General features: G+C 73.6%; 49 protein-coding genes and 4 pseudogenes. 26 read left to right on the top strand and 27 right to left on the bottom strand.

Going from position 1 to position 55,361, the window contains the following annotated elements:
• A pseudogene (locus tag ABZT03_RS28460) lies at window positions 1–431 on the top strand (hypothetical protein); the annotation flags it as partial.
• A gap of 110 nt (window positions 432–541) precedes the next feature.
• Here ABZT03_RS28460 and ABZT03_RS28455 read toward each other — a convergent pair.
• Entirely contained in the window at window positions 542–808 is a 267-nt protein-coding gene (locus ABZT03_RS28455; protein ID WP_356044342.1) for a hypothetical protein, read from the bottom strand.
• 155 nt (window positions 809–963) lie between these two features.
• Here ABZT03_RS28455 and ligA point away from each other — a divergent pair, with 155 nt between their 5' ends.
• From ligA to ABZT03_RS28425, 6 genes and pseudogenes are all read left to right on the top strand, one after another.
• Window positions 964–3,075 carry an NAD-dependent DNA ligase LigA gene (gene ligA / locus ABZT03_RS28450; protein WP_356044341.1) on the top strand — a complete coding sequence of 704 codons (2,112 nt, stop codon included), beginning with the start codon at window positions 964–966 and terminating at the stop codon, window positions 3,073–3,075.
• Window positions 3,076–3,389: 314 nt separating this feature from the next.
• Window positions 3,390–4,172, top strand: a pseudogene (locus ABZT03_RS28445) (cytochrome ubiquinol oxidase subunit I); the annotation flags it as partial.
• Window positions 4,154–4,507 (top strand): annotated as a pseudogene (locus ABZT03_RS28440) (cytochrome d ubiquinol oxidase subunit II); the annotation flags it as partial. The pseudogenes ABZT03_RS28445 and ABZT03_RS28440, both read left to right, overlap by 19 nt.
• Window positions 4,508–4,602: 95 nt before the next feature.
• Entirely contained in the window at window positions 4,603–4,839 is a 237-nt protein-coding gene (locus ABZT03_RS28435) for a hypothetical protein (protein ID WP_356044339.1), read from the top strand.
• A gap of 190 nt (window positions 4,840–5,029) precedes the next feature.
• A complete protein-coding gene (locus ABZT03_RS28430) occupies window positions 5,030–5,689 on the top strand; it encodes a lipoprotein (protein WP_356044336.1) in 660 nt (219 codons plus the stop codon).
• A 74-nt stretch (window positions 5,690–5,763) separates the two neighbouring features.
• Window positions 5,764–6,360, top strand: coding sequence for a 3'-5' exonuclease (locus tag ABZT03_RS28425; RefSeq protein ID WP_356044334.1), 597 nt, complete (start codon window positions 5,764–5,766; stop codon window positions 6,358–6,360).
• Between the two features lie 21 nt (window positions 6,361–6,381).
• Here ABZT03_RS28425 and ABZT03_RS28420 read toward each other — a convergent pair whose 3' ends face one another.
• Window positions 6,382–6,849, bottom strand: a complete 468-nt coding sequence (locus ABZT03_RS28420) for an SRPBCC family protein (RefSeq protein ID WP_356044333.1) — start codon at window positions 6,847–6,849, stop codon at window positions 6,382–6,384.
• A gap of 92 nt (window positions 6,850–6,941) precedes the next feature.
• Here ABZT03_RS28420 and ABZT03_RS28415 point away from each other — a divergent pair, with 92 nt between their 5' ends.
• Together ABZT03_RS28415 and ABZT03_RS28410 are read left to right on the top strand one after the other, a co-directional pair.
• On the top strand, window positions 6,942–7,979 hold the full coding sequence (locus ABZT03_RS28415) for a YihY/virulence factor BrkB family protein (protein WP_356044330.1): 1,038 nt from the start codon (window positions 6,942–6,944) through the stop codon (window positions 7,977–7,979).
• A gap of 201 nt (window positions 7,980–8,180) precedes the next feature.
• Window positions 8,181–9,362: a phospholipase D-like domain-containing protein gene (locus tag ABZT03_RS28410; protein WP_356044353.1), complete on the top strand. Its 1,182-nt coding sequence runs from the start codon at window positions 8,181–8,183 to the stop codon at window positions 9,360–9,362.
• Window positions 9,363–9,444: 82 nt separating this feature from the next.
• Here the strand turns inward: ABZT03_RS28410 and ABZT03_RS28405 are convergent, their stop codons facing one another.
• The 4 genes from ABZT03_RS28405 to ABZT03_RS28390 form a co-directional block, all read right to left on the bottom strand.
• Window positions 9,445–10,638, bottom strand: coding sequence for an acyl-CoA dehydrogenase family protein (locus ABZT03_RS28405; protein ID WP_356044328.1), 1,194 nt, complete (start codon window positions 10,636–10,638; stop codon window positions 9,445–9,447).
• Window positions 10,639–10,672: 34 nt separating this feature from the next.
• Window positions 10,673–11,548, bottom strand: coding sequence for a DUF1932 domain-containing protein (locus ABZT03_RS28400; protein WP_356044325.1), 876 nt, complete (start codon window positions 11,546–11,548; stop codon window positions 10,673–10,675).
• A gap of 319 nt (window positions 11,549–11,867) precedes the next feature.
• Window positions 11,868–13,373 carry an MFS transporter gene (locus tag ABZT03_RS28395; protein ID WP_356044350.1) on the bottom strand — a complete coding sequence of 502 codons (1,506 nt, stop codon included), beginning with the start codon at window positions 13,371–13,373 and terminating at the stop codon, window positions 11,868–11,870.
• A 489-nt stretch (window positions 13,374–13,862) separates the two neighbouring features.
• A complete protein-coding gene (locus ABZT03_RS28390; RefSeq protein ID WP_356044323.1) occupies window positions 13,863–14,009 on the bottom strand; it encodes a hypothetical protein in 147 nt (48 codons plus the stop codon).
• Window positions 14,010–14,254: 245 nt separating this feature from the next.
• Here ABZT03_RS28390 and ABZT03_RS28385 point away from each other — a divergent pair, with 245 nt between their 5' ends.
• The gene (locus tag ABZT03_RS28385) at window positions 14,255–14,914 is read left to right on the top strand and encodes a hypothetical protein (RefSeq protein WP_356044320.1); all 660 of its coding nucleotides are present in this window, start codon (window positions 14,255–14,257) and stop codon (window positions 14,912–14,914) included.
• A 12-nt stretch (window positions 14,915–14,926) separates the two neighbouring features.
• Here the strand turns inward: ABZT03_RS28385 and ABZT03_RS28380 are convergent, their stop codons facing one another.
• Window positions 14,927–16,732, bottom strand: coding sequence for a protein kinase (locus tag ABZT03_RS28380; protein ID WP_356044317.1), 1,806 nt, complete (start codon window positions 16,730–16,732; stop codon window positions 14,927–14,929).
• Window positions 16,733–17,142: 410 nt separating this feature from the next.
• On the opposite strand from ABZT03_RS28380, the gene ABZT03_RS28375 reads away from it, so the two are divergent.
• Window positions 17,143–17,988 carry a chitosanase gene (locus tag ABZT03_RS28375; protein WP_356044315.1) on the top strand — a complete coding sequence of 282 codons (846 nt, stop codon included), beginning with the start codon at window positions 17,143–17,145 and terminating at the stop codon, window positions 17,986–17,988.
• A gap of 104 nt (window positions 17,989–18,092) precedes the next feature.
• Here the strand turns inward: ABZT03_RS28375 and ABZT03_RS28370 are convergent.
• Both ABZT03_RS28370 and ABZT03_RS28365 read right to left on the bottom strand, forming a co-directional pair.
• Window positions 18,093–19,104: pseudogene (locus tag ABZT03_RS28370) on the bottom strand (MASE1 domain-containing protein).
• Window positions 19,105–19,196: 92 nt separating this feature from the next.
• The gene (locus tag ABZT03_RS28365; RefSeq protein WP_356044312.1) at window positions 19,197–20,027 is read right to left on the bottom strand and encodes a PP2C family protein-serine/threonine phosphatase; all 831 of its coding nucleotides are present in this window, start codon (window positions 20,025–20,027) and stop codon (window positions 19,197–19,199) included.
• A gap of 320 nt (window positions 20,028–20,347) precedes the next feature.
• On the opposite strand from ABZT03_RS28365, the gene ABZT03_RS28360 reads away from it, so the two are divergent.
• Window positions 20,348–21,139, top strand: a complete 792-nt coding sequence (locus ABZT03_RS28360; protein ID WP_356044347.1) for a YihY/virulence factor BrkB family protein — start codon at window positions 20,348–20,350, stop codon at window positions 21,137–21,139.
• Here the strand turns inward: ABZT03_RS28360 and ABZT03_RS28355 are convergent.
• Entirely contained in the window at window positions 21,111–21,731 is a 621-nt protein-coding gene (locus ABZT03_RS28355; RefSeq protein WP_356044310.1) for a phosphatase PAP2 family protein, read from the bottom strand. The genes ABZT03_RS28360 and ABZT03_RS28355 overlap by 29 nt on opposite strands.
• Window positions 21,724–23,109, bottom strand: coding sequence for a diacylglycerol kinase family protein (locus ABZT03_RS28350; protein WP_356044307.1), 1,386 nt, complete (start codon window positions 23,107–23,109; stop codon window positions 21,724–21,726). Before ABZT03_RS28350 ends, ABZT03_RS28355 begins: the two co-directional genes overlap by 8 nt.
• A gap of 342 nt (window positions 23,110–23,451) precedes the next feature.
• Between ABZT03_RS28350 and ABZT03_RS28345 the strand changes: the two genes are divergently transcribed.
• Window positions 23,452–23,910, top strand: a complete 459-nt coding sequence (locus tag ABZT03_RS28345) for a hypothetical protein (protein WP_356044304.1) — start codon at window positions 23,452–23,454, stop codon at window positions 23,908–23,910.
• A 113-nt stretch (window positions 23,911–24,023) separates the two neighbouring features.
• Here the strand turns inward: ABZT03_RS28345 and ABZT03_RS28340 are convergent, their stop codons facing one another.
• The 3 genes from ABZT03_RS28340 to ABZT03_RS28330 form a co-directional block, all read right to left on the bottom strand.
• Entirely contained in the window at window positions 24,024–25,658 is a 1,635-nt protein-coding gene (locus ABZT03_RS28340; protein WP_356044301.1) for an NAD(P)/FAD-dependent oxidoreductase, read from the bottom strand.
• Complete coding sequence (locus ABZT03_RS28335) at window positions 25,651–26,163, bottom strand: SRPBCC family protein (protein WP_356044300.1); 513 nt, start codon at window positions 26,161–26,163, stop codon at window positions 25,651–25,653. Before ABZT03_RS28335 ends, ABZT03_RS28340 begins: the two co-directional genes overlap by 8 nt.
• A 120-nt stretch (window positions 26,164–26,283) precedes the next feature.
• Window positions 26,284–26,943 (bottom strand): beta-glucanase, encoded by a 660-nt coding sequence (locus ABZT03_RS28330; RefSeq protein ID WP_356044298.1) that lies wholly within the window; start codon window positions 26,941–26,943, stop codon window positions 26,284–26,286.
• A gap of 310 nt (window positions 26,944–27,253) precedes the next feature.
• On the opposite strand from ABZT03_RS28330, the gene ABZT03_RS28325 reads away from it, so the two are divergent.
• Together ABZT03_RS28325 and ABZT03_RS28320 are read left to right on the top strand one after the other, a co-directional pair.
• On the top strand, window positions 27,254–27,739 hold the full coding sequence (locus ABZT03_RS28325; RefSeq protein WP_356044295.1) for a hypothetical protein: 486 nt from the start codon (window positions 27,254–27,256) through the stop codon (window positions 27,737–27,739).
• Window positions 27,740–27,853: 114 nt separating this feature from the next.
• Complete coding sequence (locus ABZT03_RS28320; RefSeq protein ID WP_356044292.1) at window positions 27,854–28,555, top strand: class F sortase; 702 nt, start codon at window positions 27,854–27,856, stop codon at window positions 28,553–28,555.
• A gap of 24 nt (window positions 28,556–28,579) precedes the next feature.
• Here the strand turns inward: ABZT03_RS28320 and ABZT03_RS28315 are convergent, their stop codons facing one another.
• Both ABZT03_RS28315 and ABZT03_RS28310 read right to left on the bottom strand, forming a co-directional pair.
• Window positions 28,580–29,800 carry a PP2C family protein-serine/threonine phosphatase gene (locus tag ABZT03_RS28315; RefSeq protein ID WP_356044289.1) on the bottom strand — a complete coding sequence of 407 codons (1,221 nt, stop codon included), beginning with the start codon at window positions 29,798–29,800 and terminating at the stop codon, window positions 28,580–28,582.
• 344 nt (window positions 29,801–30,144) lie between these two features.
• Window positions 30,145–30,645, bottom strand: a complete 501-nt coding sequence (locus tag ABZT03_RS28310; protein ID WP_356044344.1) for a universal stress protein — start codon at window positions 30,643–30,645, stop codon at window positions 30,145–30,147.
• A gap of 188 nt (window positions 30,646–30,833) precedes the next feature.
• Between ABZT03_RS28310 and ABZT03_RS28305 the strand changes: the two genes are divergently transcribed.
• Window positions 30,834–31,799 carry a YihY/virulence factor BrkB family protein gene (locus ABZT03_RS28305; protein ID WP_356044286.1) on the top strand — a complete coding sequence of 322 codons (966 nt, stop codon included), beginning with the start codon at window positions 30,834–30,836 and terminating at the stop codon, window positions 31,797–31,799.
• Between the two features lie 48 nt (window positions 31,800–31,847).
• Here the strand turns inward: ABZT03_RS28305 and ABZT03_RS28300 are convergent, their stop codons facing one another.
• The 4 genes from ABZT03_RS28300 to ABZT03_RS28285 form a co-directional block, all read right to left on the bottom strand.
• Window positions 31,848–32,759 (bottom strand): restriction endonuclease, encoded by a 912-nt coding sequence (locus ABZT03_RS28300; RefSeq protein ID WP_356044283.1) that lies wholly within the window; start codon window positions 32,757–32,759, stop codon window positions 31,848–31,850.
• A 95-nt stretch (window positions 32,760–32,854) separates the two neighbouring features.
• Complete coding sequence (locus ABZT03_RS28295; RefSeq protein WP_356044280.1) at window positions 32,855–33,190, bottom strand: STAS domain-containing protein; 336 nt, start codon at window positions 33,188–33,190, stop codon at window positions 32,855–32,857.
• Complete coding sequence (locus tag ABZT03_RS28290) at window positions 33,187–34,572, bottom strand: SpoIIE family protein phosphatase (RefSeq protein WP_356044278.1); 1,386 nt, start codon at window positions 34,570–34,572, stop codon at window positions 33,187–33,189. Before ABZT03_RS28290 ends, ABZT03_RS28295 begins: the two co-directional genes overlap by 4 nt.
• Complete coding sequence (locus tag ABZT03_RS28285) at window positions 34,572–35,375, bottom strand: alpha/beta hydrolase (protein WP_356044275.1); 804 nt, start codon at window positions 35,373–35,375, stop codon at window positions 34,572–34,574. The genes ABZT03_RS28290 and ABZT03_RS28285 overlap by 1 nt, the downstream gene beginning before the upstream one ends.
• 181 nt (window positions 35,376–35,556) lie before the next feature.
• Between ABZT03_RS28285 and ABZT03_RS28280 the strand changes: the two genes are divergently transcribed.
• Window positions 35,557–37,095 carry a CYTH and CHAD domain-containing protein gene (locus ABZT03_RS28280; protein WP_356044272.1) on the top strand — a complete coding sequence of 513 codons (1,539 nt, stop codon included), beginning with the start codon at window positions 35,557–35,559 and terminating at the stop codon, window positions 37,093–37,095.
• A gap of 87 nt (window positions 37,096–37,182) precedes the next feature.
• On the opposite strand, the gene ABZT03_RS28275 is transcribed toward ABZT03_RS28280, so the two are convergent.
• Together ABZT03_RS28275 and ABZT03_RS28270 are read right to left on the bottom strand one after the other, a co-directional pair.
• On the bottom strand, window positions 37,183–38,577 hold the full coding sequence (locus ABZT03_RS28275; protein WP_356044270.1) for an endo-1,4-beta-xylanase: 1,395 nt from the start codon (window positions 38,575–38,577) through the stop codon (window positions 37,183–37,185).
• A gap of 384 nt (window positions 38,578–38,961) precedes the next feature.
• Window positions 38,962–39,291 carry a helix-turn-helix domain-containing protein gene (locus ABZT03_RS28270; protein WP_356044267.1) on the bottom strand — a complete coding sequence of 110 codons (330 nt, stop codon included), beginning with the start codon at window positions 39,289–39,291 and terminating at the stop codon, window positions 38,962–38,964.
• A gap of 129 nt (window positions 39,292–39,420) precedes the next feature.
• On the opposite strand from ABZT03_RS28270, the gene ABZT03_RS28265 reads away from it, so the two are divergent.
• Window positions 39,421–40,317 (top strand): ANTAR domain-containing protein, encoded by an 897-nt coding sequence (locus ABZT03_RS28265; protein WP_356044265.1) that lies wholly within the window; start codon window positions 39,421–39,423, stop codon window positions 40,315–40,317.
• Between the two features lie 170 nt (window positions 40,318–40,487).
• On the opposite strand, the gene ABZT03_RS28260 is transcribed toward ABZT03_RS28265, so the two are convergent.
• Both ABZT03_RS28260 and ABZT03_RS28255 read right to left on the bottom strand, forming a co-directional pair.
• The gene (locus ABZT03_RS28260) at window positions 40,488–40,661 is read right to left on the bottom strand and encodes a CsbD family protein (protein ID WP_356044262.1); all 174 of its coding nucleotides are present in this window, start codon (window positions 40,659–40,661) and stop codon (window positions 40,488–40,490) included.
• Window positions 40,662–40,755: 94 nt separating this feature from the next.
• On the bottom strand, window positions 40,756–41,184 hold the full coding sequence (locus tag ABZT03_RS28255) for an ATP-binding protein (protein ID WP_356044259.1): 429 nt from the start codon (window positions 41,182–41,184) through the stop codon (window positions 40,756–40,758).
• A gap of 400 nt (window positions 41,185–41,584) precedes the next feature.
• On the opposite strand from ABZT03_RS28255, the gene ABZT03_RS28250 reads away from it, so the two are divergent.
• The 5 genes from ABZT03_RS28250 to ABZT03_RS28230 all read left to right on the top strand — a co-directional run bounded on the left by ABZT03_RS28250 (window position 41,585) and on the right by ABZT03_RS28230 (window position 49,282).
• Window positions 41,585–44,035 (top strand): SpoIIE family protein phosphatase, encoded by a 2,451-nt coding sequence (locus tag ABZT03_RS28250; protein WP_356044257.1) that lies wholly within the window; start codon window positions 41,585–41,587, stop codon window positions 44,033–44,035.
• Window positions 44,036–44,174: 139 nt separating this feature from the next.
• Window positions 44,175–45,020, top strand: a complete 846-nt coding sequence (locus ABZT03_RS28245; RefSeq protein ID WP_356044254.1) for an RNA polymerase sigma factor SigF — start codon at window positions 44,175–44,177, stop codon at window positions 45,018–45,020.
• Window positions 45,021–45,327: 307 nt separating this feature from the next.
• On the top strand, window positions 45,328–46,188 hold the full coding sequence (locus ABZT03_RS28240; protein WP_356044253.1) for an alpha/beta hydrolase: 861 nt from the start codon (window positions 45,328–45,330) through the stop codon (window positions 46,186–46,188).
• A gap of 227 nt (window positions 46,189–46,415) precedes the next feature.
• Window positions 46,416–48,689: a catalase gene (locus ABZT03_RS28235; RefSeq protein ID WP_356044251.1), complete on the top strand. Its 2,274-nt coding sequence runs from the start codon at window positions 46,416–46,418 to the stop codon at window positions 48,687–48,689.
• A 113-nt stretch (window positions 48,690–48,802) separates the two neighbouring features.
• Entirely contained in the window at window positions 48,803–49,282 is a 480-nt protein-coding gene (locus ABZT03_RS28230; protein WP_356044248.1) for an MSMEG_6728 family protein, read from the top strand.
• Window positions 49,283–49,287: 5 nt separating this feature from the next.
• Here ABZT03_RS28230 and ABZT03_RS28225 read toward each other — a convergent pair whose 3' ends face one another.
• Complete coding sequence (locus tag ABZT03_RS28225; protein WP_356044245.1) at window positions 49,288–50,178, bottom strand: YegS/Rv2252/BmrU family lipid kinase; 891 nt, start codon at window positions 50,176–50,178, stop codon at window positions 49,288–49,290.
• A gap of 100 nt (window positions 50,179–50,278) precedes the next feature.
• On the bottom strand, window positions 50,279–51,880 hold the full coding sequence (locus ABZT03_RS28220) for an FAD-binding oxidoreductase (protein ID WP_356044242.1): 1,602 nt from the start codon (window positions 51,878–51,880) through the stop codon (window positions 50,279–50,281).
• Window positions 51,881–51,949: 69 nt separating this feature from the next.
• Between ABZT03_RS28220 and ABZT03_RS28215 the strand changes: the two genes are divergently transcribed.
• Both ABZT03_RS28215 and ABZT03_RS28210 read left to right on the top strand, forming a co-directional pair.
• Window positions 51,950–52,549, top strand: coding sequence for a TetR/AcrR family transcriptional regulator (locus ABZT03_RS28215; RefSeq protein ID WP_356044239.1), 600 nt, complete (start codon window positions 51,950–51,952; stop codon window positions 52,547–52,549).
• A complete protein-coding gene (locus tag ABZT03_RS28210) occupies window positions 52,546–54,147 on the top strand; it encodes a glycerol-3-phosphate dehydrogenase/oxidase (RefSeq protein ID WP_356044237.1) in 1,602 nt (533 codons plus the stop codon). The genes ABZT03_RS28215 and ABZT03_RS28210 overlap by 4 nt, the downstream gene beginning before the upstream one ends.
• A gap of 235 nt (window positions 54,148–54,382) precedes the next feature.
• On the opposite strand, the gene ABZT03_RS28205 is transcribed toward ABZT03_RS28210, so the two are convergent.
• Entirely contained in the window at window positions 54,383–54,682 is a 300-nt protein-coding gene (locus ABZT03_RS28205; protein WP_356044236.1) for a hypothetical protein, read from the bottom strand.
• A 165-nt stretch (window positions 54,683–54,847) separates the two neighbouring features.
• Between ABZT03_RS28205 and ABZT03_RS28200 the strand changes: the two genes are divergently transcribed.
• Window positions 54,848–55,210 (top strand): hypothetical protein, encoded by a 363-nt coding sequence (locus tag ABZT03_RS28200; RefSeq protein WP_356044235.1) that lies wholly within the window; start codon window positions 54,848–54,850, stop codon window positions 55,208–55,210.
• Window positions 55,211–55,361: the final 151 nt, after the last annotated feature.

The raw sequence follows: 55,361 nt of genomic DNA, 5'->3' as shown, positions 1-55,361 counted from the left end.
CCAAGCCCGTTGCCACCAAGCGCGCGACCAGGTCGACGGCCAAGCCCGCCGCGAAGTCGTCCGCGAAGGCCGCCACCAAGTCGGCTCCCAAGTCCGCGCCCAAGTCGGCTCCCAAGTCCACCGCCAAGGTGACGGCCAAGGCATCGGCCGTGAAGTCCTCGCAGCCGACGCTCGTCGACCTGGTGCGCCGCCACCTCACCGAGCAGAGCGAACCGCGCTCGGCCGCGGAGATCGCCACCACCCTGGGCCAGACCCACCCCGAGCGCAACGTCAAGATCACCGTCGTGCGCACCACCCTCGAAGGACTCGTGGCCAAGAGCCTCGCCCAGCGCTCCAAGCAGGGTTCCTCCGTCTTCTACACCGCTCCCGAGGCACCCGAGCAGCCGCAGGCCCAGCAGGCCGACGAGCAGCCCGTGCCCGCCGACGCCTGACACGCACCGGGACGCGCTGCGGCCCGGATTGCCAGGTGCCGTCGTGGGTCGGCATCAGGCGGTCGCGGGCCGCGCCCGGCCGGCTTACCGGTGTGCCGTGACGCGTGCGGTCAGGGCGTGTCGCCTCGCCAGTCGAAGCGCGTGCTGCCCGCGACCCGGGGCGCGTACAGCGCGCGGCCGCCCGGTCCGTGACTGCCTATCTCCGTCGGCAGTGCCACGCCCGCACGCAGTTCGTGGTCGGGCCGGCCCGTCACGTCCAGCAGCAGGCCGTCCAGTGGCCCGCCGACCAACTCCACATAGGTGTGTCCGGGCTGTGGACCGGCGTCGTCGTGGTCGGCTCCGTAGACCCGGCCGCGCATGAACTCGAGCTCATCCATGCCATGCAGCCTCGCATCCGGCACTGACAACCGCCCGTCACGAGCACTCCTCCCAGGGCCTGCCCCGCGCTCGGCAGACAAGTTCGTGTGCCCGGCCATGTGCCGGGCCGGACGCACGCGGCGGAGCGACCGCGTTGTCAGTGGTGGCAGGCAGGATGACCAGCATGACGACAGCAGCAGTGATCGTGGACGACGCCGCCTACGCAGGGGCCGTCGAGGACGCCGTGAAGGCATCGGCCGCCTACTACGAGGGCGGCACCTCGGCGTTGGACGACGAGACCTACGACCGGCTGGTGCGCGGCATCGCGGCGTGGGAGGCCGAACATCCCGACCAGGTGCTGCCGAACTCACCGACCGGCAAGGTCGCCGGCGGCGCCGTGGAGGGCGACGTCCCGCACACCGCGCCGATGCTGAGCCTGGACAACGTCTTCTCGGCCGAGGAGTTCACGGCCTGGGCCGCCTCCCTGGCCCGGCGGCTCGGCCACGAGACGGCGAGATTCAGTGTCGAACCGAAGCTCGACGGTTTGGCGATCGCCGCCCGCTACCACCGCGGCCGCCTGACCCGGCTGGTCACCCGCGGCGACGGCACGGCCGGAGAGGACGTCTCGCACGCCATCGGCACCGTTGAGGGCCTGCCGCGGGAACTGGGCGAGCCCGTCACCGTCGAGGTGCGCGGCGAAGTCCTGATGACCACCGCCCAGTTCGAGCACGCCAACGAGGTGCGCACCGGCCACGGCGGGCAGCCGTTCGCGAACCCGCGCAACGCCGCGGCGGGCACCCTGCGCGCCAAGGACCGCGCCTACACCGTGCCGATGACGTTCTTCGGCTACGGTCTGCTGCCGCTGCCCGACACCGAGCCGGACCTCGGCGCGCGGCTGGCGGGACTGGCGCACAGTGACCTGATGCGGGAGGCGGCCGCCCTCGGTGTGCACACCACGGCGGGCACCCCCGTGCCGGGCAGCACCGCGGACACCACCGAACAGGTCCTGGCCCGGGTGGCGGAGATCGCCGCGCTGAGGGCGGAACTGCCGTTCGGGATCGACGGGATCGTGGTCAAGGCCGACCTGGCCGCCGACCAGCACGCGGCCGGCTCCGGCACACGCGCCCCGCGCTGGGCGATCGCCTACAAGCTGCCCGCCGTGGAGAAGATCACCCGGCTCCTCGAGGTGGAGTGGAACGTGGGCCGCACCGGCATCATCGCCCCGCGCGCCGTCCTGGCACCGGTCGAGATCGACGGCTCGACGATCACCTACGCCACCCTGCACAACCCGGCCGACATCACCCGCCGCGACCTGCGCCTGGGCGACCACGTCATGGTGTATCGCGCCGGTGACGTCATTCCCCGCGTCGAGGCCCCCGTGGCGCACCTGCGCACCGGCGAGGAGCGGCCGATCGCCTTTCCCGAGACCTGTCCGCACTGCGGCTCGGGCATCGACACCGGCGAGCAGCGCTGGCGGTGCGAGAACGGCCGCGACTGCCATCTGGTCGCCGCCCTCTCCTACGCGGCCGGCCGCGACCAGCTCGACATCGAGGGCCTCGGTCACACCCGGGTCGTGCAACTCGTGGAGGCGGGTCTGGTCGCCGATCTCGCCGACCTGTTCTCCCTCACCCGCGACCAGCTCCTGGGACTGGAGCGGATGGGCGACACCAGCACCGACAACCTCCTCGCGGCGATCGCTTCCGCCAAGGGCCGGCCCCTGTCGCGGGTGCTGTGCGCGCTCGGGGTCCGGGGCACCGGCCGCTCCATGTCCCGCCGTATCGCCCGCCACTTCGCGACCATGGACACCCTCCGCGCCGCCGACGCCGAAGCGATGCGCCGGGTCGACGGCATCGGCACCGAGAAGGCCCCGTCGATCGTCGCGGAACTCGCCGAACTCGCCCCGCTCATCGACAGGCTCGTGGCGGCCGGGGTGAACATGACCGAGCCCGGTGCCACGCCTCCCGCTGCGGTGGGTGAGGGTGCCGAGGAAGCGCCGGCCGACACGGACGCGGCGGACGGCCCGGCGCCGGCGGGCGGGCCACTGGCGGGGATGACGGTCGTGGTGACCGGCGCGATGACCGGGGCACTGGAGGCGCTCAGCCGCAACCAGATGAACGAACTCGTCGAACGCGCCGGTGGCCGTTCCTCCTCCAGCGTCTCCAGGAAGACCACGCTGGTCGTCGCCGGGGAGGGCGCCGGCTCCAAGCGGGCCAAGGCCGAGACCCTGGGCATCCGCCTGGCCGAGCCGGCGGAGTTCGCCGCGCTGGTCGCCGACTTCCTCGACTGACGCCGGTCCGCGGCCGGGTGGGCCGGCTCACGGCGGCCCCTCGGCAGGCTGGGGAACAACCGGCGTCGATCGGCCGTTCCTGTCTGTGTGGCTGCGGAGGGGACAGTGTCCCCGGGCCTACCCACAGCCCACAGGGACGATCGTTCGGCTGAAGCCCTGTGGAGCCTTTCGCCGCGAGGCGACCGCCCCTCCGCCGGCCACCGAACGCGGCCCCGGCTGGTCTCCCCCGTCCAGCCGGGGTTTCGCACGTCCGGTCCGGCTTTCACGCATCCCGTGATTGACCGCGTGCCACGGGGGTACTGGGCGGAGTCGTGATGCGTGGTGTGCTCGCCGCCTCGGCGCCCGGCATCGCCCTCGCGGCGAACCGGGTGTCGCCGGGAGACCTGTCGGCAGCCAGGGCCCAGATGGGGTTCTCGCTGGCATGGCACATCGTGGTCGCCTGCCTGGGCGTGGGCCTGCCGGCGCTCACCCTGCTCGCCGAGTGGTGGGGCCTCCGCACCGGCAACCCGTCGTACCGGCTGCCGGCGCGGCGGTGGGCGCGCGCCATGGGCGTCCTGTTCGCCGTCGGAGCCGTCTCCGGCACCATCCTGAGCTTCGAGATGGGGCTGCTGTGGCCCGGACTGATGGGCCGCTTCGGGCAGGTCATCGGGCTGCCCTTCGCCCTCGAAGGCATCGCCTTCTTCATCGAGGCGATCTTCCTCGGCATCTACCTCTACGCCTGGGACCGGCTGCCGCCCCGCCGGCACCTGTTGACCGGCATCCCCATCGTCGTCGCCGGCACCGCGTCCGCGTTCTTCGTGGTCTGCGCCAACGCCTGGATGAACCAGCCCCGCGGCTTCACCCTGCGCGACGGCAAGGTCGTCGACGTCGACCCGTGGGCCGCGATGCTCGACCCCGCGAGCTGGCCCCAGACCGTGCACATGATCCTCGCCGCGTTCATGGTGGCGTCCTTCCTGACGGCGTCCGTGTACGCGGTGGTGCTGCTGCGCGGGCGCCGCGACACCTACCACCGGGCGGGGTTCTTCATCCCCTTCGCCCTGGGTGCCGTGGTGACGCCCTTCCAGATCCTGGTGGGTGACTGGGCGGCCCGCTTCCTCAACGGCTGTTCGGCGCCTGCTTCGCGCTGTCGTCGCTGATCACACCGTTCTTCCTGGGTGCGGTGGCCGGCGGGGTCGCCTCCGGACGGGTCCCGCCGGGGCTCACCGAGGGCGACGTCGTCATCAGCCGGCTGAACCCGACGTCGGTGCTGGGCTGGGTGCTGGCGGTGCTGACCTGCGCCCATCTGGCGGCCGTGTACCTGTGTGCGGACGCCGACCGGGAGGGCCGGCCCGAGCTGGCCCGCTCGTTCGCCCGCGACGCCGTCGTCAGCGGTCTGGCGGCGGGTGCCGTCGCCTGCGCGGGCATCGCGGTCCTGCACGCCGACGCGCCGGAGCTGTTCCACGGCCTCACCCACCGGGCCCTGCCGCTCGTGATCCTCAGCGCGGTGCCGGCCTGGCGGTCCTCGGTCTGCTCGCCACGCGCCGTTTCGTGGCCGCCCGCGCGGCCGCCGCGCTCGCGGTGGCGGCGATCCTGTGGGCCTGGGGCGCGGCCCAGTACCCGGCCATGCTGGTCGGCACCACCACCGTCACCGAGGCCGCGGCGACCCCGGCCGTCCTCAGGGCGATCCTCGTCGCGCTGGGCGTCGGCGCCCTCGTCCTGATCCCGTCCCTGTGGCTGCTGTACGCCACCTTCCAGCGGGCGACACCCGAGCAGCAGCGGCACTGAGCCGGGACGCCGTACCGCCGCCCGGCCTGGGTCCGGCTCGGGTCCGCGCCGGTGGGGTGGCCGCCGTACGCGGCCGGTGTCAGGGGCCGTACCGCCTGGATGCCAGGTCAGTGCCCTCGACTATCGTGTGCCGTCCGGATCTTGAGGGGAGACAGCCGTGTCGGTCGGGGTGGGGAAGCCATGGCGTCGGATGGCCCATGTGGCTCTGCTGGCAGGGGTGTTGGCCGGCTGCGCGGAGGGCGCGGACGAGGAGGACAAGGCGTCGGCGAAGACGTCCACCGGTGCTTCGGCCACGGCGGCCGCCGGTGGCACCCGGGCGGTCGCCCCGAGCGGCGGGCGGATCGGCGCGGAGGGCTCCGCCTGTGAGCTGCCCGTCTCCTTCGACATCGCCCAGGGGTGGAAGGCCGAGGCCGTCGATGCCGAAGCGGCCTCGGGTGACCTCGACGACGAGGTGGCCGCGGAGGTCGCCGACGCGCTGCTGCACCAGGGCCCGGTCACCGCGGCCTGCGAGGTGGACGCCAAGCCCGCCGGGTACTTCGGTTACCTGCGGGTGTGGACCGGCGAGCCCGGTGAGGACAGCGCGCGCACCGTCCTGGAGGGGTTCGTGGCCGCCGAGAAGCAGGCGAGCAAGGCGACGTACAGCACGTTCCGGACCGGTGACCTCGTCGGTGCCGAGGTGGAGTACCTGTACACCAGCGAGCTGCTCGACGAGACGAAGAAGGAGCACGCCCTCGCCGTCACGACACCCGAGGGTCCGGTCGTCCTGCATCTGGGCGGAATGGACACCGAGGAGCACGAGGCGATGCTGCCGGCCCTCGAACTGGCCGAGCGGACCTTGCGGGTGGGGTGAGCACGACTGCGGCCGGACCGAACACCGTTCAAAGCAGATGCAGTTGAAGGGTTCCGGCCCCTACGCTGCCGGTCATGGACAGCACCGGGGCCGAACACCTGCTGAACGTCGTGGACGTCGAGGCCACCTGCTGGGCCGGGTCGCCGCCGCGGGGGCAGACCGGCGAGATCATCGAGATCGGCCTGACCGTCGTCGACCTGGCCGCAGGTGAGCGGCTCGCCCGGCACCGCGTCCTGGTGCGGCCCGCACGCTCCCGGGTCAGCGCGTTCTGCACCGAGCTGACCGGCCTGACCCAGGACGAGGTCGAGGGGGGCCTCTCCTTCGCCGAGGCGTGCCGGCTGCTCGCGGCCGGGCACGACGCCGGCATCCGGCCGTGGGCGAGCTGGGGCGACTACGACCGCGACCAGTTCACCCGCCAGTGCCGGGCGGCCGGGGTCCCCTACCCCTTCGGCCGGTTCCACACCAACGCCAAGGCCGTCTTCACGGGGGCGTACGGGCTGCGCAAGCGGCCCGGGATGGCGCAGGCACTGCGCCTGGCCGAGCTGCCCCTCGAAGGGCGCCATCACCGGGGTGAGGACGACGCCTGGAACATCGCGGCGCTCGTCCTGCGGCTGGCCGCGGACGGCGCCTGGCCGCACCCCTCGGAGCAGCGCGAGAACCAGCGTCCCTGACCGCTTCGGGGGCCCGGCGGCTCAGTCGGAGCGGCGGCCCTCGACGAGAGCGGCGAGCCGGTCCAGGGCCATCCGCGTGCCCGTCTCGTTGTCCTTCGCCGGTACCGCGTCGGGGATGCCTTCGTGGACGAGGAGGACGTCGGTGCCGCCGCCGGCGTCGGTGAGAGTGGTCGTCATCGTCATCACGCCCCGCAGCGCCGGGTCCCCGGTCTCGAACTCGAAGACCTCCACCACCTTCTCGTCGGGCACGAGTTCGGTGAAACGCCCGTGGTAGGTGTCCGTGCGGGAGTCCGACTTCCCGGCTCCGGCCTCCGTGTCGTAGGTCAGCGACACACGGAACGCGCCGCCTTCACGGGCGTCGAACTCGTGGACGTGGCTGCTCATGCCGGCCGGGACACGCCACCGGGCGATCGCTTCGGCGTCCAGCAGCGCCCGGTACACGACCGCGCGTGGGGCGTTCACATGCCACGGGACCCGCGTCGAGTACATGACGTTCACGATAGCGTCCGAGGTGCCGTCGCTCCGTCCCGATTGTGGCCCGCCGGGGCATGGGCCGGGCCGGAGCGGTTACTCCGATCCTCATGGCAAGTATTTCGAGATCCGATGAGGGCAGTGGTGCGGCGCAGGCGTCCGAGGACGGGACGCCGGGGCCGACGGACGAGGTCGAGCGTCAGGCGCCGGACGGCCCCGCCCAGTTGTCGGGACGGTCGTGGATGGCCGTCCTCAAGGGCACCGTCAAGGAGTTCCAGAACGACGAACTCGCCGACCGGGCCGCGGCCCTGACGTACTACGGGGTGCTCTCCCTCTTCCCCGCCCTGCTGGTCCTGGTCTCGCTGCTGGGCATCTCCGGGCAGTCGGCGACCCAGCAGGTCCTCGACAACGTCAACAAGCTCGCGCCCGGCTCCGCCCGCGACATCATCGGCAACGCGGTGCAGCAGCTCCAGGGCCGGGGCGGCGTCGGGTCGCTCATGGCCGTGGTCGGCATCGTCCTGGCCGTGTGGTCGGCCTCCGGCTATGTCGCGGGTTTCATCCGCACCGCGAACGCCGTCTACGACATGCCCGAGGGACGTCCGGTGTGGAAGGTGCTGCCCATCCGGGTCGGCGTCACGGTGGTGCTGCTGGTGCTGGCCGTGATCAGCGCCCTGATCGTGGTGTTCACCGGAGGCATCGCGGAGCAGGCCGGCTCGGCGCTGGGAATCGGCGACACGGCACTGACCGCGTGGTCGATCGCGAAGTGGCCGGTGCTGGTGGTCCTGGTCACCATCATGATCGGGCTCCTGTACTGGGCGTCGCCCAACGTCAAGGGCCGCGGCTTCAAGTGGATCACCCCGGGCAGTGTGCTGGCCCTGCTGATCTGGCTGCTCGCGTCCGCCGGGTTCGCGTTCTACGTGGCGAACTTCGCCTCGTACAACAAGACGTACGGCACCCTCGCCGGCGTGATCGTGTTCCTGGTGTGGCTGTGGATCAGCAACATCGCGATCCTGCTGGGCCTGGAGTTCGACGCGGAGATGGCCCGGCAGCGCGCGGTCGCCGGCGGGCACCCAGCGGACGAGGAGCCGTACGTCCCGCCGCGTGACACCCGCGCCTGGAGTGAGGAGGACCGGCGCCGCATGACCTGACACGGCCTCGGCGCCCCCCGCGCCGCCGTCCCGGTCCTTGACCTCGGACTTTCGTGCGCCCTGCCGTGGGACAGACGGCGAGAGCTGGGTATACGTACGCCGCCGAGCCGGGCGGTGCCGGGCCGGCACGGGTGGGGTGGAACAGGCCGAAACATGGAGGCGAGCGTGCTGCAGCGACCGACGGACATCATCGAGGGGGCCGTGGGTGACGGCGACACGAACACCACCGAGCGGCGCAAGCAGCGGCTGCGAAGACGTCTGGAGCGCCTCCTCGGGATCGCCGCGACGGAAGGCAACGAGCTCGTCCCGCTGCGCAACGGCGACGCGATCTTCCCCGCCATGCTCACGGCCATCCGCTCCGCGCGGCACACCGTGGACCTGATGACCTTCGTCTACTGGCGTGGGGAGGTGGCCCGCGAGTTCGCGGACGCGCTGGCCGAACGCGCCCGGGCCGGGGTGCGGGTGCGACTGCTGCTCGACGGCTTCGGCGCGATGGAGATCGAACAGGACCTGCTCGACGCCATGGACTCCGCCGGCGTCCAGGTCGCCTGGTTCCGCAAGCCGGCCCGGCTGTCGCCGCTGAAGCAGAACCACCGTTGCCACCGCAAGGCCCTCGTCGTCGACGAGGAGACGGCGTTCACGGGCGGGGTCGGCATCGCCGAGGAGTGGTGCGGCGACGCCCGCAACCCCGACGAGTGGCGCGACACCCACGTCCAGGTGCGCGGGCCCGCCGTCGACGGCATCGCCGCCGCCTTCGCGCAGAACTGGGCGGAGTGCCACGACACGCTCTACGACGAGCGCGACCGGTTCATCGAACACCGGCAGCCGGGCCGGGCCACGGTCCAGGTCGTGCGGGGGTCGGCAAGTTTCGGCTGGCAGGACATGCAGACCCTCGTCCGGGTCGTGCTGTCGTCCGTGGAGGAACACTTCCGGCTGTCCACCGCCTACTTCGCGCCCGACCCGTACTTCGTCGGGCTGCTCGCGGACACCGCGCGGCGGGGCGTGCGGGTGGAGATCCTGCTGCCCGGTCCGCACACCGACCAGCGCGCCTGCCGACTGGCCGGGCAGCACCACTACCAGACGCTGCTCGACGCGGGGGTCGAGATACGCGAGTACCAGCCGACGATGCTGCACACGAAGATCATGACGGTGGACGGGGTCGCCTCACTGATCGGTTCGACCAACTTCAACCGGCGGTCGATGGAGCACGACGAGGAGGTCATGCTCGCCGTGCTCGACGAGCACTTCACCGCGGACCTCGACAGCGACTTCGAAGAGGACTGGAAGGCGGGCGAGTCCATCGACCCCGTCCGCTGGCGGCAGCGCCCGCTCACCCAGCGCCTGCGCGAGACGGCGGTCCTGCCGATCCGGCGTTTCCTCTAGCGCCGTGACCGGCACCGCGGCCGTGACCCGCGCCGCCGGAGGGCTTCGACCGCCCCTCCGCGGTCTCGCGTCGGGGGCCTGCTCAGACGAACGCGCTCTGCCCTGTGATGGCCTTGCCGACGATGAGGGTGTTCATCTCCCGCGTCCCCTCGAAGGAGTAGATCGCCTCCGCGTCGGCGAAGAAGCGGGCCACGTCGTAGTCCAGCACGATGCCGTTCCCGCCGAAGATCTCGCGGGCCCAGCCGACGACCTCACGCATACGGGACGTCACGAACGCCTTGGCCAGCGACGACTGTTCGTCGCGGAACACGCCCGAGTCCTGCAGCCGGGCCAGCTGCGACAGCATGCCCCAGGAGGCGGTGATGTTGCCGAGGCTCTTCACCAGGAGGTCCTGGACGAGCTGGAATCCCGCGAGCGGCTTGCCGAACTGCTGCCGCTCGGTGGCGTAGGCGAGCGCCAGTTCGTAGGCGCCGGTCATCACTCCGAGCGCCTGCCAGGCGACGCCACTGCGGGTGGCCCGCAGGACCTCCGCGACGTCGCGGAACGAGCCGGCCTCCTGCAGCCGGTCGGCTTCGGGCACCCGCACCCCGGTCAGGGTGATGTCGGCGTTCTCGACGATCCGCAGCGAGGTCTTGTTGGCTATCTTCTCCGTCACGAAACCGGGCGTGCCCCGTTCGACGACGAAGCCCTTGACCTGGTCGTCGGCGACGTCCCGGGCCCAGACCACGACATGGTCGGCGAAGGTGGCGTTGCCGATCCAGCGCTTGGCGCCGTCGAGCACCCAGGTGTCGCCCTCGCGCGCGGCCGTGGTGCGCATGCCGGCCGTCACGTCGGACCCGTCGAGGGGTTCGGTGAGGGCGAAGGCCCCGATGGTGTCCATCGTCGCCATCGCGGGCAGCCAGCGGTCCCGCTGCTCCTGGCTGCCGCCGGCGTGGATCGCGTACATGGCGAGGCCGTTGTGCACGCCGAAGAAGGTGGCGACGGAGGCGTCCACCCGGCTCATCTCCATCGCCATCATGCCCGTCAGCAGGTGACTCACCCCGGGACGGTGGTCGCCGTAGCCCTCGTAGGGCAGTCCGACGAGGCCGCTCTTGCGGAACTTCGCGATCAGCTCCCTGGGGAAGGTGCCCTCGGCCCAGTTCTCGTTCACCAGCGGCCTGACCTCCTCGCGCATGAACGTCCGTGTCCGCAGGAGCAGTTGCCGTTCCTCGTCCGAGAGGGCGGCCTCGAAGTCGTAGAAGTCGGCGACGGTCCGGTCATCCGTGGGAGAAGTCATGTCGGCCTTCTTCCACGCTTTCGTCGCTCGATGCTCATGAGTGGCGCGGCGGGCCGGACGGGCCCCCGGTGCCTCCGAGTTCGGCGATCAGCCGGCCGGCGGTCACGGACCCGTCGTCCTTGTGGGCCTGCCACCGCGCGAAGACCTGCGCGGCGGCGTCGGCGAAGGCTCCGGGCAGCGCGCTGTCCCGGCAGGCTTCGGCGATCTCCGTCATCTCGGGTTCCCAACGCCACGCGCGAGGGCCCGCTCCCGCCAGCTGGGCCGGTGACGCGAGAGGAGTGCCCGGCAGTAGATGTCCGGCGAGGTCGCGGAGGTCGTCCAGGACGCCATGGCTCTCGGCGAGGGCGGACGCTTCGGCGGCGAGGGCGTAGGAGATCTTGTTGTAGGCGGCGAAGGCGAGCTTGAGCGCGGACGCCCGGCCGACCGGTCCGGCCAGGGCGACGGGGGTCAACAGCGTTCCGGCGAACAGCTGGTGGACCTCCTCGACCGCCGGCGCGTCACCCGACAGGTAGAGGCGCGTGGTTCCCGGCGTGCGGGGCGGCGGACCGGCTATGCCGCCGTCGACCAGTGTCGCCCCGGTGCCGGCGAGCGCCTCGGCGATCCGCGCGACGCGTGCCGGGCTGACGGCGTTGGCATCGACGTAGACACCGTCGAAGCCGGCGGCCGCCACCTGTCGGGCGAGGTCGAGGGCCGCCGCAGGTGGGCACACGCTCAGGACGACCGGGCACCGGTCGGTCAGTTCCGTCAGGCCGGCGGCGGGCCGCAGTCCGAACTCCTCGGCCCGTTCCCGCGTGGCCGCCGAGCGCCCCTGCGGCACCCACCAGACCCGGGCGCCCGCCGCGACGGCCTGCGCCGCCACCCGCGCGCCCATGGCACCGGGGTGCACGATCCCCACGTCCGCGTGAACCATGCCGGAACCCTATCCGCCGGCCAGCGCGGGGAAGACGTCCGGGCAGGCGTCCGGGCATGTGGAAAACCCCGCCCCGGGTGGCCCCGGGACGGGGTTTGTCGAGCGCCGGGCAGGCCTTGCACCTGCATCTCCCCGCAGGAAGCGGGGCGTCTTTCCTTGGACGACCAACGCCGGGCGGGCCAGGAGTCGTTCGTGGCCCGCTCAAGATCGACCGTACCCCACGGGTGGCGTTCATGCCAACCCGGAGCCGGTCCGCCCCGGTGTCCGGCCTCGCCAGGCGCCGCGGGCCGCTCGGCAGTCACCGGTCGGCACTGACCGGTCAGTGCCGACCGGCGTGCGTGTGGCTGTGCGAGGTCTCGGGATCGCCGGGTTCGCGCCGCGTCCTGCGGTCCCGCTGCCAGTCGTGGACCGCCAGCCCGAGCGAGCACAGCACGGGCAGGATGCCGGCGCCCACCGCGATGGCGACCGCGGCCCGGTAGTCGTGGCCGCCGTGGCCGAGGACCATGTAGAACAGCCCGGGCAGAGCGGCCGTGCCCATGGCGCCGCCGAGCCGCTGCCCCGTCTGCAGGGCGCCACCGGCCGCACCCGCCATCCGCACCGGGACGTCCCGCAGGGTCATGGTGACGTTGGGGGAGATGACGCAGCCGCTGCCCAGGCCGCCGACGAAGAGGGCGGGCGCCGCGAGCCACACCGCCCGGTCGCCGGAGACCTGGCTGAGGATCAGTACGGCGCCGCCCAGGCCGAGCGCCACGGCGGCCAGTCCGCACACGGTCAGCAGCCGGCCCAGCCGCTCGACCAGGCGCCCCGCCACCACTGCGGCGACGGCCGACCCGACGGCGAAGGGGGTCACCGCGAGCCCCGACCGCAGCGGTGAGTACCCCTGACCGTTCTGGAAGAAGAGGGCGAACACCAGCCACACACCGCTGAATCCGACGAAGTACAGGGTCGCGATGACCGCGCCCGCACTGTATCCGCGGGTGCTGGTGACCAGCCGCGGGTCGAGCAGCGGGTGCCCCTCCCTCGCGGCGACCCGCCGTTCCCAGCGCGCGAACGCCGCCAACAGCGCCACGCCCACCAGGAAGAGCCACCACAGGCGCCGGACGCCACCGGACTCCGCCAGGACCAGCGGCAGCATCAGTGCCAGGACCCCGGAGCCGAGCAGGGCGACGCCCGGCAGGTCGAGGTGTTCCCTGCGGCCGGGCGCGACCTGGGGCAGCAGCCGCCACCCGAGGACGAGCGCGATCACCCCGACCGGCACGTTGACGTAGAAGATCCAGCGCCACCCCTGCGGTCCGCCGGCCAGCGCGAGCAGGAGGCCGCCGACGACCGGGCCGACCGCGCTGGAGATGCCGACGGTCGCCCCGAACAGCCCGAACGCCCGCCCGCGCTCGGCGCCGCGGAACATCTGCTGGATCAGGGCGGAGTTCTGCGGGGCCAGGCAGCCGGCCGCGGCGCCCTGCGCGAGGCGGGCCACGACCAGCCAGGTGATCGAGGGGGCCGCACCGGCCGCGGCGCTGCACAGCACGAACGCCGTGAGCGCCAGCAGGAAGATGCGCCGCCGGCCGAGCGCGTCGCCCAGCCGGCCCGCGGTCACGAGGACGAGGGCGAACGCCAGCGCGTACCCGGAGACCACCCACTGGATGGCGGGCGCGGAGGCGTGCAGGCCCCGTTGCATGGACGGCAGCGCCACCGCGACGATCGTGACGTCGAGCAGGCTCATGAAGCCGGCCACCAACGTCACCCACAGCGCTCTCCACCGCCGGGGATCGGCTCCTTCGGCCGCACCTGCCGGGCTTCCGCCGCGCTCGCCCGCCTGTGTCCGCACGCCCACCCGGGCTCCTCTCCGCCGCCGTCGCCCGGCGCCGGGGACCGGCCCGGACGAACCGACCGCCCGATCAGCGCGGGTACCGCACCGGACACCCGCGTCACCACTGTCCCTCTACGGGTATCCCCCTGCGCCGACCTACGCATGGCCGACCCGGCGGACGGGGTGGGACCCTCCTGGACATGCCGAAGTCCCCGAGAGAGGTTCGGGGTCTTCGGCGTGTCCGGGTCTCGGCGTGTCCGAGCCTCCGGCATGTACGGGTCTCGGAGTGACCGGCTCTCGCGTGACCGGGTCTCGGCATGACCGCGTCTCGGCGTGAGCGGGAGCGACGCCGGTCCAGCACGCACCGGCGCGCACCGGCGTGCGAGCGGGCGCGCGAACCGGCCGCCGGTGCTTCCCGTACCGGCGCGCGAACCGGGCGTGCGAACCGGGCGCGCGGGCCGCCGTACGAGCCGGGCCGCCGTACGAGACGGCCGGGGCGCGCGGCGGTCAGCGGCGCGTGCGCAGCTTGCCGAGCAGGCGCTGTGCCTGGGCGCGGCGGCGCGGATCGGCTGCCGCTCGCCGCGCCTGCTCCATCGTCCGTCGCCCCTGGGGGCTGCGGGCGAACTCCTTGATGCGCTGCATGACAGTCGGCATGGATCTCCCTCCACCGGTCGGCAGGTGTCACCGACTTCCTACAGGCCCGGCTACCCGGTGACGGACCGTTCAGGCGCGCGGACGCTCAGCTCCCCCGCCGTGGCCGGATTCCGTCCTCGCGGCGGGCCGCCGGCGCGGCCGGGCCATCAGCGGGTGCGTCATCGGGTATCACCTCCCTTGCACACCGACGTGTGCGGGGGCGGGGGAAGCCGGCCTCGATGGCTCGGAGGGGGCGACGGGCGGTCATGGAGGGATCACGTCGTGCCCGGCGCCGTCGCCTGGTGCGCGAGTTACGGGCCGCCGGACGCTACGGACCCCGGCTGCGGGACGTGCTGCCCGCCCTCGCCGGCTGCGTGCTCCTCGTGTGTGCCGCGGTGGCGGCGCTCGCGGCGGCCTACCGGTTCCTCGGCGTCGGCGCCCCCGTGCTCGGCGTGACGCTCCTGGTCTTCGCCGGGGCCGCCGTGCGCCGCCACCGGCGTCCGCTGGGCCGGCGGCGCCGCGGCTTCTACACCCCGGAGGAACTGGCCGAGTTGGACACGCCGGGCCTGATGGTCGCCGTGGCCCGGATGCTGCGCCGCGACGGGTGGTACGTGCTGCCGCTCCCCGAACCTGACCGTCCCCTGCTCACCGCGCGCGACGCCCGGGGCCGGGTGCTCGACGTGGCGTTCCGCGCGGTGGCCGAGCCGCTGCCCGACGAGGAGGCGCACGCCTCGCCCGTGGCGACGGGGGCCGGCCGGCGGTTGCGCCTGGTCGTGCACCGGGGCAGTTTCACCCGGCGGGACGTCCAGTGGGCGCGGCGTCAGGGCCATGTCCATCTCATCGACGCGCCGCGCCTTCGGCGTTGGGGCGACGGCACGCCCCTGCAGCAGCTCAGCGGCCCACCGACCCCACCGGTTTCGCCGTGAGGGAGGCCGGGTTCAGCCGGACGACACGGTTCTGGTCACCCGGCCCCGCGGGTCGGCCTCCATGTACCCGCCCTCGCCGTACTCGTTGCTGAGATAGATCGCCATGCCCGACGGGGTGCCGAAGATGTCGTTCGGCTGCCGTACCAGCAGGTAGCGGGTGGCCCGGCCGTCGACTTTCAGCTCCTTCCCGGCCCGCTTCAGCAGCGCGGGGAGTGCGTCCCAGTGGAAGTCGTCGAGTTCCACGGGCTTCTGACCACCCGTCAGCGAGCTTTTGACGATGCCCTTCTCGACGCCGCCGGCGACCCGGTAGGTGTACGTCTCGTACCGCGTCCGGCTGCCCCGGACCATCACCGAGGCCGAGACGTAGTCGGGGTAGACCAGGAAGGCGCCGAAACTGGAGCTTCCGGTCTCCTTCTCGATGGCGTGGAGGGCTTGGCGGACCCCGGTGGGTGTCAGGAGATCGGTGACGGCCGAGGGCGTCCCACCCGTGGACGGCGTGTCCTGCGCGGGGGTGGCGCCCTGCGTCTCCCGCGGGTTTCCGGGGGATCCGGCCGCGCCGTTGTGGTCGCCGTCGGAGAACGCCTGCCAGACTCCCCCGCCCGCCAGCAGCGCCCCGAGGACGACGGCGAGAACCGTCACGCGCCGCGACCTCCGGGATGTGGCGCGCACCCCGGCCGCGGTCATCGGTGCCGGACGCGGGTGGGGCCCCGCGGGTACGGCGTCGCGCGGTTCGTACGGCGCGGCCGCGTAGGGGTTCGGACCGAAAGGGGCGGCCTCCCCCGGTGGGGTCGGCGGTGTCGCGTACGGGTTCGGCCCCGACGGCACGGCGTCGTGCGGCGCTGACGGCACCGCGTCGCGCGGCCCGGACGTGGCCCCTGGTGGCCGGTCGGGCGCCGGGGACGGCCCGGCGGCGGGCGCGACTCCCGGAGGGCTGAGGGGATATGAGGTGTGCCGGGAGTCGGCGGGTTCCCGCGCCGCCGTCTCCAGCATGCGCGCCACGGTCCCGGCGTCCGGCCGCGCGGCGGGGTCACGGACCAGCAGGCGGGTGAGGACCGGGGTCAGGGAGCCGGCCCGGGACGGCGGGGGCACCTCGTCGTGGAGTACGGCGGCCAGCGTGGCCAGGGTGGTGGTCCGGCGCAGCGGATGGCGGCCCTCGACGGCCACGTACAGCATCATCCCCAGCGACCACAGGTCCGCCGCCGACCCGTCGCCGGTGCCGCCGTCGCCGTCGGAGATGCGCTCGGGGGCCATGTAGTCCGGGGTTCCGATGATCGATCCCGTCGCGGTGAGGGCGGTGGACTCGCGGACCGCGGCGATGCCGAAGTCGGTGAGGACGGGCCTGCCGTCGGAGCGCAGCAGGACGTTGGCGGGCTTCACGTCGCGGTGCTGGACCCCGGCGTGGTGCGCTGCGCGCAGCGCCTCCAGCACCCCGGCGCCGAGACGGGCGGCCTCCGCCGGTGTCATCGGACCGCGGGCGAGCCGGTCGGCGAGCGAACCGCCGTCGACCAGCTCCATGACGATCCACGGGTAGGTGCCCTCGCCGCCGTCGACGATGTGATGGATCGTCACGACGCCGGGGTGTTCGATCCTGGCGAGCGCCCGGGCCTCGCGCAGCACCCGCTCGCGCAGCAGGCGTGCCGCGTCCGGGTCGCGGTCGAAGTGGTCCGCGTCCGGGGGCCGCACCTCCTTGACGGCGACGTCGCGTCGCAGCACGAGGTCGCGGGCCCGCCACACCGTTCCCATCCCGCCACCGCCGAGCCGGGCGAGTAGTTCGAAACGGCCGTCGACGACCCGTCTGTCGCTGTCCCCGTCGTTCATGGCAGGAGCTTAGGGGACGCCCCGGGCGGCCCGGGGCCCCGGCCCGGGGGCGCCCGCACCGGGGCCGGACGTGGTCCGTACCAGGCACGACGACCGCCCGTCACCACCCCGGCGGCCGCGCGGGCCCCTCCCGGCGGGGCGGCCGCGGCCACCCCGCCTACCGTCCGGGCCCGCCTCGCCGGACCTCTTCGGCGGCCTCTCGGGCACCGCCCCGCACGGTCGAAATCCGGGCAGATCGCGGTGGGTTGGGGCGTCGCACGGCGCGCGCGTCCCTCACCCGCCGCTCTTGTTCGTATCTACGAACCTGTCTCGCACAGGTGTCCAACCCGGCCCCACCTCTGATAGGAAACCTTCCTATCAGTGCACGGTCACTGGCAACTGCCACCCCCCACAAGCCAATTGGAGCCCTCGTGGAACACTCCCCCGGCGAGACCCGCCCGACCGCGAACCCCTCCCGCCGCTCGCTTCTGCTGGCCGGCGCCGCCTTGGCAGCGGTCCCGCTGCTGCGCCCCGCGCACGCCTCCGCCGCTCCCGCGCCCCTGCGCGCCGCCGGACTCGACGACCCGGCGAAGAAGGAGATCGCCATGAAGCTGGTGTCGAGCGCGGAGAACTCCTCGCTCGACTGGAAGGCCCAGTACAAGTACATCGAGGACATCGGCGACGGCCGCGGCTACACCGCCGGCATCATCGGGTTCTGCTCCGGCACCGGCGACATGCTCGACCTCGTGGAGCTCTACGCCACCCGCAAGCCCGGCAACGTCCTGGCCAAGTACCTGCCCGCCCTGCGGCGGGTGAACAACTCCGACTCACACGCCGGCCTCGACCCGTCGTTCCCCGGTGACTGGCGCAAGGCGGCCCAGGACACCGCGTTCCAGCAGGCCCAGAACGACGAACGCGACCGGGTGTACTTCAACCCCGCCGTCCAGCAGGGCAAGACCGACGGACTGCGCGCGCTGGGCCAGTTCACGTACTACGACGCCATCGTCATGCACGGCGACGGCACCGACCCGACCTCCTTCCGCAACATACGCAAGCGGGCCCTCACCAAGGCCAAGCCGCCGGCCCAGGGCGGCGACGAGGTGACGTACCTCAACGCGTTCCTCGACGCGCGGGTGTGGGCGATGAAGCAGGAGGAGGCGCACAGCGACACCAGCCGGGTGGACACCGCGCAGCGGGTCTTCGTCCGCAAGGGCAACCTGGACCTCAACCCGCCCCTCGACTGGAAGGTGTACGGGGACAGCTACCACATCGGCTGACCCCACCCGCCGGCGCCGCACCCCTCCCCCGGCGGCCCACCCCGGACACGCGTGCGACGGTCATGGCACCGGGACCGTCGCACGCGGCAGGGGCGGGGTGCTCCTCACCGCTCGGGCCGGCCGGGCGCCCCGTCCGTGTCCTTCGGCGGCCGGGGCGGCCGGCCGCGCGGGGCGTCACCGGCGGTGAGGTGCTCCAGGACCTCGGCGAGGTCGAGGCAGGCCAGCTCCACCGAGCGTCTGGTGTTGCGCTGCTCGGTGATGAGGGCCGACAGCAGAAGCGCCGTCAGGGCCATGGAGCCGTTGAACGCCTGGAGTTTGATCATCACCTCGACGTCCGTCAGCCGCTGGAACGAGCCGCTTCCGTCGGTCGCCGCGACCGTGGCCGTGACGGAGGCGAAGAGGGCGCACAGGATGCTGCCCGGCAGCCGGAATCGCAGCGCGACCCAGATCAGCAGCGGATAGACCAGGAACAGCAGGCTGACGGTGCTGAAGCACGCCACCGGTACGAGAGCAAAGGCGATGACCGCCACCCCCACCGCCTCCTTCCACCGCGCCAGGGGCAGGGGCCGGTGTGCGGCGCGCAGCAGGAGCAGCAACGGGGTGACGAGCAGGACACCCATCGCGTCCCCCACCCACCACCCCAGCCACACGGGCCAGAAGTCCGGCACGGCGATCCGGTCGGTGGCGACGAGTAGGCCGACGCCGACCGTGGCGCTGATCAGCATGGCGGTCAGGGCGCCGAGGAACACCAGGGCGAGGCCGTCGCGCAACCTGCTGAGGTCGGTCCGGAAACCCGCCCTGCGCAGCATCAGACAGGCGCAGACAGGTGCGGCGGTGTTGCCCACGAGGGTGCCGATCACGGCGGGCCGCAGCGTGGTGAGCGACAGGACGACGAGCCAGCGCGCCGAGCGTGATCCCGGGCCAGACCCGCAGACCGAAGATCAGCAGACAGGCCACCGCCACGCCCGTGGGGGGCCAGATCGGGGTGAAGACGGCGCCCTCCACGACGAGCCGGCGCAGCAGACCCAGCCGTCCGGCCGCGTAGTAGCAGGCGGCGACGGCCAGCGTCCGGACGGCCCAGCCGCCCGGCCGACGCAGATCCTGGACGGCCACCACAGCAGCCATCAGACAACTCCCCCGCCCGCACGGCGAGGCGAGCGCCCCTCGGCCGGCCGTCACGCCACCCGCCGGAAAGCGGCGGGACCCCCTTACGGCCGTACGGCGGAGGCGTCGTGGCCGACGACCAGCACGGCCGCGTCGTCCTCATGGCCGACGCGCTCGGCGCCCTTGATCACGGCGGCGGCGAGCGACCCCGCCTCCATGCCCGCGACGGCGGCGATCCCGGCCAGCCGGACCACCTGGTCGAGGCCCTCGTCGACACTGAGCGAGGGGCCCTCCACCACGCCGTCCGTCAGCAGCACGAACACCCCGCCGGTGTTCAGGCGGTAGCGGGTCACCGGGTAGACCTGCCCGTCGAGAACGCCCAGCGGGGGGCCGCCCTGGTCCTCGGCGATGCCCGACCTGCCGTCCGCGGTGGCCCACACGCACGGGATGTGTCCGGCCCGGGCGCTCTCCAGCACACCGGTGGACGGGTCGAGCCGCATGAAGGTGCAGGTCGCGAAGAGGTCGCCGCCGAGCGAGAGGAGGAGGTCGTTGGTCCGGGAGAGCAACTCGCCCGGGTCGCCGGTGACCGAGGCGAGCGCCCGCAGCCCCACCCGCACCTGCCCCATGAACGCGGCCGCCTCGATGTTGTGCCCCTGCACGTCGCCGATCGACAGCCCGATGCGGCCGTCGGGCAGCGTGAAGGCGTCGTACCAGTCGCCGCCCACGTTGAGGCCGTGGAAGGCGGGCGCGTACCGCACGGCCAGGCGGAAGCCGGGCGCGACCGGGAGGTCCCCGGGGAGCATGCCGCGTTGCAGGGCGACGGCGAGTTCGACCAGGGAGCGCTGGACCTCCGCCCGCTCCCGCGCCTGGGCGGTCAGCGCCCCGAGCCTGGCCAGCAGCGCGTCGTCGTCGTCCGTAGGGCGCCTGCGGAACATGAACACTCCGTGCGTCGGGTACCCCGCTGATCACAGGAGTCCATTGTGGTCCTTCGGGGTGACGACGGCCCGGCGACCGGGTGCGGGGTCCGACCGGCGGGCAGGCGCATCCACGACTGATCCCACGCCCAGGGGGAATCAGTTCACGACCGAGGCCGGGAGTACGGCCCGCCCCCGAGGGAGCGCGCCCCATGTCCGCTGAACCACAGGCCGGCCGCAGGGCCAAGGCCGGCCACCCGGCCCGCGTCCTCGCCCTGCCGCGGCCGGGCTTCCGGGTGCCCGCCGCCTGGTGGCCGGCTCTGCGCCGTACACCGGTGTCGATGTGGCGCGACGACATCTCCGACCACGCCGCGGCCCTCACCTACTACACGGTCCTCGCGGTGCTGCCCGCGCTGCTGTCCACCGTCGTCGGCTTCGCCCTCATCAGCCCCGACACGGCCGAGAGCTTCATCGCGCACGTCACCGCCTACGTCCCCGCGGAGTCCGCCGGGCAGCTGCACGACGCGTTGTCCCGCATGCTGCAGGGCGGCTCCGCGGCCTGGACGCTGCTGGTCACCGGCACCGTGAGCGCCCTGTGGTCGGCCTCCAGCTACCTGGCCGTCTTCCGGCGCGCCCTGCACCGGATGCACCATGTGGCGGACCACCGCTCACCCTGGCGCAAGGCCCACCGGATCGTGCTCACCGCGCTGGCGCTGCTCGGCCTTCTCGTCGTCAGCGCCCTGGTCCTGCTGCTGAGCGGCCCCATCGCGGAGAGCGCCGGACGCGCCCTCGGCGTCGACGCCACGGCCGCGGTGGCCTGGAACCTGCTGCGCTGGCCAGTGCTGCTGTGCCTGGTGGCGGTGCTGGTCGTCGTGGTCTTCCACACCGGCCCCGCCTCCGCGCGGCGCCGGGCGTACAGCCTGCCGGGCGGCATCCTCGCGGCCACCCTGTGGCTGGCCGTGTCCGCCGCCTTCGCGGTGTACGCGTCGGCGCTGAGCACCTACAGCAAGCTGTACGGCTCCCTCGCCGGCCTGGTCGTCTTCCTGATCTGGCTGTGGCTGTCCAACCTCGCCCTGCTGGCGGGCGCGCAGTTCGCGGCCGAGCTCAGCGGCGCGTCGGAGCGCCGGGACTGAGCCGGAGACGTCCGCTCTTCTCCCAGTGGCCCGCGGTGGCCAGGACCATGGCCGCCGCACCGGTGCCCAGCACCGCGCCCGCCAGGACGTCGCCCGGGTAGTGCACCCCGGTGTGGACGCGGGAGTAGCCCACCGCGCAGGCCAGCAGGCCGAGCGGGACGGTCGCGGCGGGGAGGGCGGGCCCGACGGCCGCGGCGAAGGCCACCGCCGACGCCGTGTGGCCCGAGGGGAACGACGCGGACTCCGGCATGGGCACGTGCCGTCCCGGGAACGGCGAGTCCGCGGCGCGCAGGGGCCGTGCCCGGCGGACCAGCCGCTTGCCGAGCAGGTTGGCGGACGCCGAGGCGACAGCGATGGCGGCGACACCGAGCACGGCCGCGCGGCGCGGCCGGCCGGGGAACAGCGCCAGCAGCCCGGCGGCCGCGAACGAGATCTTGGAGTGGTCGGCCGCCGCGGACAGCCGGCGCAACGCCGAGTCCAGTTCGGGCGTGCTGGTGACCGTCACGGCCTCGTACAGCGCCTGGTCCAGTGCGGTGAGATCGCGCATCAGGCCTCGCGGCGTGCGCTGTCCCCGCGCGGGGCGGTCAAGCATGGCTCTTCTCCTGGTTCGTCCTGGGTCGGATGGGGGACCTGCCGAGCGCGAGACGGACCACACGCCGCCAGTCGACGGACGGTGCCACGTAGGGCGCGCCGGGGCGATGTCTCGGTACCCGTACCCGCAGCGCGCCGCGGCGCACCGTGCAGACGACCGGTGTGGGCAGGGTCAGCGCCTCGCCGTCGACGGCCACCGGGATGAGTTCCACGTCGGCGTCGACGACCACGCGCCGCGCGGTCAGTGTCGTGATGCTGCTGGCCCGTTCGCCCCGCAGCGCCAGCTCGGCCGCCTGCGCCGGGCCCTCCACGCGGACCGCGATCACCCCGAGCGACCCGCCGTCCAGCCGGGTCCGGCGTCCGCCACCGAAGGGGTCGGCACGGGCGTAGGGGTTGTTGCTCACCAGCAGGGTCTGCGGGGCGTCGATGCCGGTTCCGTCGGCCTGCACCTCCAGTGGCGTCACGTCTTCGCCGACCAGCAGGTCCGGCAGCTGGTCGAGCACGGTCGCCGTCTTGGCGCCCCGGTACTCGGGACTCTGCACGATCTCCGCGTACGCCCCGAACGACACCGTGTTGACGAAGGGCCGCCCGGCCACGTCACCGAGGTCGATGCGCAGTTCCACGCCGTCGGAGAGGGCGTCGAGCCCGGTCGAGGGGTCGTCGCGGTCCAGGCCCAGGTCCATGGCGAAGTGGTTGCGGGTGCCGGCGGACAGGACCAGGAACGGCAGTCCGTGCTCGGCGGCCACCCCCGCCACCAGCGCCTGGGTCCCGTCCCCGCCGGCGACGCCGAGCAGGTCCGCGCCCTCGGCCACCGCCTGCCGGGCCAGGGCCACCGGGTCGGGAGAGCTGTCGATGTCGAGCAGCAGCACCCTGGCGCCCAACGCCTCGGCCCGCTCCACCAGCCCATACTGGCCGACCTTCCCTCCGCCGGACCGCGGATTCATGATCAGCACCGGTCTTCGGGGCGCCCTGCTCGACCGGTGGCGCATGCCGTGCGGCTTGCGCAGCCGGCGCAGCGCGCTGCGGGCACAGGCCAGCGCCGCCACCCAGAGCGCGAGCGCGGTCACCGCCACCAGCCACAGGCCCGACACGGCGTACAGCACCAGCACCGCCACCGGAGCGGCCAGCGCCAGCAGGGCGCCGCACAGCCGGGCCAGACCACGATGGGCCAGCGCCCACCACAGGCCCGCGCCGGCCAGGGCGAACCCGACCAGGCCGAGGAGCAGGACCAGCCACTGGGCGGAGCCGGCCCCGACGACCACCGCCGCGACGGCGCCGGCCACACACAGCAGGGCCAGCCGGGCCAGCGCCCGCGCCGGTCCCACGCTCCGGTCGGAGCCGGCCGGCTCCGCCTCGCTCTTCGTCCGCGTCGCGTTCATGATGTGCCGGGTGGTCCCCCGGGGGTCCGTGTCCGGCGTGCGCCGGCCCACCGGTCTCCCTGTGCCCTTCCGGGTCCCTGCCCCGCCTCCCCTTCCATGATGGTCACTGCCGCGTGGAGAGCCAACCGTCTCATGCGCGCGCCCGCCGCCGGGAGCGGGTCCCGCGAAGCGTCCTCCCTTCCCCGCCCTCCCCGGTGCTCGGCCCAGGTCACCCCGCAAGCCCGGGCGTTACGCCGTTCGAGTGGTGCTGCGCCGGACGCGGCCTTAGCGTCGGAAGCAGGCCACATCGTTGGGGACAGGACCCGGGGCCAGGCGTCCGCAGACACGCGGCTGGGAGCGACCATGCGCAGACACACAGCAAGAACGGCTCTCGCCCTCGGTGCCGCGGCGCTGCTCGCGGCCGCCGCACAGCCGGCCGCCTCCTCCGTCACACCGGCGTCGGCTCCGGCCGTCCGGCAGGTGCCGCGGACCGTGCTCGTCGACTGCCTGTGGCATCCCGAGGTGCGTCCCACCGAGTTCATCCTGGCCTGCGGCGACGGCAACAGCCGTCTGTCCTCGCTGCACTGGAGGCGCTGGAACTCGGAACGGGCCGTGGCCACGGGCATCAACTCGGTCAACGACTGCAAGCCGTACTGCGCGGCCGGAAGGTTCCACGACTACCCGGTCGTCGTACGACTCGACCGCTCACAGCCCTGGAAGAAGCACCCCCGGCTGGGGCACTACACCCGCATCACCCTCGTCTACACCGACACCCGCCCGGAGGGCTTCCCGCCGGTCGTGACCTACCCGCTGTGGAACTGACCTCGTGACGGGCGGAGTTCACCGGCCCGCAGGTGCCCGAAGGCGGCGGAGCCCGCCGACCCGAAGGCACCCGAAGGCGGCGGGCTCCGCCGACCGGTGGACGGCCGGCTCCGTCAGTCGGCGGACGACGGCCGGATCTCGCCGCGCCGGTCGCGGTGCGCCAGCACGCGCTGGAGGCGGGTGAGTCCCGGCGGCTGGTTGCGGCGCAGCGCGGCCCGGGCGGCGTTGGCTCCCGGGGCGCCGTGCACGCCGCCGCCCGGGTGGGCCCCGGCGGACGCGAGGAACAGTCCGCGCACCGGCGTCTCCGGGCGTCCGGTGCCGGGCACCGGGCGGAAGACCAGTTGCTGGTGGATGGCCGTGGTGCCGCCGTTGATGGCGCCGCCGTACAGGTTGGCGTCGAGGGCCTGGAGCGTGGGCGGGGCCAGGATGCGGCGGGCGCGGATCACGGAGCGGAACCCCGGCGCGAACCGCTCGACCTGCCGCTCGACGCGGTCCGCCATCACCTCCTGCTCCTTGGTGTCCCACGCTCCGGTCAGGCCCTCGTCCCCGGCGTCGGACCTGACGACCTGCGGGACATGCGTGTACGCCCACGCGGACTCGGTGCCGAGGGGTGAGCGGGAGGCGTCGGAGGTCGTCATCTGGCCGAACAGCGCGAAGGGACGGTCGGGCACCTGGTGCATCGCCACCTGGGCGGCGAAACGGGTGAGTTCGTCGACGCCGTCGGCCAGATGGACCGTGCCCGCCCGCGCCGCCCGCTCGGCCTGCCAGGGCACGGGCCCGTCGAGCGCCCAGTCCACCTTGAAGGTCGCGAAGTCCCACTGGAAGCGTTCGAGGTCCGACAGCAGCTGCGACGGCAGGTGCTCGGCCTCGACGAGGTCGCCGTACAGCGCGGGCACCGACACGTCGGCCAGCACGGCGCGGCGGGCGGTGACGGTGTCACCGTCGGCCGTCCGCACGCCCACCGCGCGTCCCTCGCGGACGAGGACACGGCTGACGCGCTGTCCGCAGGTCAGGGTGCCACCGAGCGACAGCAGCCGGCGCGTCAGGGCCTCGACCAGGGCGCCGGAGCCGCCGACGGGCACGGGAAAACCGAAGGTCTGGCCGAGCATCGACATCAGCCAGCCGAAGCCGCCGCTGCCCGCGGCCTCGGGCGCGAGGTCGGCGTGCAGGGCGTTGCCCGCCAGCAGGAGCCGGCCGCCCTCGCCGCCGAACTCCTCCTCCCCCATCCGCCGTACCGGCAGGATCATGGTGCGTGCCATGCGCAGCCCGCCCGCTCCGCGCAGCCGGAGCCCCAGCCGGGCGGCGGCCTTGACCGGCGGGAAGGGCGTGAACAGGGCGTCGAGGATGTCCGGCTGCAGGCGCTGCCACACGTCGTGGAGGCCGCGCCAGGCGGCGCCGTCGCCCGGGTGGAAGGCGTCGAGGGAGTCGGCGGTGACGTCGATCCTGCGGTCGAGCACCGCGCACCGGCCGTTGGTCAGGGGGTGCGCGAGGACGTGCGGCGCGTGGCTCCAGCGCAGGCCGTGGTCCTGCAGGCGGAGTCCGGCGAGGACCGGGGAGGCGGCGGCCAGCGGGTAGAAGGAGCTGCAGAGGTCGTTGACGAAGTCGGGGTGGACGCCCCGGTCGTGGCGGACCGCGCCGCCGGGTTCGGGCTGTTCCTCGAGGACGGCCACGCTCCAGCCGGCGTCGGCGAGCAGGTTCGCCGCGACCAGCCCGTTGGGTCCGGCTCCGATCACCACCGCGTCAGGCATGCGCGTCTCCCGTGGCGTGCGACGCCGCCGGTCCGGGCGCCCGCTCCTCGCGCGGGGTGCCGTGCTCGGCGCGGCTCTGGGCCTGGCACACCTTGTCGAGCCGGGCCAGCATCGCCCGGTGCCGCACCTGGATCAGTGCTTCCACGCCCGCGTTGTGCAGCATGCCGCCGGCGCCCTGCAGGGGGTGCTCGTCCACGATGACCAGGCAGTGCTCGCCCCAGGGGCGCAGTTCCAGGGCGATCCGCGCGGTGCCGAGGACGCCGGCGCGCGCCTCCAGCTCCAGCGCTTCGCCCTCCTCGCAGCGCCGTACGACGGTCTCGTTGCCGAGGCGGAGCGGGCCGAGGCGGATCTCGTAGGCGAGGGCCGCGCCGACCTCGGGCCACTGCCCCCGGACCGGCTCGGACGCCGAGGCGCCCACCACCCACTCCGCGTACCGGCTGCCGTCCGCGAGGACGGCCCACACCGTCCGCGGACTGACCTTGATGAGACGATGCCGAACCGCCACAGCCACCTCCACACGGGTTCCCCCTGGTTCACCGCCAAGTGCCCACATGCGGGTCGCTCAACCGGCGAGTCGGGCGCCGGGCCCACGCCGTCGCGCTCCCGGGGGTGCCGGAGGGCCGGGTCAGCGGCCCCGCGGGCGGTGCACGGTGAGGCTCGCGACCTTGAACGACATCTTGGTGTCGGCCTCGGAGGGCGCCGGGTGGTACTCGCCGGCGCACACGGAGAGGTTCACGATGAGGTGGGCGTACCAGTCGTCGCCCACCCCCCGGTCGTCGGCGAAGACCGGGGTGCCGTTCAGGGACCACTCGACGCACTCGCTGCCGAACTCGACGGTCAGGTCGATCCACCCGCCGGGGCCGACCGCCGGGTCGCGGTGGTAGAGGTGGCCGCCGCGCACGTGGTTGGAGAACTCCAGCAGGTCCGGGTTGTCGGGGTGGTACTCGAAGACGTCGATCTCCTGGCCGCCGTCCCGCCAGGTCCAGATGGCGGGCCAGGCGCCCATCACGGTGGGCAGCCGCACCCTCGTGTGCAGCAGGTCGCCGGTGCGGACGACGAAGTCCTCCTCGCTGCCCTCGGTGGTCAGCAGTCCGGTGTTCCACAGCCCGTCGGGGCGGCGGGTGGCGCGGAAGGTGCCGCCGCGGCTGTAGTGGGGGTCCGCCACCAGGTGGTCCAGCTTGTTGTCGTCCGGGTTGACGGGGCCGCCGTCGGGATACGCCCACGACCGCCCCGCGACCCACTGGCGGGCGGAGCGGAAGTCTGCCGTGAAAAGGGCCTCGGTCACAGTCGGGCTCCCGTCGGTCCGGGGTCGGTGGTGCGAACCGGTTCTGCCCGTGAGGGCCCCCGTCATGCGGGCCGACGGTGTGTCAGGCCGCCCTGTCACCCGCCGGGGTGAACGCCTCACACCCCCGGCCCACATCGCCGCGGGAGGGCGGGCGGAACGCCGTGGCGGCATCGGACGGCCTAGTCCGTAACCCGTGTGAGCGCCCCGACTGGTGGGAGCGACAGGACTGACTGACGGTGGATCACGTCGGAGCCGGGTCACAACAGCTGACGAAGCACCAGCTGCCCGGTTGCGACGGAAGGAATCTCAGATGCGCTCTACCCGCATGTTCCTGGCGACTGCGGCGGCTTCTGCCGTCCTCGCGCTCACCGCTCCCGGCGCCTACGCGGCGGACGGCGGCTGGGACCACGAGGACTCTTCCTCCTCCTCTTCCTCTTCCTCCGGCTACAGCAAGGAGCACGACAAGGACAGCAGCCACGAAGCGCCGCACGGCGGCATGCACACCGGCGGTGGCGCGCTGACCGCCACGACGGGCGACGACTGGGCCACCGCACGGGACCCCAAGACCGACCCGGAGACCTACAAGACCGAGTCCCCCCGGGACTCGGGCAGTGGTGAGCACGGCAAGGGCTCCTGGAGCGGCGGCGACCACGAGCAGCCGCACGGCGGCATGCACACCGGTGGCGGCGGCCTCGCCTCTCCGGGCATGACCGCGGGCGGGCTGGCCGTGCTGGCGGTCGCCGGTGCCGGCGCGTTCGCGCTGCGCCGCAACAAGACGGCCGGAAACGTGGCCTGACCCATGCCGGACGCGATAGCAGTCGGGCCGCCACCCGTGCGCATTGTGGCGGCCCGGTCTGCTGTGTGTCCGCCCCGTACGTCCGCTGCCGTGCCCAGATAGAGGTGATGTCCGATGGCAGCCCGTCCTTCCGCCCCCGCAGGCACCGACCCGGAGCCCGCCGAACAGGGACCCCGCACCAGCTGGATGGTGCTCAGCGCCGTGGTCCTCCTGCTTTTCGCCGCGAGTGTGTTCGGCGGCGGCCGGGACGCGGCCTCCGGCACCGCGGGCGGCGTCTCGTCCGGCTCCGCCGCCGGCGCTCCCCCGCCGCGCCCCGGGTCCGCCACGACCGCCTCCCCCGGTGTCCGCCCGGTCGGCGCCCACCTGCCCCGGTCGAGGCCGGTGCGCCTGCTCATCCCGAAGATCTTCGTCGACGCCCCGTTCACGGACCTCGCCATCGGCCCCACCGGGCAGCTCGAACCCCCGCCGGCCGACGACACGAACCTCGTGGGCTGGCACGCCAAGGGCGCCTCCCCCGGTGAGATCGGTACGGCGGTCATCGCCGGGCATGTCGACACCAAGACGTCCGCGGCGGTGTTCGCCGGGCTCAGCGAGCTGGAGAAGGGCGACGTCTTCACCGTCGTACGGGCCGACCGCCGCCGGGCGTCCTTCGTGGTGGACAGCGTCGAGACCTTCGAGAAGGACCACTTCCCCAGCCGGCGGGTCTACGCCGACACACCCGACGCGGAGGTCCGCCTCATCACCTGCGCGGGTGACTACGACCGCACGGTCAGGGACTACACGGACAACCTGGTGGTCTTCGCCCACCTGATGTGACCGGCGCCGTGGCCGCCGGACGGCTCAGGCCGGCCGGCCCCGCAGCCGGGCGGTGACGACGGCGACGTCGTCGTCCGCCGCCCCGGCGTCCAGACGCAGCAGGATCTCGTCCAGGACGCCGGTGACGCCCTGGCCGGAGGACAGTTGCAGACGGGCGAGGCGGTCCAGCGAGGTGTCGATGTCCTCGCCCCGCCGCTCGACCAGGCCGTCGGTGAACATCACCAGGGTGTCGTCGGGGCGCACGGTCAGCGTCGTCATGTCGTACTCGGCGAGGCCCGTGCCGAGCGGCGGGCCGACGGGCAGGTCGACGAGTGCCCCGGTGCCGTCGGGGTGGAAGAGGGCCGGCGGCAGGTGGCCCGCGCCGGCGAGGGCGACCGTGCCGCGGGACGGGTCCAGCAGGGCCAGCAGGCAGGTCGCGGGGCGGCGGTTGTGCTCCTCGGACATCACGGTGTCCATGCGGCTCAGGATCCGGTGCGGCGGCAGGTCCGTGGAGGCGACGTACCGCAGCATCGAGCGGTAGGCGTTCATGTCGACCGCCGCGTCCAGGCCGTGCCCCATGACGTCGCCGATGACCAGGAGGGTACGGCCGTAGTGCAGGCGTACGGCCTCGAACCAGTCGCCGCCCACCAGCGCGCCGGAGCCCGCCGGAAGGTAGCGCGTGGCCATGTCCACGTTGGGGTGGGGGCGGCCCGGTTCGGCGAGCAGGGCCTGCTGCAGGTGCTGCGCGGCGCCGTGCAGCCGGTGGTGGTCGAGGGCGTGGTGCAGGTGGGCGGCGGTGAGCCGGGCGACGTAGTGCACCGCCGCGGCCTCGTCGTCGGCGAACGCCCGGTCGGTGCGTACGGCCAGCACCGCGCCGTAGACCCTGCCGCGCGCAAGGAGCGGCACGGACAGCGCGGCCACGACCCCGCCGGCGCGCGCGGCGAGGGACGCCGTGATCGGCCGGCCCGCGTCCAGGGCCCGGACCAGGACGTCGGCCCGGGGCACCCCGTGCAGACTCGCCAGCAGATCGTGCCGGCCCTCGGCCGCCGCCGGGCGCAGGGGTCCGCCGTGCTCCGCGCGGCGGACCTCGTCCTGCGGGAACAGGTCGACCGCGGCCGCCTCGCACAGCTCCCCGACCAGGAACCGCGCGCACTCCACCGCGGTCCTGCGGTCGTCCAGGGTCGAGCCGATCGCGCCGACGGCCCGTCCGGCCAGCGCGAACGGATCGGCCGGACCCGTCGGCCCCGGCCCCCGGTCACCGGTCATCACAGCCCCTTTCCGCCGCCCCCATCCCAACACCGGAAGGCCCGGACGGCCGGTAGCGACCCGGCCCGCGTTCCCGGCGGGCGTGCGATGCGCGGGCGCACCGCACGGGAACAACCGGGCGCGGCGGGCCGTTGACGAGGTGTGGTCGCGGAGGGGACAGTGTCCCCGGGCCTCACCTTCCGCCTGTGGGGACGATCGTCCGGCTGAAGCCCCACGGAGCCTTCCGCCGCGAGGCGACCGCCCTCCGCGTCACCACCGCAGCCGCCCCGGCTGGTCTCCCCCGGCCGGCCGGGGCTCTTCACGTTCGGGACGGCCCGCCGGACGCCGTCGCCGGTGGGCCGGTGTCAGCGCCGGTGCGGCGGGTGAGGGGGTGGCGGTGGCAGGGTGCGCGTGTCCGGCACCGTCTCCGGCCAGACCAGCAGGACCGGGCAGGGGGCGTGGTCGAGCACGAAGCGGGTGGCGTGCCCCAGGCTGCGCGGCCCGAGGCGGCTGCGGTCCCCGTCGCGGGCCAGGACCAGCAGGTCGGCGCCCTCGACGGCGGCGATCACCTCCTGCTCGGGCCGCCCGCTCCGTTCCATCCGGACGCACGGCCGGCGCAGCCGCTCCGCCGCCGCGTCCAGCAGCAACGCGGCCGAGGTGGCGCCCAGTTCCTCCAGCCGGGTGCCCGGATCGCGTTCCTGGTGACCGCGGCCGAGCAGACCGGCGTAGGCGCCGTGCGCGACCCCGGGGACGTCGGGGGCGCTGACATGCAGCAGGACGACGCCGCTGTCGTCGGACGTGTGCGCGCGCGCCGCGTCGACGCAGGCGGGCCACGTCCCCTCGGTGATCCACACGACCACTCGCACGGGCATCAGCCTCCCTGTACCCGCCCCTTGTACCCGCTCCCCGGACCCGGAGCCATGTCCACAGTGCCACGGCCGCGCGCCGGCCGCCGGAAGTCCGCGACGACCGGGGGACGCCGGGCCGCTGAGAGGGGCCGTCGCGGGGCATGCGGTGAACAGACCAGCCGCGCGAGCCGAGGAGACACCGAGCGATGGGTACCGCCGTCCACGTCCCGCAGACCAGGGACATGATCGGAGACGAGCTCTCCGGTGACGAGGCACTGACCGCGCTGCGCCACTACGGGGGTCTGCGGCTGCTGCGCGACTCCTTCGCCCGGTTCCGCTACGCGGACGGGTTCACCAACGCGCGGGCCCTGGGCTTCCAGGTGGTGCTGGGTCTGGTGCCCTTCACCGTGGCCCTGGTCGGGCTCGCCACCTCGGTGCACACCGAAGGGGTGGGCCGCATCATCGAGCACACGCTGGGCCGTATCGTGCCCGGCGCCAGCGCCGACGTCGTCGAGGACGCGCTGAACGGGACCCGGCGCAGCGCGGACGGCGACGTGTGGAGCACCCTCGCGCTGTGGACGGGGCTGGGGTTCGCGCTGCTGAACCTCGGTTCGGCGATGGGGCAGGTCGAGCGGGGCGCCAACCGGATCTACGGCATCGAACGCGACCGGCCCTTCCCCCGCAAGTACGGGCGGGCGCTGGTCCTTGCGGTCGCGGCCGGAATCCCCATGGTCCTCGGGTTCGTGGTGCTGGTCGCCGGCGAGGCCGTCGGCAGCGCGGTCGTGGAGTCGGTCGGCAGCCCCGGCGGGTCCGCCTCCTGGTGGAAGCCGCTGGAGCTGGTGGTGGGCCTGGTCCTCGCCTGGGTCGCCTCGGCGGTGATCTTCCGGTGGTCGCCGCGCCGCGACCAGCCCGGCTACACCTGGCTGGCCTTCGGCTCCGCCGTCCACCTGCTGATCTGGGTGTCGGCGACCTGGCTGCTCGCCCTGTACGTGGAGAAGAGCGGGACGTTCGGCGCCGTCTACGGCCCGCTCACCGCGTTCGTCGCACTGCTGCTGTGGGCGAACCTGACCGGCGTGGCGCTGTTCCTCGGCATCGCGTTCGCCGCCCAGCTGGAGGCGGCCCGGGCCGGCGTCCACGCGGCGGTACGGCCCGATCCGGGGCCGGGGGCCTGAGCGCAGGCGCACCGCGCGCGGTTCCCCGCGGCAGGGCGCCGGGGAGGTTCAGGCCGGCGGCTGCTCCCAGGGCCGTGGCCCGGTGCCGTCGCTCCACGTCCGCAGGGCGGTCCGGTCCCAGCACAGGATGCCGCACTGTTCGGCGTACTCGGCGGCCGGTGCGGTGAAGTCGCTGGTGGTGACCACGACGGCCACCTCCGCCTCGTGGACGGCGAAGCAGGTGCCGCCGAAGCGCTGGAGGTCCTGCGAGCCGACCGTGTTGCCCTCGCCGTAGCGCTTGCACTGGATGACGACGCGTCGCCCGTCCGGGGCCACCGCGAGGACGTCGGCGCCGAGGTCTCCGGCTCCGCCGACGACCTCCACCTCCGTGCAGCCGTCCCGCTCGCAGAGGGCGGCGACGGCCTCCTCGAAGGCGTCGGGGTCGAGAGCGTCGTAGCCGATGACGGGACCGGCTCTCTCGGCGTCGGTCCTCTCGCGGCCGAGCGCCCGGGTCACGTCGTCCACGAGGGTCGCGGCCCGCGGCCCGCCCGGCTCGGAGGTGTCCACGAACGCTCCGGGCCCCGGTGTGTCCACGAACAGGAGCGGCCCCGGTCCGGTCCCCGTCCCGGCGAGGGCGGCACCGGCGGGCGAGGGGGCCGCCTCCAGGAAGTCGGCGGCCGCCCTGGACGCCTCGTCGAGCGCGGCGGCGGCCCGCAGCGCCGCCCGGGCCGGTGAGAACCGGCGCCGCCGGTGCCGCAGGACCATGACACAGGCCGCCGTCAGCAGGAGCAGGATCAGCGCCCAGCCGGGGCGTCGCTCCAGGACACCCGCAGCGGTGCGCGCCGCGAAGGCCGTCACGCTCAGCAGGACGGCGAGGAGCGTGAAGAACATGGCTGTCGCTCGCAGGTCGAAGACGCGTCGACGGCTCGCGGGGCGTATGCGCTGCGCGGGTGTGGCCACGGTGGTGAAATCCCCCCTCATGGGATCGACACGAAGATCGTTCTCGCGTCTTCCCAAGATCATGAACTTCACCCCGCCCGCCGCTCCGGCGAACGTCCCAGGTCAGCCCGGGTTCGTCAGAGACCGTCCGCGCCCGCTGCCGGACGGATCGTGAAGATCTGGTCGAGTCCGACGATCCGCATCACCCGCAGAGTGTCCGGCGGTACGGCCGTCAGCGCGATGTCGGCGCCGGCCGCGAGGGCGTGGTTGCGTGCGGCGATGAGGATGCTCATGCCCGTGGAGTCGCAGAACTCCATGTCGGCCAGGTCGAGGGTGAGGCACTGGCCGGGGCCGAGGACGCACCGGGAGACGTGGTCGCGCAGGGCCGTGGCGTGGGTGTAGTCGAGGGGGCCGGCGATCTCCAGTACGGGACCGGAGGCGGCGTCTCGGGAGGCGATCTTCAACGGGCTCATGGTGTTTTCTTCGTCGCGGGGTCGGACGGGGACTCGGCGGGCAGGGCCTCGGCGGACGTGCCCGGGGTGCCGGGAACGGTCGGGGTGGCGGGGCCGGCCCGGGTGGCGGCGGGGACGCCCAGGGCCAGGAGGGCCGTGTCGTCGTCCAGGCCCTCACCGAACGAGTGCAACAGGTCCGTCAGCGCCGAGATCAGCGCCTTCGGCGAGGCGCCGGCGTGCCCGGCGGCGAAGACCCGCAGGGCGTCGTCCCCGTACAGCGAGGTGCGGTCGGGGCCGGTGCGGGCCTCGGTGAGTCCGTCGGTGTACAGCAGCAGACCGTCGCCCGGCGCGAGGGTGGTCGTGACGGAGGTGAAGCGCGCGTCGGGCAGCACGCCGACCAGCAGGCCGCCGGGGGTGGGCAGGAGGTCGCAGCCGCCGTCGGCCCGCAGGACCAGGGCCGGCGGGTGGCCGCCGGAGGCCAGCCGCACGGTGACGCGGCCGCTGTCCGATTCCGGTTCGAGGATGCCGAAGATCGCGGTGCAGTAGCGCGGGTCGTTGCCGGTGTACCGCTCTCGCAGCACCGTGTTGAGCGTGCTGAGGGCGGCGACGGGATCGGGGTCGTGCAGGGCGGCGGCCCTGAGGGTGTAGCGGGTCAGCGAGGTGACGGCCGCGGCCTCGGGCCCCTTGCCGCACACGTCGCCGAGGAAGAACACCCAGCGTTTGCCGTCGACGGCGAACACGTCGTAGAAGTCGCCGCCTAGCCGGTCGGGAGAGGCCGTGTGGTAGTAGGCGGCCGCTTCGAGGCCGGGGACGGCCGGCAGCGCGTCGGGCAGCAGGCTGCGCTGGAGCACGGCGAGCGCCTCCTGGAGCCGGGTGCGGTCGGCCTCCGCCTGCCGCCGTGCCGTCTCCGCCTGCCGCCTCGCCGCCTCGGCCTCCTTCTTGCCGCTGAGGAGTTCCTCCTCGTAGGCGCGCCGGTCGCGGGCGTCGAAGAGCGTGGTGCGGATCAGCTGGGGCTCGCCCCCGCTGCCGTACTTCACGGCCGAGGACAGCAGGACCGGCAGCCGGCCGCCCCCGGACGTCCTGAGTTCCAGCGCGATCCCGCTCGCCTCGCCCCGCATGCGCAGCAGCGGCGCGTAGTGCGTCTCGTGGTAGATCCGGCCGCCCACGGTCAGCAGCTCGGAGAAGCGTATCCGGCCCACCACGGCCTCCCGGGTGAGACCCAGCCAGTCGAGCAGCGTCGCGTTGATCTTCGCGACGGTTCCGTCCATCAGCGTCGACAGGTAGCCGCAGGGCGCGGTCTCGTAGAGCTCCTCGGCGCTGTCCTCCAGGAGTGATGCGAACGCCGCCTCGGCGGCGCCGTCGCCGGCGTCGTAGGGCCCGGGCTCGTGTCCCAATCGGGCCATCAGCGCAGGTCCGCCAGGAAGGCGGTGATCGCCTGGTTGGTGGCCTCGGGGGCGGACATGTGCGGGCAGTGACCGGTCGCCTCCAGGGTGACCAGCTTCGAGCCGGGAACGGCCTCGTGCACGAAGGCGCCGACCTCGCGGGGTGCGATGAGGTCCTGCGTGCTCTCGAGCACCAGGGTCGGCACGTCGACCGTCTTCAGGTCGTCGCGGGAGTCGGACAGGAAGGTGGTCCGCGCGAAGACGAGCGCCATGGCGGGATCGGTGGCGCAGAAGCTCGCGGTCAGTTCGTCACCGAGGGCGGGCCGCTCCGGATTGCCCATGATCATCGGGGCCATGGCGGCCGACCAGCCCAGGTAGTTCGCCTCCAGCGAGGCGAGGAGTTCGTCGATGTCGTCGTGGCTGAAGCCGCCTGTGTAGCCGATGTCGTCGATGTACCGGGGCGACGGCCCGACCATGACCAGGGCGCCGATCCGCTCCGGGGCCCACCGGGCGGCCAGCACGCCGATCATGGCGCTGACCGAGTGCCCCACGAACACCGCGTCCCGCAGGTCGAGCGCCTCGCACACCTCCACCACGTCCTGGGCGTAGCCGTCCAGGGAGGAGTACCGCTCCTCGTCGAAGGCGGAGAGGTCGGAGCGACCGGAGCCCACGTAGTCGAACAGCACCACCCGGTGGGTTTCGGCCAGCGCGGGCACGGTCAGGCGCCACATGTTCTGGTCGCAGCCGAACCCGTGGGCGAGCACCACCACCGGTCCCGCGGGGTTGCCGGTGACCGTGATGTTGTTCCTCCGATGGATGTCCATACCAACGATCCTCTCATCGTCCGGCCGCGACGAGAACTGTCACGCCCCGGAGCCGGGAACGGTACCCCCGGTCCGCCCGGCGGCACCCGGGCCGGCCCGAGCCGCCCGTCACAGTCCCTTCCGGCGCCGGATCGGGGGCGCCGCGAGGTTTGAGCCGGGCCGGACGGTGTACGCGCACTGTATGGCCAAGTCGACGCGCGAGACAGAGCGAAAGTACGAGGCCCCCTCGGCCGACGACACCTCGTGGCTGCCCGACCTCACGGGCGTGGACGGCATCGGGGCCGTCGTGGAACAGGGCGTCGAGGAGCTGGACGCCGTCTACTTCGACACGGACGACCTGCGGCTCGCGGCCGGCTCCGCCACCCTGCGGCGCAGAAGCGGCGGGAGCGACGCCGGCTGGCACCTCAAGCTGCCCGGATCCGGCGACACCCGCGAGGAGATTCAGACTCCGCCGGACAGCGAACTCCCCGACGAACTACGGGAGCTGGCGCTCTCCCGCACCCGGGGTGCGGACCTGCGGCCCATCGTCCGCGTCCGCTCCCGGCGCGACACCCGGCTGCTCCTCGACGGCACCGGCACCACTGTGGCCGAACTCACCGTCGACGCGGTCCGGGCCGACTCCCCGCTCCCGGGGACCGCGCGGGCCGAGTGGGCGGAGATGGAGGTGGAGCTCGCCGAGGGCGCCGACCCCGCCGTCCTCGACACCGTGGACAAGGCGCTGCGCCGCGAGGGCATCGAGCGGGCACCCCACCCCTCCAAGCTGGCCAAGGCCCTGGAGGAGACGGCCGCGGGCGCGCCCCGGCTGCCGGACGCCCGCGCCGAACGCGTCCGCGCCGGCACCGCCGGCGAGCACGTCCTCGCCTATGTCGACCAGCAGGTCCACGCCCTCGTGACCCTCGACCCCGCCGTACGACGGGGCCTGCCGGACTCGGTGCACCGCATGCGCGTGGCCTGCCGCCGGCTGCGCAGCGTGCTGCGGTCCCAGCGGCCGGTGCTCGACCGCCGGGTCACCGATCCGGTCCGTGCGGAACTGAAGTGGCTGGGCGGTGAGCTGGGCGGCGAACGCGACCACGAGGTGCTGCTGGAGCGGCTCGACGCGGGCATCGGCAGGCTGCCGCGCGAACTCGTCCTCGGACCGGTGCGGGCGCGGCTGCGGGTGTGGCACGTCACGGACAGTTCCGCCGCCCGCCAGCGGACCCTGGACGCCCTCGACTCCCCGCGGTACCTGGCCCTGCTGGACTCCCTGGCCGCGCTCACGGAGAAGCCGCCGCTGCGTGACAAGGCGACGCGCGCACCGGGGAAGGTGATGGCGAAGGCGGTCACCAAGGAGTACGACCGTCTCGCGGCCCGGGTGGTGCACGCACTGGAGCTGCCGCCGGGCACGGAGACCGACCGGGCCCTGCACGAGGCGCGCAAGGCCGCCAAGCGGACGCGGTACGCCACCGAGGCGGCGCGGTCCTCCCTCGGCAAGCCCGCCAAACGGTTCGGGAAGCGGATCAAGGCCGTACAGAAGGTGCTCGGCGACCACCAGGACGGCGTCGTCGCCCGGGACACGCTGCGCCGGCTCGCGCTCGCGGCCCACGCGGCGGGCGAGCCGGGCTTCACCTGGGGCCTGCTCCACGGCCGGGAACAGGTCGTGGCCCGGGAACGCGAACAGGAGCTGCCGGGCGTGTGGGCCGATGCCTCCGAACCCCGCCTGCGCAAGGCGCTCAAGCGCTGAGACACCCGGCCCGGCCGTGACCCCGGCCTTGACCGTGCTCCGCCGTACGGGCGCGGTCAGGACCGGGGTCACGTGGTGCGGGGTCGGTCAGGACGCGGTGCAGGAGCCGAGCGCGGGGCTCGCCGTGGAGCCGTTCTTCATGACGGTGAACCCGAAACTCGTCGACGCTCCGGCGGCGAGGGTGCCGTTGCCGTTGGGCCGCATCGTCATGACGTTGCCGCTGCCGTCCCAGCTGGGCGTGCCGTTCCAGGTCGCGGAGACCTTCTGCGGCGATGTCATGGTGACCGTGGTGGTCCAGCCGCTGATCGCGGCGGAGCCGGCGGTGACGGTCACCGTGCCGTTGTAGCGGTCGCTCCACTCCTGGCCCTTGGCGTAGGAGACGGTGCAGGCGGCGCTGCCGCCTCCCCCGCCCCCGCCTCCGCCGGAGCCCGAGCCGCCGAGGGCGGCAAGCACGGCGTCGTAGGCGGGCTTCTTGCCGTAGTTGCCGTCGAACAGCAGGGGTGTTCCGGAGCTGCGCCAGGAGTACTTGTCGGTGACGCCCCACACGGTGACGCCCGTGCACCGCGAGACGGCGAGGCACGCCTTCACGACGTTGGCGTAGCTGGTGGCCTGGGAGCTGCCGGAGCCCTCGATGTCGAGCTCGGTGATCTGCACGTCGACGCCGAGGTCGGCGAAGCGCTGAAGGTTCGCCTGGTAGTCGCCGGGCACGGGCGAGGAGCTGTTGAAGTGGGACTGGAAGCCCACGCAGTCGACGGGGACACCGCGCGCCTTGAAGTCCTTGACCATCGCGTAGACGGCGTTGCTCTTCGCGTTGACGCCGTCGGTGTTGTAGTCGTTGTAGCAGAGCTTGGCGGCCGGGTCCGCCGCGCGTGCGGTGCGGAACGCCTCCTCGATGAAGCCGTTGCCCAGCTTGTCCTGGAAGGGCGAGCTGCGCCGGGCGCCGCTGCCGCCGTCCTGGAACGCCTCGTTGACGACGTCCCAGGCGTAGATCTGGCCCTTGTAGTGCTGCATGACCTGGGTGATGTGGTTGTTCATCGCCGTTCTGAGGTCGGTGGCGCCCAGGCCGGAGACCCAGCCGGGCAGTTGGGAGTGCCACACCAGGGTGTGCCCGCGGACCTTCATGCCCTTGCCGCGGGCGTGGCCGACGATCTGGTCGGCGGCGCCGAAACTGAACGAGTTGCGGTTGCTCTCGACGGCGTCCCACTTCATCTCGTTCTCGGGGGTGACCGCGCCGAACTCGGTGTCGAGCGTCGAGACGTAGGGGGCCTCGCCCAGGTGGCCGGCGGCGACCGCGGCTCCGAAGTAGCGGCCCTTGCCCGCTGCGGCCGACTGGAGGGTGCTGGCGGCGTCGGCGGTGCCCGCGAGGGCGGTGACGCCGGCCCCGGCGAGCAGGCCGCTGAGGCCGAGAAGTAAGGCCGTGCGGGTGCGGGAGCGCCCGTGCGGGCGCCTCGATGCCTGTGCGATGGACGTGCGGGTGGCCATCTCGTCCCCTTCTTCCGGTGAGTGGAGCAGGGTGGGACGGGCATCCGCCCGGGACGGATGCTCCGAAACTTTCGATGGGATTCCGGAATCGCGCGGCAGACCCTACGACCGGCACCCGTCAGCGTCAACGGAACCCACGAGGGCCTTTCACAGATGGCTCAAGAAGGCCGTACGGACGCTCTGTTGGTCCTGCGCCCCTTGTCGTGTCGGCCGGACGCCCCTATTTTTCCCTCAACTGTCGCTCGAACCACCGAAAGTTTCGAAGAAGGACCTGCCCAGCCCGGGACGGTGGCGCGGACACCGGGTGCGGGGGTCGCCGCGGGTGCGCGCCCAGCCGGCGGCCGGCTCCGGAGAGTGCGTGCGGGTCGCAGGTTCCGGGAAGCGTCAGCCGCGGGCAGGTCCGTCGGCGCGGTGGGCCTCGTCCTGGACGAGCAGGGAGAGCAGGGAGGCCACGCTGAGTCCGGCCTCCGCCGGGTGGCGCAGCACCTTGCCGGCCTCGATCCGGTAGATGTTGCCGCGCCCCTCCCGGGTGTGCGACAGATAGCCGCTCTGCTCAAGATCGGCGATGATCTTCTGCACCGCGCGTTCCGTCAGCCGGCAGTGCGCCGCGATGTCACGGATGCGCGCGGACTGGTTGTCCGCGATCACGGCCAGCACGCGGGCGTGATTGGTGATGAACGTCCATCCGTTGTGCGGCTCGAGCACTCCATCCATGGGGCGAATCCTACGACCAAGGTTTCACGTTGACAAAAACACGAATCTTTTTTCATGTATTTGTTGACGTGTTCGGCGTACCGGGGTGAGTGTGGAGGGGAGAGGTCGACACTTCTGGGAGAGATCGCCATGCCGGAGCCGGCGTACTCGACACAGCCCGAGGTCCGGGACGCGACCACGTGCACGGGGCCCGCCGACGCCGGCGAGCGCGAGCCGTCGCCGCCCTGCGGGCCGGTCATCGACACGCGTACCGACGGCGACCGCGTGATCGTCACCATCCGCGGTGAACTGGATCTCGGGGTCGAACAGAGACTGCACCGCTGTCTGCGCTCCGCGCTCTCGCGTTCGGCCCGGGGCATCGACCTGGACCTGAACGAGGTCGCCTTCTGCGACTGCTCCGCGCTCAACGTCCTGCTGACCGTCCGCCGGCAGGCGCTGGCCGAGTCCAAGACGGTCGGCATCCGGGCGGCGGGCCCCGCCGTCGAGCGGATGCTCCAACTGACCGACGTACGAGCCCTGTTCACTGCGCCTGAGGAGGAGCCCGCCGCGTTCCCGGCCGCCCGTGAGCCCGCCGAGCCGCGGGCCACCGACGACGAGCTGCGCGTCGAGGTGGTGCAGCTGCGGCGGGCGATGCGGACCAGGCCCACGATCGACCTGGCCCGGGGCCTGCTCATGGCCGCCTTCGGCCTGGGCCAGGACGAGGCGCTGACCGCGCTCGTCATAGCCTCCCAGAACACCAACACGAAACTGCACACGCTGGCCGGTGACCTGGTCGGCGCCGTCAAGGGGCCGCCGCTTCCCGAAGTGGTCCAGCGGGAACTCTCCGCCGCGGTCGCCCGGGCGGCCGCTCTCACCGAGGCCGATCACCTGGCCGCTCGGGACGCCGCCGCACCCGACCTCACCCCCGAGGTGGCACCGGACCTCCCGCCCGGCCTCGCGTCGGACCCCGGCCTCGCGCCGGACTTCCCTCCGGGCTTCCCGCGGGATCTCGCGCCCGTTCGGGAGGAGCGCGCCTTCGAGGAATAGAGGAAACAAGGGGGGCGGGGCCCGGGAGGTGGCTTGACGCGGAGGCGCGTCGCCGTCCGGGGCGAGGCGGCCGCCAGTGCTTCCGTAACGCCCACAGCACCGAGCGGGGCCCCGGCTGTTCGGCCGGGGCCCCGCTCGCTGTGGTGCCTGTACTGGGTCAGCGCCTGTGCTCAGTGCCGGAAGGCGTCCTTCGCCTTCTCCTTGGACTGACGGACATCGCCCTTCGACTGCTCGGCCCGGCCCTCGGCGGTCATGCGCTCGTTGCCCACCGCGCGCCCGGCCGCTTCCTTGACCTTGCCCTTGGCCTGCTCCGTCTTCGCCTTGGCCTTCTGCTCTCCGGCCACCTTGAATCACTCCAAGTCGCACTCGACGTCAGTGTCTGCACACCGGGTAACCCGCCTTCGGCCGGGTAAACCCGGGGCCTCGCGGCAGGACGGGTCAGCGCAGCGGCAGCCGTACGGAGACGGTCTTGCCGATCTCGCCGGGCTTCGTGATCACTTCGCCGCACAGCCGGGTCACGATCTCCAGACCGTGCCGGCCGATCCGCAGCGGGTCGCGCGGCAGGAAGGTCGGCCACCCCTCGCCGGTGTCCGACACGGCGATCTCCGCGCTGTCCCCGCGCAGGGTCATCCTCAGCCGGGAAGGCCCCGGCGCGTGCCGGACGACGTTCGTCACCAGTTCGCTGACCACCAGCCGCGCCGAGTCCTCGAAGGTGCCGGCCAGGGCGACGCCCGCCTCCCGCAGCCGGGCGACGAACTCCCGGACGACGTCACGCGACGCGGGGATCATCTCCGACCCACCCGTGAGGTCCCGCTCCACGGACGGCACGGAGGAGGTGGTGGAGTCGGGCCTGTACGCCGAAGTCATCAACCGCCTCACTGTCCGTTCCGGGCCCGATCCAGGGGTGCCGAAGGGCGTCCGGTTCCCCACGATACGCATCCGACCCGCTCCCGCCCTCGCTTTTGCCCACAGGGACTTGACACGTTGCCGTCACACGGGCGTCGTCCCCCTGTACGGCCGGCGGCCCTGTTCTTGCCTTGACGCCCCCGTCGCGCCCGCGGTTGCCCGGACGCCGCACCGACTCGTTCCCGGCCTCTCGACCGACCCGCGTGCGACCGCCCCGCGACCCGCGACGAGGGCCGTTCCCGGACGTCGTCATGCCCGGGGACGACGACCTCGGGCCCGCTTGTGGCCGCTCCGCGCCGCCCGCTGGTCACCGCCCGATCGCGGGCTGCCCGAGGGCCCCTCCCTGTGCCATGCTCGGGACGTGACAGCAGAGGAACGGCCGCCCCGAACCGGTGCGGCCTCCGACTACCTGGCCCTGGCGAGGGTCGTGGTGCGTCAACGTGACGAGATCACCGAACTGCAGCGGGTCGCCGCGCTGTTGCCGGTCCTCGAACGCGCCAAGGGCGCCGTCATGGTGCAGGAGGGCTGCTCCGCCCAGGACGCCTACGAGATCCTGCTCGAACGCAGCCGGGACGGCGAACGCACCCTGGTCGAGGAGTGCTGGCTGACGCTCGGCGGCATCCGTCCCGTCCGGGACCGCCGCCGCCCGGCGCCGCTCGCCCCGGCCGAGGACGCCGGCTCGGTGTTCGCCTCCGACCAGTACCTCGCCCCGCCCCGGCCCGGCCCGCACCCGGGTGGCCCGCCGGCCCCCGGGGCGAAGGGCGGCGGCAGCACCCTGCTGCTGGGCAGGCTGGGCATGGCCCTGTCCGCCGTACGCGATCCGCAGGGACTCGCCCGCTGCCTGCTCGACCATCTCGCGGCCGAGGCCGACGCCGACGCCGTGCTCGTCTACGCCAGGGCGGACGAGGCGCTGCGGCTGATCGGACGGGCCGGACTCGACGACGTGGACACCGCCCGGTGGGAGCACCTCACGCGGGTGATCGGCGCCGGCGCCCGGGACCCGTTGCGGACCGGGCAGCCGCTCTGGTCGGAGAAGCCCGAGCCCGACGAGCCGTACTCCGTGCCGGACCGCGACCGGCACCGCTGGTCGTCGCAGGCGTGGCTGCCGGTCACCGTGGGCGGGGAGGCCGACGAACTGGTCGTCGTGCTGCGGTCGGCCGAGCGGGCCTTCACCCCGGGTGAGCGGGAGCTGCTGGAGGCCGCCGTGCAGCTCGCCGCGGGCCGGATCGCCAGCCTCGACGCGCCCGCGCCGCCCCGGAAGCCGTCCGTCGACAGCGTGCAGCAGATCCTGGACACCCTGCCGGGCTCGGTGATCCTGCTGGCCCCGCTGCGCGCCGCCGACGGCACCGTCGAGGACTTCCGGATCGAGGCGGCCGCTCCGGAGTCCGTGGACGTGGCCGACCGCAGGGGCCGGCAGCTCATCGGTCTCAGCGTGCTGGAGTGCTATCCCACGGTCGCCGGCACGGAGCTGTGGAACGGTTACCTGGAGGCCCTGTCCACCGGCCGCCCCTTCGCCGGCGAACCCTTCGCGTACGAGGAGGTGGTCGCCGGCGTCCCGCAGCACTCCAGCTACTCGCTGCGCGCCTCGCGGCTGGGGGAACACCTCGTCGTCTCCTGGGTGCGGCACGACGTCGCGACCCGGCAGGAGGAACGGCTCTCCGCCCTCCAGCGGCTGGGCAACCTCGGCTGGGCCGACTGGAACCTGGTCACCGACACCGTCACCTGGTCCCCGCACGTCTTCACGATCTTCGACCGCGACCCGGCCGAGGGGCCGATGCGCCTGGAGGAACTCCCCGAGCACGTCCTGCCGGAGGACCTGGCGGACCTGACCGGCGCCGCCCAGCGGCTGCTGAGCGAGGGCGCCGCGATCGACCAGCCCTTCCGGGTCAGGACCCGCGGCGGCGTACGTCATCTGAGGATCGTCGCCGAGGCCACGACCGACGCGGCCGGCACCCCGCTGGACGTGCACGGCTTCTTCCAGGACCTCTCCGGCCAGCGGGACGCGGAACTCGCGTTGCTCGACAGCGAGCGTGCCGTGTCCACCCAGCGCGGACTGCTCCAGGCCGAACGCAAGGTGGCCGCCCGGCTCCAGCAGGCGCTGCTCCCGCTGCCCGCCGGGCCGGTGCGGCTGGCGGGGCTGTCGGCCCACGCCCTGTACCTGCCCGCGGAACTCGGCATCAGCGTCGGCGGTGACTGGTACAGCGCGATCGAACTGCCCAGCGGGGAAGCCCTGTTCGTCATCGGTGACGTCATGGGACACGGCATCAACGCGGTGGCCACGATGGCCCAGCTCCGCTTCACCGCCAAAGGCATGATCATCACGGGGTCGAGCCTGACGGACGCGCTCACCCGACTCAACGCGCTGCTCATGCACATGGCGTCGTCGCCCGCCGGGCACACCACCGCGACCATGATCGTGGCACGGTACCGGCCGTCCGACCGCACACTCACCTGGGCCCAGGCCGGCCATCTGCCCCCGGTGCTGGTCCGGGACGGCGGGGCCGAGCCACTCGCGCGCCCGGCCGGGATCATCCTCGGCGCCACGGCGAGCCCGGTCTTCGAGGAGGCGACACTCCAGCTCCAGGAGTCCGACCACGTCCTGATGTTCACCGACGGCCTGATCGAACGCCCCGGTCAGGATCTGCTGACCGGCCTGGACCGACTGGTGATCGCGGCCACCTCACTGTTCACGACCGACCGGCCGGACAATCTGACCGCCCTGCACGCGGCCCTGGTCGTCCAGGAACGCCAGGACGACGTCTGCGCCGTCCACATCCATCTCCCGCGCGCCGGCGACCCGCCCTCGCAGTGACGGGCATCACATCCACGGCCGGAGAAAAAAAGATGAGTGTGAAGAGTGAGAAGGGGGGTAGACGCTGCGGCATCCCCTCCGGATCAAGGAGGGGACACTGTTGCCACAAGAGACATCCCCAGAGATGGAGGCCCCCGCGATGGCCGTGACCACGGAGGTACGGGCACCTCACGCTCCGACCGAGCTGCCCAGGGTGACCGACCCCTCGAAGGTCCCGCCGACCGATGCACGAGGGCTGTCGAAGCTGTTCTTCGACCGGCTGGCAGTACTGGAAGAGGGCAGACCCGAATACCAGTACGCCCGCAACACGCTCATCGAGATGAACATGACGCTCGTGCGCTACGCGGCAGGCCGCTTCCGCAGCCGGGGGCCGCAGGAGCTTGAGGACATCGTCCAGGTCGGCATGATCGGCCTCATCAAGGCGATCGACCGGTTCGACATCTCCCGTGAGGTGGAGTTCACCTCGTTCGCCGTGCCGTACATCGTCGGCGAGATCAAGCGGTTCTTCCGCGACACCTCGTGGGCCGTGCATGTGCCCCGGCGCCTCCAGGAGGCCCGCGTCGAGCTGGCCAAGGCGACGGAGGAACTGGCGAGCCGGCTGGGCCGCACGCCCACGACCAGTGAACTCGCGGAGCTGATGAACCTCCCCGAGCAGGAGGTCCGGGACGCGAAGGTGGCGTCCAACGGCTACCGTTCCGCCTCCCTCGACGCGGCCGTCAGCAGCAGCGAGGACGGCGAGAGCGTCCTGGCCGACTTCATCGGCACCGAGGACGCCGGCCTGGAGCTGGTGGAGGACCTCCACAGCCTGGCCCCGCTGCTCGCCGAGCTCGACCGGCGCGACCGGGAGATCATCCACCTGCGGTTCGTGGAGGAGCTCACCCAGGCCCAGATCGGGGAGCGGCTCGGGATCTCCCAGATGCACGTCTCCCGCCTGCTCAACCGCGTTCTGAACCGGCTGCGGCAGGGCATGCAGACCACCCGGTGATCCCGGCCGGAATCCGGAGGAGTGCTCCGGCGACCGGCGGGTACAAGGAGCGCGCATGACATGGATGGGCCGGACGCCGTAGTCCTGGGGAGGTACGCGGCGCCCGGCCCACCCGTGCGCCCGGCCGCCGACGAACCGTGTGCCCACCCGCCGACGACCGTGGCATCCGCTCACCGGGTCGGCGCCGCCGGGTGTGCGCCGAGCCGCCCGGGGCACCTGCTGCCCGCGGGCCACCGAGCCTCCGCCCCGGACCGCGGGCCGGGGGCGGCCCGTCCAGTGCGCGGGAACGGGGAGAGGCGGCGGGGCGATGTTCGACGGCTTCCAGGCCGAGACGATCGAGGTGGACGAGGCGTCCGTCTTCGTGCGGCACGGTGGGGAGGGCCCGCCCCTCCTGCTGCTCCACGGCCATCCGCGCACCTCCGCGACCTGGCACCGGGTGGCACCCCTGCTGGTCGCCCGCGGCTTCACCGTCGTCTGCCCCGACCTGCGCGGCTACGGCCGCTCCCGTGGGCCCGCACCCACCGCGGACCACTCCGCCCACTCCAAGCGGGCCGTGGCCAGGGACATGGCGCAGGTGATGCGGGCGCTGGGCCACGACCGGTTCGGTGTGACCGGCCACGACCGCGGGGCCCCCGTCGCCTTCCGGCTCACATTGGACCACCCCGAGGCGGTGTCCCGGGTGGCGCTGCTGGACGGGCTGCCGCTGACCGAGCACCTGGCGCGCGTCGACGCGCGGTTCGCCACGAAGTGGTGGCACTGGTTCTTCTTCGCCCAGCCCGACATCCCGGAACGCGTCATCACCGCCGACCCCGACCGCTGGTACCGGGGCGACCCCCTGAAGATGGGGCGGGAGAATTACGACGAGTGGCGCCGGGCCACCCGTGACCCCGACGTGGTCCGCGCCATGCTGGAGGACTACCGGGCCGGCCTCACGATCGACGCGCGGCACGAGGACGTCGACCGGGCCGCGGGCGTCCGGGTCCACTGCCCCGCGCTGATCCTGTGGTCCCTGCGGGACGACCTGGAGGAGCTGTACGGCGATCCGGTCGCCATCTGGCGGAACTGGGCCGACGACGTGCGCGGGCACGGGATCGACTCCGGCCACCACATGGCCGAGGAGGCGCCCGAGCCGCTGGCGGCCGCCCTCGCCGGGTTCTTCGCCGCCTGATCAGGACGCAGGCCTTGACTTCCGGGACAGGGGTACACAGACGTGGCGACCGCACCGGCAGGTCGTTCGCGCACCTCGATTCGCGCCCCGGTGCACGGCTCGCGCGGCCCGGGAAGTGGCCGTACCGAGTGACCTCTCGGCGCGAAACCGCCCGCCGGGCCGCCCCTGACCGACAGCAGAACACCAGGTCACGTCTCCTGTGACCGGACCTAGCGGAGGGACATCCGATGAGCGAGGCGAATCCCCTCAAGCGGGCAGCCCACAAGATCGCCGAAAGCGTGCAGGGCGACCACGCGCCGGAGGAGGGGATCCCCGGCAAACCCAACGTCGAGTCCCCGTCCCTGGCCGAGCCCACCGAGCCGCGCGAGCCGCTGCCGCCGAAGCCGGACCAGAGCGGTCCCGCCGCCGTGTCGCCCACCGGTCAGCCGACGGGCGCCGACCAGGCCCGGGCCGCCCAGTCCGGCAGCCACCTGACCACGGCCCAGGGCACCCGGCTGCCCGACACCGACCACTCGCTCAAGGCCGGGCCCCGCGGTCCCGTGCTGCTCCAGGACCACCACCTGCGCGAGAAGGTCATGCACTTCGACCACGAGCGCATCCCGGAGCGCGTGGTCCACGCCCGCGGCGCCGCGGCCCACGGAACGTTCCGCAGCTACGGCACGGCGGCGACCGTCACCAAGGCCGCGTTCCTCTCCGAGGACGAGGAGACGCCGGTCTTCGTGCGGTTCTCCACCGTGCTCGGCTCCCGGGGCTCGGCCGACACCGTCCGCGACACCCGCGGGTTCGCCACGAAGTTCTACACCAGCGAGGGCGTCTTCGACCTGGTCGGGAACAACATCCCGGTCTTCTTCATCCAGGACGCGATCAAGTTCCCCGACGTCATCCACGCCGGCAAACCGCACCCGGACCGGGAGATCCCGCAGGCGCAGAGCGCCCACGACACGTTCTGGGACTTCGTCACCCTGCACACCGAGGCCACCCACCACACGCTGTGGAACATGTCCGACCGGGGCATCCCGCGGTCGTACCGGACGATGGAGGGTTTCGGCGTCCACACCTTCCGTCTGGTCAACGCCGAGGGCGCCACGACGCTGGTGAAGTTCCACTGGAAGCCGAAGCTGGGCGTGCACTCGCTGGTGTGGGAGGAGGCGCAGATCGCGAGCGGCGTCGACCCCGACTTCCACCGCCGTGACCTCGCGGACGCCATCGAGGCGGGCGCGTACCCGCAGTGGGAGCTGGGCCTGCAGACGTTCCCGGACACCCCGGAGCAGACCTTCGAGGGCATCGACCTGCTGGACCCGACGAACCTCGTGCCCGAGGAGCTCGCGCCCGTGCAGCCGGTCGGGCTGCTCACCCTCGACCGCAACCCGTCGAACTACTTCGCCGAGACCGAGCAGGTGGCCTTCCACGTCGGCCATCTCGTCCCCGGTATCGACGTCACCGACGACCCGCTGCTCGCCGGTCGCCTGTTCTCCTACCTGGACACGCAGATCACCCGGCTGGGCGGCCCGAACTTCCCGCAGCTGCCGATCAACCGCCCGCACACGCCGGTCAACGACATGCAGCGCGACGGCATGCACCAGACGGCCGTGCACCGCGGTGTCGCCCCCTACCGGCCGAACTCGCTGGACGGCGGCTGCCCCTTCACCGCCGGGGCCGACGCGGGGGCGTTCGTCGAGACGCCCGTGCGGGTGCCGGAGGGCGCCAAGGTCAGGGAGGCGCCCGAGTCGTTCGCGGACCACTTCAGCCAGCCGCGCCGCTTCTGGCTGAGCATGTCCCCGATCGAGCGCGAGCACATCATCGGCGCCTACACCTTCGAGCTCGGCAAGTGCTACGAGCAGGCCGTCAAGGAGCGGGCGCTCCAGGTCCTGGCCAACATCGACCCGGAGCTGTGCGCCCAGGTCGCCGAGGGGCTCGGCCTGCCGGCCCCGGCGCCCACCGTCCCCCTGGCCGACGTCGAACCCAGTCCCGCCCTGTCCCAGGTGGGCCACACCTGGCCGACGGCCGGCCGCGTCATCGGCGTCGTGGTGGGTCCGGACGGCGACCTCGACGGCGTACGCGCCGTGCGCGAGGCGGTGATCGAGGCCGGCATGGTGCCGCTGGTCGTCGCCCCGACCGGCGGTGTCCTCGGCTCGGGCGAGGACGCGGTGACGGTGCAGCGCACGTACGCCACCGCGCGGTCCGTCGAGTTCGACGCGGTGCTGCTGGCCGGCCACCCCGGCATGGGCGGCGACGCCTACGGTGCCCGCGACGCCAAGGGGCTGCCGTCCGTCGTACCGGCGGCGACGTCCGACCCCCGGGTCGTGCTGCTGCTGGCCGAGGCGTTCCGGCACGGCAAGGCCGTCGGCGCCTGGGCGGGCGGCGATGCGGCCCTCCGGGCGGCCGGGGTGCCCGCCGACGCGCCGGGCGTGGTCCTCGCGGACAGCGGCAGCGCGGCCCTGGAGAACCTCGTCCGCCTGCTGGGCAAGCACCGGGCCTGGGAGCGTTTCGCCGCCGCCTGAGCGGCCCCGGACCGTGTCCGGTGGTACGAAGGGCATGAACGAAGCCGGCCGGGGGCGGCACACCGTGGACGGTGTGCCGCCCCCGGCCTTCGCGACCCGACAGGGGACGGACCATGCAGACCTTCCTGCCCCACCCCGACTTCGACGCCTCCGCCGCCGTCCTCGATCCGCGCCGGCTGGGCAAACAGCGCGTCGAGACCCTCCAGGTGCTGCGGGGCCTCACGGTCCCCGGCTACGGCTGGCGGCACCATCCGGCGGTGCGCATGTGGACCGGCTACGAGGAGGCGCTGGTGCGCTACGGCCTGGAGATGTGCGGGGTGTGGACGGCGGGCGGACGCGCCGACACCTGCGCCGCCTCACTGATGACCGACTTCGCCGGAGCGGGCGACGGATCGGGCGTCCGCACCCAGGAGCAGCTCCGGGAGGCCGGTGAACTGCCGCCGTGGCTCGGCGACCCCGCGTTCCATCTCAGCCACCGCTCCGCGCTCGTCCGCAAGGCCCCGGAGTTCTACGCGCCCCTGTTCCCGGACGTCCCCGACGACCTGCCGTACGTCTGGCCGCCCTCGGACCGGACCTCCCGGCACGCGGCATAAGCGCGTCAGGGTGTCCGGCTCAGAACGTGCAGTGCCCCGGGCAGCACCTTGGCCGTGACCGGGAGTACGGCCTCCACCTCGCCGTCGGCGCCGTAGGGCACCGCGCGGTCGGCCTCGATGCGGATCTCCCGGCCCCGCAGGATGCTCACCTGCGGGCGGTGGACGTGGGCCCCCGTGGTGAGGTCGTTCATGAGGGCGAAGAACAGCCGCCGGGGCGCCTCGCGGATCAGCACGACGTCCAGCATCCCGTCGTCCACGCGGGCGTCGGGTGCGATCAGGCGGCCGGAGCCGTAGTAGCCGGAGTTGGCGGCCACCACCGTGTAGCCGGTGTGCGGGTGCTCCACGCCGTCGACGGTGACGCGGTAGCGCGCCGGACGCCAGGTGGTGACGGCCCGCAGCCCGCCCGCGTAGTAGGAGGCCGTGCCGCGCAGCAGGCGGGCGTGGTTGGCGTGGCGGTTGGCGACCGCGTCGACGCCCGCGTACACGCTGCCGAGGACGACCGTGCGGTCGTGGACGGCGGAGCGGACCTCGATGGTGTCGACCGGGCGCGGCTCGCCGCGCAGCAGCACCTCGGCCAGGCCGGCGGGGTCGGAGGGCAGGCCCAGCGCGCGGGCGAAGTCGTTGCCCCGGCCGGCCGGGACGAGCCCGAGGACCGCGCCGGTTCCGCTGAGGGCCCCTCCGATGCCGCCGGCGATGCCGTCGCCGCCGACGGCGAGCACCACCCGCCCCGCCTCCCCTGCCTGCCGGGCCAGTTCCTGGGCGTGGGCGAGGCTGCGGCTGTACTCGGTCTCCAGCCCTGCCCCCGCCTCCCGGAGCAGCCGGGCCACCCCGAGCAGCGCGGCGGCCCCGGCGGACCCGCCCGCGGTGGGGTTGACGACGGCGGTGAACTGTCGCATCGGTGTGCCTCCGGGGCTTACGGGTTCGGGGCGTGCGGTGGGTGGGGTCGCGCAGAGGGCGGCGCGGGGAGGGGGCCGGGTGGGTCCCGTCGGGGCGGGGTCATTCCGCCGGGAGGAGGACGCCCGGGTTGAGCAGCCCGGACGGGTCCAGCCGTCGTTTGACGGCCCGCAGCGCCTCGACCCCGAGGGGGCCCGCCTCCCGGACGTACCAGTCCCGGTGGTCGGTGCCGACGCCGTGGTGGTGGGTGATCGTGCCGCCGGCGGCGAGGATCGCCTCGTTGGCGGCGTGCTTGGCGCGCGTCCAGTGGGCGAGCGGGTCCGCGCCCCGCGCCGAGACGACGGTGAAGTACAGCGAGGCCCCGTTCTCGTAGACGTGGGAGATGTGGCACATGACCAGGGGCGGGGTGCCCGACGCGGTGAGGGCCCCGGTCAGCGCCTCGTTGACGGCGGCGTACAGGCCGGGCAGCCGGGACCAGAACGCCGCCGTCTCCAGTGTCTCGGCGAACGCCCCGGCGTCGAGCAGGGAGTCACGCAGGTAGGGGGCCGAGTAGCGGCCGTCGGCCCAGCGCCGGCCCGGTTCCTCGCCCAGGAAGGTCCCGCCGCAGTCGCGCAGGACGGCCGCGGCCCGTTCCCGGCGGTGCGCGGTGTCCTCCTCGGTGCCCTCGTAGCCGGCGATCGCCGTGCAGCCGGCGGTCTCCTGCTCCCCGGCGGCGGCTCCGATGGCGTCGGGCTGGGCGAGGCCGACGAGCGTCTCGGTCTCGTCGGACAGCCGCAGGACCGTCGGCAGCGGACCGTCCTGGGCGAGCCGGCGCAGTGCGGCGGACCCCTCCTCGAAGGAGGCGAAGCGCCAGCCCTCGTAGCGGCGGACCGCCGGGACGGGGCGGACGCGGACCGTCACCGAGGTGATGACCCCGAGCGCCCCCTCGGAGCCGAGGAAGAGCTGCCGCAGGTCGGGTCCGGCCGCGGAGCGCGGGGCGCGGCCGGTGTCCAGGGTGCCCTCGGGGGTGGCGAGGGTGAGGCCGAGGACCATGTCGTCGAAGCGGCCGTATCCCGCGGACGCCTGGCCGCTGGAGCGGGTCGCGGCGAATCCGCCGATGGTGGCCCACTCGTAGGACTGGGGGAAGTGGCCGAGCGTGAAGCCCTCTCGGGCCAGGAGGGCTTCGGCCTGCGGGGCGCGCAGCCCGGCTTGCAGGGTGGCGGTCCGGGAGACCGGGTCGAGGGTGACCAGGCGGTCCAGGCGGCGCAGGTCCAGGGCGACGAAGGGGAGCCGCCGGCCGGGCGCGAGTCCGCCGACGACGGAGGTGCCGCCGCCGAACGGCACGACGGCCAGGCCGTGTTCGGCGCACACCCGCAGGACGGCGCTCACCTCGTCGTGGCTCGCGGGCAGGACGACGGCGGCCGGGAGGTCATCGACGTCGCCGTCGCGCATCCGCAGCAGGTCGGGGGTGGACTTGCCGCGGGTGTGGCGGATCCGGGACTGCGCGTCGGTGCGCACCCCGTCCTCGTCCCCGCCCACGGCGGCGAGCAGCCCGAGCCGCGCGGCGCCGGTCAGCGGCGGCTCGGGGACGCCGATCTCCTCCAGCGCGACCGGCTCCGTGCCGAGCGGCTCGACCCCGAGCAACTCGCGCAGCAGCCCGGTCACCGGGTCGGGCAGCGGCGTCGCTCGGGCCGGGTCGCCCCAGCCGCTCCACAGCATGTCCATGACTGTCGTCCTCACCGGTCGGTTCGAGAGCCGCTCCCCCGGGCACCCCGGGGCGTTACACTGTGACACATGACGCCTATTCGTCACAACGACTCGGACGGCGACGTGATGCTCGACGCCGTCCGCGACTGTGTCCTCGCAGTCGGGGTCCGCCGCACCACCCTCACCGACGTGGCCCGCCGCGCCGGCGTCTCGCGGATGACGCTGTACCGGCGCTGGCCCGACGTACGGTCCCTGGTCGGCGACCTCATGACCCGGGAGTGGGTCGCGGTCGCCACCGGGGCCATGCCCGAGCCGCGGCCCGGCGCGGACGCGCGGACACTGATCGTCGACGGCCTGGTGGCCGGGGTGGACGCCTTCCGCGCCCACCCCCTCTTCCGCAAGATCGTGGACGTCGATCCCGAGCTGCTGCTCCCCTACGTCCTGGACCGGCGCGGAGCGAGCCAGGAGGCCCTGCTGCGGCTGCTTGCCGACGCCCTCACGACCGGACACGCCGACGGTTCGGTACGGCCAGGCCACGTCGAACGGCAGGCCAGGTCCCTGCTGCTGGTCGTGCAGTCCTTCACCCTGTCCCTGCGGACCATGACCGACGAGGACGACACCGAGCTGGACACCGCGGCCTTCCTCGCGGAACTGCGGACCGTCCTGGAGAGGACCCTCACCCCATGAGCCCCACCGCCGGCCACACCCCCACCGCCCCGTCGGCCCCCGGGCCGTCCCTGTCCGCCGCCCGGCGCGCACGCGACCTCGGCGAGGCCGTGGAGGGGCCCGTCGTGGACGTCCTGGTCGTCGGGCTCGGCGCCACCGGCGCCGGGGCGGCCCTCGACGCGGCCGCCCGCGGACTGAGCGTCGTCGCCGTGGACGCCCACGACCTGGCCTTCGGCACCTCCCGCTGGAGCTCCAAACTCATCCACGGCGGGCTGCGCTACCTCGCCTCGGGCCAGTTCGACGTGGCCCACGAGAGCGCCGTCGAACGCGGCGTGCTGATGGAGCGCACCGCACCCCACCTGGTGCACGCCCAGCCGTTCGTGCTGCCCCTGACCCCCCTCGTCTCCCGCGGCCAGGCCGCGCTGGCCCACGCCGGCTTCCGGGCCGGGGACGCCCTGCGGCTGGCGGCGCGCACCGCCCGCGCGACCCTGCCCGCACCGCGCCGCCTGTCCGTGGTCGAGACCCGCCACCTGGCCCCGGCGCTGCGCCCCGACGGCCTGCGCGGCGGCCTGCTGTCCTGGGACGGCCGCCTCACCGACGACGCCCGCCTGGTGACCGCGCTCGCCCGGACCGCCGCCGCGCACGGGGCCCGCGTCCTGACCCGGGTGCGGGCCCGCGAACTCACCGGCTCCGGTGCCCTCGTCCGCGACGAACTGACCGGCCAGGAAGGGCTGATCCGGGCCCGAGCGGTCATCAACGCGACCGGCGTGTGGGCGGGCGGGCTGGTGGACGGCGTCCGCATCCGCCCCTCCCGCGGCACCCACCTCGTGCTGCGCGCGGATCGGCTCGGCCCACTGCCCGCCGGTCTGCACGTCCCGGTCCCCGGCGAGAGCAACCGCTTCGTCCTCGTCCTGCCCCAGGGCGACGGCCGCGTCTACGTCGGTCTCACCGACGAGCCCGTGGAAGGCGGGGTACCGGACGTGCCCGAGGTGCCCGAGACGGACATCGGCTTCCTGCTCGACGTGCTCGGCTCCGTCCTCGACGCCCCGGTGCACCGCGACGACGTCGTGGGGGCCTTCGCCGGACTGCGGCCACTGCTGGACACCTCGGCGTCGGACCGCACCGGCCCCGGTGCCAGGACCGCCGACATCTCCCGCCGGCACGCCGTCCTCACCTCGCCGGACGGCGTGATCACCGTCGTCGGGGGAAAACTCACCACCTACCGGCGGATGGCGCAGGACGCCGTGGACGCCGCCGTCGCAGCCCGCCGCCTGTCGGCCGGCCCCTCCCCCACCGCCGCACTGCCCCTCGTGGGCGCCGCCCCGCCGCCCGCGCTCGCCGCGCTCCGGGCACCTCGCCGTCTCGTCCGCCGCTACGGCACCGAGGCCCCGGCGGTGCACGCGCTCGGCGTCCGCGACCCCCGCCTCGGCGAACCCGTGCTTCCGGGCCACCCCGTCACCCGCGCCGAACTGCTGTGGGCGGTCCGCCACGAGGGGGCACTCGACACGGCGGACATCCTGGACCGCCGTACCCGTATCGGACTGGTGCCCGAGGACCGCACGGCGTCCCTGCCCGCGGCCCAGGAAGCCCTGGACGAGGCCCTGGCGACGCGGGACTGACGGGGCTGGGGCCGGGGAGCCGCAGCCTGGTGGCGACGACGGCGGGCGCCGGACCTCGGGACCGGTACTCCCCGGCCGGCGGGTGCTCCTGTCCGGCTTGCTTGCTGGTGAGGCGCCGGACGTCGTCCTCGCGGAAGTCCTCGACGCCGTCGGGGGATGCGCACTCCCGGCGGACCGCTGCGAGCGTCCGCGGCGTCCAGCCGTCCTCGGGCAGGGGGAGCCCGGCGAGCGTGCTCTACTCCCGCTCCGACTCCGTCCGCCGGTGCGCGTCGGAGCGTCGTACCGCCGTCTGCACCTCTCTCTCGACCTCCTGGCGCGGCCGGCCCTGCTCCTTGGCGTACTCGGCCAGAGCGGAGCGGAGATCACGGTCGAGGTCGCGCCAGGCCCGCAACGCGGTCTCGTAGGTTGCGGTCTCGTGTCTGGTCCACTTGTGTTCGGTCGGCGGTCCGTACGACCGGCGCAGCTCGTCGACCCGGCTGTGCGCCTGGTCGGCCGCGCGCCGCTTCTCCACGAGCTCCTCGAATGTGTGTCCCACGTCAACCGATCGTAGGGACGAAGGCGCCATCGCGCGCGGCGAGCGGCCACGGGCCCGGAATCGGCGGGTCTGAACCCCGGCTTCGCGGGTAGCCGGTCGGGACACGTCCGCACACGCGCCGTCCGCCGAGCCCGACGGCGCCGAGTCATCACAAAGGGGTTGGGAATGAAGCGCTTGGTCCGGCTGCGCGGCCGCTCGGCGCGGGAGCTGTCCGCACGACAGGCCCGCCACCTCCGCGCACAGCTGGGAGTGGCGGCCGACATCGCCGTCACGGCCCGGCGGCGCGCCCTGGCCGCCCGCCTGGAGCACGAGCCGGCTCCCGACGGGGAACGGGTGCTGCGCGGCCGTGTCGACGTCGACGACGTACTGGAATACGCGCGCCAGCACTTCGGTCTGACGGGCGTGCCGCGCGAGCAGGCCGCGTCCGTCCTGCGCATCCGCTACGAACTGCGGTCCGGGCACCGGGATCTGGACACCGACGCCTACACCCGCGCCCAGGATCCCGCGGCCGGGGAGCTGACGGCGTAAGCCCCCACGGCCCCGCGGGGCCGGACGCGCGGACGTCTGCCGGGCGCGGCCGCCCCCGCCCCCCCCCCCCGTCCCAGAAGGGGCGGGGCCGGTTGCGCGCCCCCCCGGGGAGCCACCCCCCTCCCCCTCTCACCCACCCCCCGCCCCGTGG

The sequence above is a fragment of the Streptomyces sp. NPDC005574 genome (genome assembly GCF_040605435.1).
In the GTDB taxonomy this organism is placed as follows: Bacteria; Actinomycetota; Actinomycetes; order Streptomycetales; family Streptomycetaceae; genus Streptomyces.
The sequence above is the reverse complement of the archived record's forward strand: the minus strand, read 5'-3'. Positions and strand labels throughout refer to the sequence as shown.

Bases quoted from the DNA above. Each gene is read 5' to 3' on its own strand.
- ABZT03_RS28455 (WP_356044342.1), bottom strand. From the start codon at position 808: ATGGATGAGCTCGAGTTCATGCGCGGCCGGGTCTACGGAGCCGACCAC.
- ligA (WP_356044341.1), top strand. From the start codon at position 964: ATGACCAGCATGACGACAGCAGCAGTGATCGTGGACGACGCCGCCTAC.
- ABZT03_RS28430 (WP_356044336.1), top strand. From the start codon at position 5,030: ATGGCCCATGTGGCTCTGCTGGCAGGGGTGTTGGCCGGCTGCGCGGAG.
- ABZT03_RS28425 (WP_356044334.1), top strand. From the start codon at position 5,764: ATGGACAGCACCGGGGCCGAACACCTGCTGAACGTCGTGGACGTCGAG.
- ABZT03_RS28420 (WP_356044333.1), bottom strand. From the start codon at position 6,849: ATGTACTCGACGCGGGTCCCGTGGCATGTGAACGCCCCACGCGCGGTC.
- ABZT03_RS28415 (WP_356044330.1), top strand. From the start codon at position 6,942: ATGGCAAGTATTTCGAGATCCGATGAGGGCAGTGGTGCGGCGCAGGCG.
- ABZT03_RS28405 (WP_356044328.1), bottom strand. From the start codon at position 10,638: ATGACTTCTCCCACGGATGACCGGACCGTCGCCGACTTCTACGACTTC.
- ABZT03_RS28400 (WP_356044325.1), bottom strand. From the start codon at position 11,548: ATGGTTCACGCGGACGTGGGGATCGTGCACCCCGGTGCCATGGGCGCG.
- ABZT03_RS28390 (WP_356044323.1), bottom strand. From the start codon at position 14,009: ATGCCGACTGTCATGCAGCGCATCAAGGAGTTCGCCCGCAGCCCCCAG.
- ABZT03_RS28385 (WP_356044320.1), top strand. From the start codon at position 14,255: ATGGAGGGATCACGTCGTGCCCGGCGCCGTCGCCTGGTGCGCGAGTTA.
- ABZT03_RS28380 (WP_356044317.1), bottom strand. From the start codon at position 16,732: ATGAACGACGGGGACAGCGACAGACGGGTCGTCGACGGCCGTTTCGAA.
- ABZT03_RS28365 (WP_356044312.1), bottom strand. From the start codon at position 20,027: ATGTTCCGCAGGCGCCCTACGGACGACGACGACGCGCTGCTGGCCAGG.
- ABZT03_RS28360 (WP_356044347.1), top strand. From the start codon at position 20,348: ATGTGGCGCGACGACATCTCCGACCACGCCGCGGCCCTCACCTACTAC.
- ABZT03_RS28355 (WP_356044310.1), bottom strand. From the start codon at position 21,731: ATGCTTGACCGCCCCGCGCGGGGACAGCGCACGCCGCGAGGCCTGATG.
- ABZT03_RS28350 (WP_356044307.1), bottom strand. From the start codon at position 23,109: ATGAACGCGACGCGGACGAAGAGCGAGGCGGAGCCGGCCGGCTCCGAC.
- ABZT03_RS28345 (WP_356044304.1), top strand. From the start codon at position 23,452: ATGCGCAGACACACAGCAAGAACGGCTCTCGCCCTCGGTGCCGCGGCG.
- ABZT03_RS28340 (WP_356044301.1), bottom strand. From the start codon at position 25,658: ATGCCTGACGCGGTGGTGATCGGAGCCGGACCCAACGGGCTGGTCGCG.
- ABZT03_RS28325 (WP_356044295.1), top strand. From the start codon at position 27,254: ATGCGCTCTACCCGCATGTTCCTGGCGACTGCGGCGGCTTCTGCCGTC.
- ABZT03_RS28320 (WP_356044292.1), top strand. From the start codon at position 27,854: ATGGCAGCCCGTCCTTCCGCCCCCGCAGGCACCGACCCGGAGCCCGCC.
- ABZT03_RS28315 (WP_356044289.1), bottom strand. From the start codon at position 29,800: ATGACCGGTGACCGGGGGCCGGGGCCGACGGGTCCGGCCGATCCGTTC.
- ABZT03_RS28305 (WP_356044286.1), top strand. From the start codon at position 30,834: ATGGGTACCGCCGTCCACGTCCCGCAGACCAGGGACATGATCGGAGAC.
- ABZT03_RS28300 (WP_356044283.1), bottom strand. From the start codon at position 32,759: ATGAGGGGGGATTTCACCACCGTGGCCACACCCGCGCAGCGCATACGC.
- ABZT03_RS28295 (WP_356044280.1), bottom strand. From the start codon at position 33,190: ATGAGCCCGTTGAAGATCGCCTCCCGAGACGCCGCCTCCGGTCCCGTA.
- ABZT03_RS28290 (WP_356044278.1), bottom strand. From the start codon at position 34,572: ATGGCCCGATTGGGACACGAGCCCGGGCCCTACGACGCCGGCGACGGC.
- ABZT03_RS28285 (WP_356044275.1), bottom strand. From the start codon at position 35,375: ATGGACATCCATCGGAGGAACAACATCACGGTCACCGGCAACCCCGCG.
- ABZT03_RS28280 (WP_356044272.1), top strand. From the start codon at position 35,557: ATGGCCAAGTCGACGCGCGAGACAGAGCGAAAGTACGAGGCCCCCTCG.
- ABZT03_RS28275 (WP_356044270.1), bottom strand. From the start codon at position 38,577: ATGGCCACCCGCACGTCCATCGCACAGGCATCGAGGCGCCCGCACGGG.
- ABZT03_RS28270 (WP_356044267.1), bottom strand. From the start codon at position 39,291: ATGGATGGAGTGCTCGAGCCGCACAACGGATGGACGTTCATCACCAAT.
- ABZT03_RS28265 (WP_356044265.1), top strand. From the start codon at position 39,421: ATGCCGGAGCCGGCGTACTCGACACAGCCCGAGGTCCGGGACGCGACC.
- ABZT03_RS28255 (WP_356044259.1), bottom strand. From the start codon at position 41,184: ATGACTTCGGCGTACAGGCCCGACTCCACCACCTCCTCCGTGCCGTCC.
- ABZT03_RS28245 (WP_356044254.1), top strand. From the start codon at position 44,175: ATGGCCGTGACCACGGAGGTACGGGCACCTCACGCTCCGACCGAGCTG.
- ABZT03_RS28240 (WP_356044253.1), top strand. From the start codon at position 45,328: ATGTTCGACGGCTTCCAGGCCGAGACGATCGAGGTGGACGAGGCGTCC.
- ABZT03_RS28235 (WP_356044251.1), top strand. From the start codon at position 46,416: ATGAGCGAGGCGAATCCCCTCAAGCGGGCAGCCCACAAGATCGCCGAA.
- ABZT03_RS28230 (WP_356044248.1), top strand. From the start codon at position 48,803: ATGCAGACCTTCCTGCCCCACCCCGACTTCGACGCCTCCGCCGCCGTC.
- ABZT03_RS28225 (WP_356044245.1), bottom strand. From the start codon at position 50,178: ATGCGACAGTTCACCGCCGTCGTCAACCCCACCGCGGGCGGGTCCGCC.
- ABZT03_RS28220 (WP_356044242.1), bottom strand. From the start codon at position 51,880: ATGGACATGCTGTGGAGCGGCTGGGGCGACCCGGCCCGAGCGACGCCG.
- ABZT03_RS28215 (WP_356044239.1), top strand. From the start codon at position 51,950: ATGACGCCTATTCGTCACAACGACTCGGACGGCGACGTGATGCTCGAC.
- ABZT03_RS28210 (WP_356044237.1), top strand. From the start codon at position 52,546: ATGAGCCCCACCGCCGGCCACACCCCCACCGCCCCGTCGGCCCCCGGG.
- ABZT03_RS28200 (WP_356044235.1), top strand. From the start codon at position 54,848: ATGAAGCGCTTGGTCCGGCTGCGCGGCCGCTCGGCGCGGGAGCTGTCC.